At 71.8% G+C, this 57671-nt stretch carries 48 protein-coding genes and 1 pseudogene (2 of these 49 only partly in view); 21 read left to right on the top strand and 28 right to left on the bottom strand.

Features of this window, described 5'->3' with window-relative positions:
• Nucleotides 1-116, top strand: partial view of an enolase C-terminal domain-like protein gene (locus tag ACIP4X_RS13590; RefSeq protein WP_401348288.1) — the end only. It extends 1024 nt beyond the left edge of the window; only the last 116 of its 1140 coding nucleotides appear in the window; its start codon lies off the left edge, out of view; the stop codon is at nt 114-116.
• Between the two features lie 25 nt (nt 117-141).
• Here the strand turns inward: ACIP4X_RS13590 and ACIP4X_RS13585 are convergent, their stop codons facing one another.
• Together ACIP4X_RS13585 and ACIP4X_RS13580 are read right to left on the bottom strand one after the other, a co-directional pair.
• Nucleotides 142-486 (bottom strand): DUF6480 family protein, encoded by a 345-nt coding sequence (locus ACIP4X_RS13585; RefSeq protein ID WP_401348285.1) that lies wholly within the window; start codon nt 484-486, stop codon nt 142-144.
• 67 nt (nt 487-553) lie between these two features.
• Nucleotides 554-1115, bottom strand: a pseudogene (locus ACIP4X_RS13580) (endonuclease).
• A gap of 108 nt (nt 1116-1223) precedes the next feature.
• Between ACIP4X_RS13580 and ACIP4X_RS13575 the strand changes: the two are divergent.
• Nucleotides 1224-2750 carry an FAD-dependent oxidoreductase gene (locus ACIP4X_RS13575; RefSeq protein WP_358731541.1) on the top strand — a complete coding sequence of 509 codons (1527 nt, stop codon included), beginning with the start codon at nt 1224-1226 and terminating at the stop codon, nt 2748-2750.
• A 15-nt stretch (nt 2751-2765) separates the two neighbouring features.
• Here ACIP4X_RS13575 and ligD read toward each other — a convergent pair whose 3' ends face one another.
• The 11 genes from ligD to pstC all read right to left on the bottom strand — a co-directional run bounded on the left by ligD (nt 2766) and on the right by pstC (nt 16654).
• Complete coding sequence (gene ligD / locus ACIP4X_RS13570) at nt 2766-3668, bottom strand: non-homologous end-joining DNA ligase (RefSeq protein WP_391454860.1); 903 nt, start codon at nt 3666-3668, stop codon at nt 2766-2768.
• 37 nt (nt 3669-3705) lie between these two features.
• Nucleotides 3706-4323, bottom strand: a complete 618-nt coding sequence (locus tag ACIP4X_RS13565; RefSeq protein WP_401348281.1) for a DNA polymerase ligase N-terminal domain-containing protein — start codon at nt 4321-4323, stop codon at nt 3706-3708.
• A gap of 114 nt (nt 4324-4437) precedes the next feature.
• Nucleotides 4438-4905 carry a DUF3147 family protein gene (locus tag ACIP4X_RS13560; RefSeq protein ID WP_358731535.1) on the bottom strand — a complete coding sequence of 156 codons (468 nt, stop codon included), beginning with the start codon at nt 4903-4905 and terminating at the stop codon, nt 4438-4440.
• Complete coding sequence (locus ACIP4X_RS13555; protein ID WP_358731533.1) at nt 4902-5246, bottom strand: DUF3147 family protein; 345 nt, start codon at nt 5244-5246, stop codon at nt 4902-4904. Before ACIP4X_RS13555 ends, ACIP4X_RS13560 begins: the two co-directional genes overlap by 4 nt.
• Before the next feature lie 81 nt (nt 5247-5327).
• Nucleotides 5328-6110, bottom strand: a complete 783-nt coding sequence (gene pstB, locus ACIP4X_RS13550) for a phosphate ABC transporter ATP-binding protein PstB (RefSeq protein ID WP_358731617.1) — start codon at nt 6108-6110, stop codon at nt 5328-5330.
• Between the two features lie 119 nt (nt 6111-6229).
• Nucleotides 6230-7138, bottom strand: a complete 909-nt coding sequence (locus ACIP4X_RS13545) for a sortase domain-bontaining protein (RefSeq protein WP_358731531.1) — start codon at nt 7136-7138, stop codon at nt 6230-6232.
• Nucleotides 7139-7220: 82 nt separating this feature from the next.
• Nucleotides 7221-9212, bottom strand: coding sequence for an Ig-like domain repeat protein (locus ACIP4X_RS13540; protein WP_401348278.1), 1992 nt, complete (start codon nt 9210-9212; stop codon nt 7221-7223).
• Between the two features lie 201 nt (nt 9213-9413).
• Nucleotides 9414-12086, bottom strand: a complete 2673-nt coding sequence (locus ACIP4X_RS13535) for a hypothetical protein (protein ID WP_358731527.1) — start codon at nt 12084-12086, stop codon at nt 9414-9416.
• 29 nt (nt 12087-12115) lie between these two features.
• Nucleotides 12116-13864 carry a phosphate ABC transporter substrate-binding protein PstS gene (pstS, locus tag ACIP4X_RS13530; protein WP_358731526.1) on the bottom strand — a complete coding sequence of 583 codons (1749 nt, stop codon included), beginning with the start codon at nt 13862-13864 and terminating at the stop codon, nt 12116-12118.
• Nucleotides 13865-14127: 263 nt separating this feature from the next.
• Nucleotides 14128-15408: a phosphate ABC transporter permease PstA gene (gene pstA, locus ACIP4X_RS13525; RefSeq protein WP_391454858.1), complete on the bottom strand. Its 1281-nt coding sequence runs from the start codon at nt 15406-15408 to the stop codon at nt 14128-14130.
• 1 nt (nt 15409) lies between these two features.
• A complete protein-coding gene (gene pstC / locus ACIP4X_RS13520; RefSeq protein WP_391454857.1) occupies nt 15410-16654 on the bottom strand; it encodes a phosphate ABC transporter permease subunit PstC in 1245 nt (414 codons plus the stop codon).
• Nucleotides 16655-16898: 244 nt separating this feature from the next.
• Between pstC and ACIP4X_RS13515 the strand changes: the two genes are divergently transcribed.
• Both ACIP4X_RS13515 and ACIP4X_RS13510 read left to right on the top strand, forming a co-directional pair.
• A complete protein-coding gene (locus tag ACIP4X_RS13515; protein WP_391454856.1) occupies nt 16899-18992 on the top strand; it encodes a penicillin acylase family protein in 2094 nt (697 codons plus the stop codon).
• Complete coding sequence (locus ACIP4X_RS13510) at nt 18985-19638, top strand: GNAT family N-acetyltransferase (RefSeq protein ID WP_391454855.1); 654 nt, start codon at nt 18985-18987, stop codon at nt 19636-19638. Before ACIP4X_RS13515 ends, ACIP4X_RS13510 begins: the two co-directional genes overlap by 8 nt.
• A 39-nt stretch (nt 19639-19677) precedes the next feature.
• Here the strand turns inward: ACIP4X_RS13510 and ACIP4X_RS13505 are convergent, their stop codons facing one another.
• The 3 genes from ACIP4X_RS13505 to ACIP4X_RS13495 form a co-directional block, all read right to left on the bottom strand.
• Entirely contained in the window at nt 19678-20892 is a 1215-nt protein-coding gene (locus ACIP4X_RS13505; RefSeq protein WP_358731517.1) for an acyl-CoA dehydrogenase family protein, read from the bottom strand.
• 6 nt (nt 20893-20898) lie between these two features.
• Nucleotides 20899-21921, bottom strand: a complete 1023-nt coding sequence (locus tag ACIP4X_RS13500; RefSeq protein WP_391454854.1) for a phosphotransferase — start codon at nt 21919-21921, stop codon at nt 20899-20901.
• 124 nt (nt 21922-22045) lie between these two features.
• Nucleotides 22046-22612 (bottom strand): TetR/AcrR family transcriptional regulator, encoded by a 567-nt coding sequence (locus ACIP4X_RS13495; RefSeq protein WP_358731513.1) that lies wholly within the window; start codon nt 22610-22612, stop codon nt 22046-22048.
• 92 nt (nt 22613-22704) lie between these two features.
• Here ACIP4X_RS13495 and ACIP4X_RS13490 point away from each other — a divergent pair, with 92 nt between their 5' ends.
• From ACIP4X_RS13490 to ACIP4X_RS13480, 3 genes are all read left to right on the top strand, one after another.
• On the top strand, nt 22705-24189 hold the full coding sequence (locus tag ACIP4X_RS13490) for an MDR family MFS transporter (RefSeq protein ID WP_401348270.1): 1485 nt from the start codon (nt 22705-22707) through the stop codon (nt 24187-24189).
• Between the two features lie 74 nt (nt 24190-24263).
• Complete coding sequence (locus ACIP4X_RS13485; RefSeq protein WP_358731509.1) at nt 24264-24710, top strand: MarR family transcriptional regulator; 447 nt, start codon at nt 24264-24266, stop codon at nt 24708-24710.
• Nucleotides 24703-26109, top strand: a complete 1407-nt coding sequence (locus ACIP4X_RS13480; RefSeq protein ID WP_401348266.1) for an MFS transporter — start codon at nt 24703-24705, stop codon at nt 26107-26109. Before ACIP4X_RS13485 ends, ACIP4X_RS13480 begins: the two co-directional genes overlap by 8 nt.
• A 17-nt stretch (nt 26110-26126) precedes the next feature.
• Here ACIP4X_RS13480 and ACIP4X_RS13475 read toward each other — a convergent pair whose 3' ends face one another.
• From ACIP4X_RS13475 to ACIP4X_RS13465, 3 genes are all read right to left on the bottom strand, one after another.
• Nucleotides 26127-27725 (bottom strand): Flp family type IVb pilin, encoded by a 1599-nt coding sequence (locus ACIP4X_RS13475; protein WP_401348265.1) that lies wholly within the window; start codon nt 27723-27725, stop codon nt 26127-26129.
• Nucleotides 27726-27896: 171 nt separating this feature from the next.
• Complete coding sequence (locus ACIP4X_RS13470) at nt 27897-29633, bottom strand: HEXXH motif domain-containing protein (RefSeq protein WP_401348263.1); 1737 nt, start codon at nt 29631-29633, stop codon at nt 27897-27899.
• Nucleotides 29634-29642: 9 nt separating this feature from the next.
• Entirely contained in the window at nt 29643-29813 is a 171-nt protein-coding gene (locus tag ACIP4X_RS13465; RefSeq protein ID WP_358731501.1) for a hypothetical protein, read from the bottom strand.
• A gap of 187 nt (nt 29814-30000) precedes the next feature.
• Between ACIP4X_RS13465 and ACIP4X_RS13460 the strand changes: the two genes are divergently transcribed.
• From ACIP4X_RS13460 to ACIP4X_RS13450, 3 genes are all read left to right on the top strand, one after another.
• Complete coding sequence (locus ACIP4X_RS13460; RefSeq protein ID WP_358731499.1) at nt 30001-30303, top strand: trypco2 family protein; 303 nt, start codon at nt 30001-30003, stop codon at nt 30301-30303.
• Between the two features lie 5 nt (nt 30304-30308).
• A complete protein-coding gene (locus ACIP4X_RS13455; RefSeq protein WP_358731497.1) occupies nt 30309-31415 on the top strand; it encodes an effector-associated domain 2-containing protein in 1107 nt (368 codons plus the stop codon).
• Nucleotides 31416-31743: 328 nt separating this feature from the next.
• On the top strand, nt 31744-33567 hold the full coding sequence (locus ACIP4X_RS13450; protein WP_358731495.1) for an HEXXH motif domain-containing protein: 1824 nt from the start codon (nt 31744-31746) through the stop codon (nt 33565-33567).
• Nucleotides 33568-33651: 84 nt separating this feature from the next.
• Here the strand turns inward: ACIP4X_RS13450 and fxsT are convergent, their stop codons facing one another.
• Together fxsT and ACIP4X_RS13440 are read right to left on the bottom strand one after the other, a co-directional pair.
• Nucleotides 33652-37485: an FxSxx-COOH system tetratricopeptide repeat protein gene (gene fxsT, locus ACIP4X_RS13445; protein WP_358731493.1), complete on the bottom strand. Its 3834-nt coding sequence runs from the start codon at nt 37483-37485 to the stop codon at nt 33652-33654.
• Nucleotides 37486-37895: 410 nt separating this feature from the next.
• A complete protein-coding gene (locus tag ACIP4X_RS13440; protein ID WP_358731491.1) occupies nt 37896-39368 on the bottom strand; it encodes an effector-associated domain 2-containing protein in 1473 nt (490 codons plus the stop codon).
• Nucleotides 39369-39698: 330 nt separating this feature from the next.
• Between ACIP4X_RS13440 and ACIP4X_RS13435 the strand changes: the two genes are divergently transcribed.
• Entirely contained in the window at nt 39699-40490 is a 792-nt protein-coding gene (locus tag ACIP4X_RS13435) for an SAM-dependent methyltransferase (RefSeq protein WP_358731489.1), read from the top strand.
• Nucleotides 40491-40619: 129 nt separating this feature from the next.
• Here ACIP4X_RS13435 and ACIP4X_RS13430 read toward each other — a convergent pair whose 3' ends face one another.
• Entirely contained in the window at nt 40620-41018 is a 399-nt protein-coding gene (locus ACIP4X_RS13430; RefSeq protein ID WP_401348533.1) for a substrate-binding domain-containing protein, read from the bottom strand.
• 335 nt (nt 41019-41353) lie between these two features.
• Here ACIP4X_RS13430 and ACIP4X_RS13425 point away from each other — a divergent pair, with 335 nt between their 5' ends.
• Both ACIP4X_RS13425 and ACIP4X_RS13420 read left to right on the top strand, forming a co-directional pair.
• Nucleotides 41354-42106 (top strand): ABC transporter ATP-binding protein, encoded by a 753-nt coding sequence (locus ACIP4X_RS13425; RefSeq protein ID WP_401348530.1) that lies wholly within the window; start codon nt 41354-41356, stop codon nt 42104-42106.
• Between the two features lie 14 nt (nt 42107-42120).
• Nucleotides 42121-42741, top strand: coding sequence for a hypothetical protein (locus ACIP4X_RS13420; RefSeq protein WP_401348256.1), 621 nt, complete (start codon nt 42121-42123; stop codon nt 42739-42741).
• A 119-nt stretch (nt 42742-42860) separates the two neighbouring features.
• Here ACIP4X_RS13420 and ACIP4X_RS13415 read toward each other — a convergent pair whose 3' ends face one another.
• On the bottom strand, nt 42861-43451 hold the full coding sequence (locus tag ACIP4X_RS13415) for a malonic semialdehyde reductase (RefSeq protein WP_358731484.1): 591 nt from the start codon (nt 43449-43451) through the stop codon (nt 42861-42863).
• Nucleotides 43452-43682: 231 nt separating this feature from the next.
• Here ACIP4X_RS13415 and ACIP4X_RS13410 point away from each other — a divergent pair, with 231 nt between their 5' ends.
• Nucleotides 43683-44894 carry a cellulose-binding domain-containing protein gene (locus tag ACIP4X_RS13410; protein WP_401348253.1) on the top strand — a complete coding sequence of 404 codons (1212 nt, stop codon included), beginning with the start codon at nt 43683-43685 and terminating at the stop codon, nt 44892-44894.
• Nucleotides 44895-45094: 200 nt separating this feature from the next.
• On the opposite strand, the gene ACIP4X_RS13405 is transcribed toward ACIP4X_RS13410, so the two are convergent.
• Nucleotides 45095-45232, bottom strand: coding sequence for a hypothetical protein (locus ACIP4X_RS13405; protein ID WP_401348528.1), 138 nt, complete (start codon nt 45230-45232; stop codon nt 45095-45097).
• Nucleotides 45233-45505: 273 nt separating this feature from the next.
• On the opposite strand from ACIP4X_RS13405, the gene ACIP4X_RS13400 reads away from it, so the two are divergent.
• On the top strand, nt 45506-46201 hold the full coding sequence (locus ACIP4X_RS13400; protein WP_358731480.1) for an alpha/beta hydrolase: 696 nt from the start codon (nt 45506-45508) through the stop codon (nt 46199-46201).
• A gap of 75 nt (nt 46202-46276) precedes the next feature.
• Here ACIP4X_RS13400 and ACIP4X_RS13395 read toward each other — a convergent pair whose 3' ends face one another.
• On the bottom strand, nt 46277-47071 hold the full coding sequence (locus tag ACIP4X_RS13395) for an alpha/beta hydrolase (RefSeq protein WP_358731478.1): 795 nt from the start codon (nt 47069-47071) through the stop codon (nt 46277-46279).
• A 228-nt stretch (nt 47072-47299) separates the two neighbouring features.
• Nucleotides 47300-48142: an alpha/beta fold hydrolase gene (locus ACIP4X_RS13390; RefSeq protein WP_391454846.1), complete on the bottom strand. Its 843-nt coding sequence runs from the start codon at nt 48140-48142 to the stop codon at nt 47300-47302.
• 507 nt (nt 48143-48649) lie between these two features.
• Here ACIP4X_RS13390 and ACIP4X_RS13385 point away from each other — a divergent pair.
• From ACIP4X_RS13385 to ACIP4X_RS13360, 6 genes are all read left to right on the top strand, one after another.
• Nucleotides 48650-49513 (top strand): SDR family oxidoreductase, encoded by an 864-nt coding sequence (locus tag ACIP4X_RS13385; RefSeq protein ID WP_358731474.1) that lies wholly within the window; start codon nt 48650-48652, stop codon nt 49511-49513.
• A 26-nt stretch (nt 49514-49539) separates the two neighbouring features.
• Complete coding sequence (locus ACIP4X_RS13380; RefSeq protein ID WP_391454845.1) at nt 49540-51195, top strand: oxaloacetate-decarboxylating malate dehydrogenase; 1656 nt, start codon at nt 49540-49542, stop codon at nt 51193-51195.
• 29 nt (nt 51196-51224) lie between these two features.
• Complete coding sequence (gene fumC, locus ACIP4X_RS13375) at nt 51225-52655, top strand: class II fumarate hydratase (RefSeq protein WP_391454918.1); 1431 nt, start codon at nt 51225-51227, stop codon at nt 52653-52655.
• Between the two features lie 476 nt (nt 52656-53131).
• A complete protein-coding gene (locus tag ACIP4X_RS13370) occupies nt 53132-53767 on the top strand; it encodes an ABC transporter ATP-binding protein (protein WP_358731469.1) in 636 nt (211 codons plus the stop codon).
• Nucleotides 53764-54633 carry a metal ABC transporter permease gene (locus ACIP4X_RS13365; RefSeq protein ID WP_358731467.1) on the top strand — a complete coding sequence of 290 codons (870 nt, stop codon included), beginning with the start codon at nt 53764-53766 and terminating at the stop codon, nt 54631-54633. Before ACIP4X_RS13370 ends, ACIP4X_RS13365 begins: the two co-directional genes overlap by 4 nt.
• On the top strand, nt 54591-55409 hold the full coding sequence (locus ACIP4X_RS13360) for a metal ABC transporter solute-binding protein, Zn/Mn family (protein ID WP_358731465.1): 819 nt from the start codon (nt 54591-54593) through the stop codon (nt 55407-55409). The genes ACIP4X_RS13365 and ACIP4X_RS13360 overlap by 43 nt, the downstream gene beginning before the upstream one ends.
• A 73-nt stretch (nt 55410-55482) precedes the next feature.
• Here the strand turns inward: ACIP4X_RS13360 and ACIP4X_RS13355 are convergent, their stop codons facing one another.
• Nucleotides 55483-57156 carry an AMP-binding protein gene (locus ACIP4X_RS13355; RefSeq protein WP_391454844.1) on the bottom strand — a complete coding sequence of 558 codons (1674 nt, stop codon included), beginning with the start codon at nt 57154-57156 and terminating at the stop codon, nt 55483-55485.
• Nucleotides 57153-57671 carry the end of a CoA transferase gene (locus ACIP4X_RS13350; RefSeq protein WP_401348247.1) on the bottom strand. The gene runs 1224 nt beyond the window's last position, so the window shows 519 of its 1743 coding nt (coding positions 1225-1743); its start codon lies off the right edge, out of view — the gene reads right to left on this strand; it ends in the stop codon at nt 57153-57155. The genes ACIP4X_RS13355 and ACIP4X_RS13350 overlap by 4 nt, the downstream gene beginning before the upstream one ends.

Here is a 57671-nt window from a genome sequence, read left to right as displayed (position 1 = left end):
TCTTCGACGGCGTGCTGGACCCCGCCGGAGGCGCCCTCGCCGTCGGCCGGGACGGCGCGCCCGGTCTGGGCCTCACCATCGACGCCGAGCGAGCACGCCCGTACCGATCGCGGTGACGACCGGCGTCGACGGCCCACGTCGTCAGCTGGTCGCCAGGACGACCGCCATCGCCAGCAGCCCGATGGCGACGAGTGCGACGACGACCCAGATCACGGTGAGGGGCGCGGCGGCCCATCCCTTGCTCAGGGCCTCGCGTTCCGGGGCGCCCAGCCCGGACACCCCGGACTCGGCGGGAGGCGTGGCGCCCGGGGCCATGGCGGTGTCCTCCGGCACGGCCAGACCCTCCACCGGCCGCCCGTGTTCCTCGGCCGCCGGGTCGCTCTCCGCGCCCGGCCGGGGCGGCTCTTCCGGTGCCGTCCCGGGCGACGGCGGATCGCGGTGGCCGGTGGGCGCACCACCGGCCCGGTGTGCGTGCTTGGCGTTCATGACCTCAGCCCTTCGTCTGGGGGATACGTGGACCAACTCCGCGGACCGGCTGCGCGAACCCGCTCCGCTACGCGGCCTTCGCCCGCGCGAGGACGTCATTGACGAGCGGTTTGTCCAGCGCGGCATGAACCAGCCCGTCCGTGAAACGGGCCAGTTCGCGCTTGCTCACCAGATGCGCGAGGTGCTCCGGCGAGGTGGGCAGACCGAGCCGCTCGGCACCGTCCCGCGCCTTGCGGTCGACATAGGGCGCGAACTCCGGCCACACCGTCTGGACGGTCCGCAGGAAGATGTCGACGCCCGTCGGCCCGAGGCCCGGCACGTCCTGGAGCGCCCTCTTCGGGTCGTCCTCACCGCGCAGCCTGCGCAGATCGCCCCCGTACCGCTCCAGCAGCAGTTCCGCCCCCCTTGCCCAGCAGGGTGGCGGTCCGCTCGTCGTAGCGCCGGTACCCGCCCTCGCCGAGCGCGTCCACACGCTGCTGCCACGACGCCTTCGCCATCGAGCGCGCGTCGCGCAGGCCCGCCTCGAAGAGCGCCCGTGCGGCGGCCACGGCGATGTCCGCCCTGATCCGGGCGCTGAGCAGGACGGCCAGGACGAATTCCTGGTCGTGGAGCTCATGACGCCTCGCTATGTCGGCGAAGGACGGGTACGTCCCGGGGGACGCAGTGCGGGTTTCACGGGTGCGGCGACCGAAAACCCGACGGTTCCGCGGGCCCGTGCGAGGGGAACTCGGCCGGCCATGAACGACGAGACAGGAATCCGGGGCTCCTACTGGCTCGAAACCGCGCCACCCGGCGACCCGGCACCCCCTCCGTCCGGTGACATCACCGTCGAGGTCGCCGTCGTCGGCGGCGGCATCGCCGGACTCAGCACGGCCTGGGAACTGGTACGGGAGGGACGCGAGGTGGCCGTCCTGGAGGCGGACCGCATCGCCGCCGGGGTCACCGGATACACGACGGCCAAACTCACCGCACTGCACACCCTGATCTACGACCACCTCCGCCGCACCCGCGGCCCCGAGGGCGCGCGGCTGTACGCGCGCTCGCAGACCGAGGCCATCCGGCACGCGGCCGGCATCGTCGGCGAACTCGGCATCGAGTGCGAGTGGGAGGAGGCCGCCGCCTGCACCTACGCCGAGAGTCCCCGGAACGTGGAGAAGCTGCGGGCGGAGGCGGACGCGGCGCACGAGGCGGGCCTGCCGGCCGAGTTCGTCACGGAGACGGGGCTGCCGTTCGAGGTCGCCGGCGCCGTCCGGGTGGCCGACCAGGCGCAGTTCCACCCCCGCAAGTACCTGCTGGCCCTCGCGGACGACCTGCGCCGGCGCGGAGGCGCCGTCCACGAGGGGACACGCGTCGTGGGCCTCACCGAGGGTGAGCCCTGCGTCCTGACGACCGACGCGGGCGTGTCGGTCCGCGCCGACGAGGTGGTGATCGCCACCCACTTCCCCGTCTTCGACCGCGCCCTCCTCTTCGCCCGGCTCTCCCCGCGCCGCGAACTGGTCGTCGCCGCACCGCTCGCGGAGGAGCGTGCCCCGCGCGACATGTACATCACGCCCGAGCGGAACACGCGGTCCGTGCGCACCGCACCGTACGGGGACGGCCGGCGCCTGCTGATCGTCACCGGCGAGCACTTCACCCCCGGCGCCACCGACGTCGAGGAGCGGTTCACCCGGCTGTCCGCCTGGGCCGACGAACGCTTCCCCGGGCTCACGTACACCCACCGGTGGGCCACCCAGGACAACGACTCCACCGACTCGGTCCCCCTGGTCGGACCGCTCCACGCCGGCAGCCGCCACACCTGGGTGGCCACCGGCTTCGGCGGCTGGGGCCTGAGCGGCGGCATCATGGCGGGCCGCCTGCTCAGCGAACTCGTCAGCGGCCGCACGGTCGAGTGGAGCGGCCTCTACGATCCTCGCCGCCTGGCCACCGTGGTCCGCGAGGGCACCTCGTTCCTGAAGCACCAGGCCCACGTCGCCAAGCACTTCGTCGGCGACCGGCTGCCGTCCCTGACGGAACCGGCGCTCAAGGACATCCCCCGGGGCAAGGGCGCCGTCGTCCGCGTGAACGGACGGCAGTACGCGGTCCATCGCGACGAACAGGGTCAACTTCAGGCGGTCTCCGCCCGCTGCACCCACCTCGGCTGCATCGTGTCCTTCAACAGCGCCGAACAGGCCTGGGAATGCCCGTGCCACGGCTCCCGCTTCGCTCCGGACGGGCAGATCCTCCAGGGCCCCGCCGTGCACCCGCTGAGGAAGCGGGAGATCTGAACATCGGCCGCGTGATCAGATCGCTTCGAGCCTGCGCCGCGCCGGGCCCAGCGCGTGGCCGCGGCGCAGTGCGGGCTGCCAGGGATCGCCGTCCTGCAGACGGGCGTCGATGGTGGCCGACGTCCAGCGTCGCGGGCCGAGTTCGGGGTCGTCCAGTTCCGCCCAGCTCAGCGGCGCGGCGACGGGAGCGCCGGGCAGCGCGCGGACCGCGTACGGGGTGACGCTGGTCTGCGCGTAGGCGTTGCGCTGGACGTCCAGATACAGCCGGCCCTCGCGGGCCTGCTTGCGCGGCGCGGTGGTGAGCCGGTCGGGGTGCCGGGCGGCGAGCAGTTCGGCGACGTCGTGAGTGAACGCGCGCACCTCGTCGAACCCCGCGCGGCGGTCCAGCGGCACCAGCACGTGCAGCCCGCGTGAGCCGGTGGTCATCAGGGCGGAGGGCAGACCGAGTTCGTCCAGCAGCTCGTGCAGGAGAGCGGCGGCCTCCCGTACGGGCGCGAAGTCCCCGTCGGGCGGGTCGAGATCGAAGACCAGCCGGTCGGGGTTGTCGGGGCGGTCGGCCCTGGACAGCCAGCGGTGCGGGGTGACGCACGCCTGGTCGACGAGGTAGAGCAGGCTCGCCAGGTCGTCGCAGACCGGGTAGGTGACGGTGCCGTCCTCCTTGGGCAGTTCGCAGCGGTGGACCCAGTCGGGGAAGTAGTCCGGGGTGTCCTTCTGCATGAACCGGCCGCCGTCGATCCCGTCCGGGTACCGCTCCAGCATCAGGGGGCGGCCCCGCAGCTGCGGAAGGATGCGCCGGCCGACGCGCCGGTAGTAGCCGGCCAGGCCGGCCTTGGTGATGCCGTCGTCCGGGAACATGTCCTTGTCGGCCCGCTTGATCTCGACGGTGCGGTTGCCCGCCCGGATCTCGGCCGCGGTCATGGCGCACCTCGCTCACACGTCGTGCCGGTCCGGACGCTCACCCCTTCTCGCCCTCCAGCGCGGCGACCTGCCCCAGGGTGTGCCCGGAGCGAACCGACCGGGCCCGGCGGGGATCGGGCGTGTGCTGCCGGGCGCCTTCGGTCTCACGGGACTTGACCAGCAGCCACGCCTCACGCTCGCCCCCGTCGCCCCGACGGAACCGGGTGAGCGCCCAATCGCCGTGCAGCTTGCTCCCGTTGAGCCGGAACGAAGCGTGGCCGTGCTCCAGCGCCTCGGCGAACGGGATCTCCCGGCCGCCCTTGTCGGTGCTGCGGTTCCGGAAGGTGCCCTCGTCCCAGATGATCACCGTGCCGGCGCCGTACTCGCCCTCGGCGATGACACCCTCGAAGTTCCGGTAGTCCAGCGGGTGGTCCTCGGTGGGCATGGCGAGCCGCTTGTCGTGCGGGTCACCGGACGGTCCCTTGGGGACCGACCAGGACTTGAGCACCCCGTCGGCCTCCAGCCGGAAGTCGAAGTGCATGGTGCTCGCGTCGTGGATCTGCACCACGAACCGGGGCCCGGGACCGGACTCGGACCGGCCCTCACCACTCGGCTCCCGGGTCGCGTGGAAGTTCCGTTTCCGGCGGTACTCCGCCAGCGTGTCCGAGGCGGGCATGGTCCTTCCTTCCTCGCGGGCCGGGCGCCTCCGGCTTCGGCACCCGGGTGGCCGCGAGCCGCCCGGCCAAACCCGCGCGTGCGCGGGCGCCGACAGTCGGCCCGGGGCACCGCGTCACTTGTTCGCCGGGGAGCGTTCGTCGCCCCCGTACCCCGTCGCCCGCGCGAGCCCGTAGGCGCCGAGCGACACCGCGAGCCACGCCGCCGTCGCGGCTCCGAGCGCGAGCCACGCCGAGTGCTGAGGGAGGAGAACCGCGGCGACCACGGCGAACGCGGCGAGACCCACGGTGCCGAGGGTGGCGCCACGCGCGTCGTCGCGGGCGCTCGTCAGCCCCTCCTCCTCGGCCACCAGGGTCAGGCTGGCCAGCAGGATGGCGGGGAAGGCGAGGAACACGCCGCCGACGAACGGCCCGAACAGCCGCGACACGACGGCCGCCAGGAGTGACACGCCCGCACCGAAGCCGAACCGGAGGAACAGGTCCTTGCGCGGTGTGCGCGTGGCGGCCCGCAGGTCCACCCGCACCCGGTCGTCGTCCTCGGCCCCCTGTCCGCTCCCGCCTCCGGGCCGCGGAGATGGCCTCACGGCGCCACCGCGAAGGCGATGGCGGCCGCTGTCGCGAACCACACGACCAGGGCCGCCGCGGAGCCGCGCATGGCTCCGAACCTGCCGAGCGCCGGGACCTCGACGAGACAGTACGCGGTGAACGCCAGAGCTCCGGCGACCATGCCCCGTGCCGCGGTCGCCGCGTCGAGGTCGCCCTTGAACACCACCGTCAGGATCAGCCCTGCCAGCGCCACCGAGGGGGCGGCGGCGAAGATCCCGGCCAGCCGCTTGGGCTGGACGGCCTCCGCCACCAGGGCGAAACCGACCACGAGCAGACCACCGATGAAAGGTTTCAGGACGATCTCGAGCAGGGTTTTCATCCTGACAACCTCAAGGGCGAGCGGCGTTCGCGCAACGACCCACGCGGGCAGCGCGCCGAACCTCCTCCCCTCTCGGGACCGTCAGCCGAACCGGCCCGCCACGTAGTCCGCCGTCCGCTGGTCCTTCGGCGTGCCGAAGACGTCCTCGGTCGGGCCGTGCTCGACGATGCCGCCGGGGGTGCCCTGTTCGGCGAGGAAGAAGGCGCACTGGTCGGAGACGCGGGCCGCCTGCTGCATGTTGTGGGTGACGATCACGACCGTCACCTGCCCGGCGAGTTCCTGGATGGTCTCCTCGACCCGGCGGGTGGAGGTGGGGTCGAGCGCCGAGCACGGTTCGTCCATGAGGAGCACCCGGGGGCGTACCGCCAGCGCGCGGGCGATGCACAGGCGCTGCTGCTGACCGCCGGACAGCGCGCCGCCGGGCTGGCGGAGGCGGTCCCTGACCTCCTTCCACAGGCCGGCGCGGGTGAGGGACTCCTCGACCAGCTCGTCCTTCGTGCGGCGGCTCGCGCGTGTGCCCGTCAGACGCAGGCCGGCCACCACGTTGTCGTAGATCGACATGGCGGGGAACGGGTTGGGCTTCTGGAAAACCATGCCGATGCGCCGCCGGGCGTCGGTCAGGCGCCGCTCGGGGGCGTAGATGTCCTCGCCGTCGAAGAGCACCTCGCCCGCGAAGGCCGCGGACGGGATCAGCTCGTGCATGCGGTTGAGGGTGCGCAGGAACGTCGACTTGCCGCAGCCGGAGGGGCCGATCAGCGCGGTGACCCGGCCGGCCGGCATCGTCAGGGACACCCGGCTCAGCACCTGGTGGCTGCCGAACCAGGCCGACACCGCGCGGGCGTCGAGCGTCGCGGGAGCGGCCATCGGCCCGTCCGGCGCGGCGGGGAGGGCCTCGACGGGGGGCAGGACGACCGTGTCGGTCAGGGAGTCGGTGGTTTCGGTCACGGCGGGTACCTCGGTTCGCGGCAGGGCTCGGGAAGCGGTCACGTCAGGTTGGGCAGCAGTTCGGTGGTCCGGGTGGCGACCTGGAGTCCCAGCAGGGCGACGACCGGCGCGAACACGATCCACGTCTGGTGGCGGCCCCAGCGGTGCCAGGTCCATACCGCGGCGACGGCCGCCACCAGCAGGGCCTGGAGCCACATCACCAGCGGCCACGGCACCCCGGAGGGGCGGGCCAGCGGCTGCTCGGCCTCCGGCAGCGTGCCGGGCCTGATCACTGCCGCCGGGGTCTCGAAGGGCGCGGAGACCAGGTCCGCGTCGACGCGCAGGATGCCGCCGGGCATGTAGGCCGGACCGGTGGCCGTGGCCAGCACCAGACGGCTCCGGCCGGAGGCGAGCGGGGCGGGCGCCGGGTCTCCGGCCCGCCGCACGCCGACGACCCGGTACTTCGCCTCGCCCTGGCCGGTCGTCACCGTGAACCTGTCGCCCTCGGCGAGGTCGGCCAGCCGTCCGAACGGGCCGCCGTAGGCGGCTGCCCGCCCCATCAGCACGCTGGTGCCGGCCTGCCCGGGCATCGGGGTGTCGCGACGGTGGCCGGGGCCGTCGGTCATGACGGCGGAGTCGGTTCCCTCGAGGACCACCTGGCGCAGACGCAGGGAGGGGACGTCGATCAGGGCGACCGGTGTGCCGGGCGCCAGCAGCCTGCCCTGCTGGTCGGTCTGGGAGACCGGGCCCGTGCCCAGGGCGAGCGCGTTGCGCAGTTCGTCGTACGCCGTGTGCTGGGCGGCCCGCTCCTGGACGCCGCTGAGGAACAGCACTTGAGCGGTGATGCCGAGCAGCAGGGCGGCGAGGCTGAGCAGCGCGCCCCGGGCGATGTGGCGGACGGCCGGGACGCTCCGGACGCGGGTCCGGAGCAGGGCCGGTGCGGGCGTGGTCTGTACGGCGACCGTCACGGCGGCCCGCCTCCTTCATGGTTCGTGGGGTTTGCGTACCGCCGGGGAGGCCGCCGTCGCGGCGGCCTCCCCGGCAGCGGGGTCAGGTGGACTTGATGGTGAAGTTCGCGCTGTTCTTCGCGTTCACCGTCGAGGAGCCCACGTAGTAGGCGCGCAGCGTGTGCTTGCCGCGGCTCAGCTTCGGCAGGGTGACGGTGACCTTGCCGGCCTTCAGCGTGCCGGTGGCGATCACCTTGGAGCCGTCGTAGACGCGCACGGTGCCGGCCGGCGTGGTGCCGGTCGCGGTGACCTTCGCGGTGACCTTGGCGCGGTCGGTGTGCTTGACCGAGGCGGGCCGGGTGACGGCGACCGACGGCGCCGCCTTGGTGACCTTCAGCGAGACCGTCGCCGAGGACGTGTTGAGCTTGCTGTCGCCGGTGTAGGAGACGGTCAGCTTGTGGGTCGCGACCTTCAGGTGGTTCGACAGGCCGACGGAGACCTTGCCGGACGAGTTGAGGGTGCCGGTACCGAGGGTGGTGGAGCCCTCCTTCACCGTGACCTTGCCGGTCGGGACGACGCCCTTCGGGCCGGTGACGGTGACCGCGACCTTCGGCGCCTTGCCGTAGGCGGTCGCCGCGGCGCTCGCCTGCGTGGTGCTCGCCGACTTGACGTTGACGTCGCCGGTCCAGGCGGCCGGGGCGCCTGCGCCGTTGAGGTTGGCGGCGGCGACCGTGGCGGTGTACTTGCCGCTGGCCAGACCGCTGAACGTGTACGACGTGGTCGTGACCGGGACGTCCTTGGCCGCCACGAGGGTGCCGTCCGCGCGGGTCAGCGTGACGCGGTAGTCGGTGACCGGCAGGCCCGGGGCGGCCGGGGCGGTCCAGGTCAGTGCGAGGTTCCCGGTGCTGGGGGTGGCCTTGAGGGTCGGCGCGGCAGGTGCGCTGAGGTCGACGCCCGACTGCTCGAGACCGCCGAACTTGGCGTGCTTGGCCGGGTTTACCGAGCCGTTGTACGACTCGTTCATGAAGCCGAAGTCGGCGATGACCTTCTGCGAGTTGTCGCTAGCCATCTGCGCGGTGTGGCCGCTGTCGGTGACAAAGACGTCGTAGAGGTCCTTGTCGAAGAAGATGCTGGTGGGGTCGATCGCCCGGCTGGGCACGACGTTGTAGACGTCCCGGCCGAAGGTGGCGTTCTCGTAGTAGCCGCGGACCGGCTCCAGCTTGCCGTTGACGGTCGTCACCGGGCTGGTGACGCCCTTGTCGCCGGGCAGCTGCACCGAGGCGAGGTGGGCGCCGAGGGCGGCAGCGGCCCTGCTGTGGTCCGGGGCGACCTCGTTGATCTGGGCGATCCAGCTGCCCACGGAGAACGGGACGAGCGCGCCGTCGACGGTGATGGCGTCGTTGGCCTGGTTCTCCTGGACGGTCGGGATCTTGGGGTCGATCGTCGAGTCGTTGAGACCGATCGTGCCGAGGAAGAACGAGCGGGTGCCGGAGCCGTTCTGCGGGATGTACGGGTGAACGGTCTGGCCGTTCACCTGCTTGAGGTTGCCCGCGTAGATGTCGTGCAGCTGCTCGACCGTGAGGCTGTCCAGGGCCGAGCCGCGCACCGCGACGCCGACGGCGTCCCGGGCGAAGGGGATGTAGGTGAGCGCGCTGCCGGAGGTGCTGGGGCCGCCGGAGGAGCGGGCGAAGTCGACCTGGCCCTTGATGGCGGCACCGTTGGTGTCGGGGAACTTGTCGCCGGTGAGCGACATGCTCAGCGCCAGACGGCCCTTGCCGGAGCCGTTGGGGCGCAGGAAGGACGGGCCGCCCGTGCGGGTCTGGATCTTGGAGGTGGTGGAGCCCGTGCCGGGCTCGACCGCGTCGTACGAGGCGATGCCCGCGCCGCCCTCCGACTTGATGGCGGAGGCGGCGTAGCGGGGGGCGTCACCGGCGAGGGCGTTGAGCACGTCCTGCGTGGTGTCGGAGCCCACGCCGACGAGCTGGCGGAACGTCCCTGAGGGGGTGGGATCGGCGGACGCCGGGCTCGCCAGAGCGAGGCCACCGGTCACCACGGCGGCGGCGACGAGGGCGGCCGTAGAGCGCATTCTGCGCATCGAGAGTCTCCTGACGGTGTGCGTGGATGTGCTGTGCGGTGGGTGTGGGGGAGGTGCCGTGGGGGTGCCCTGCGTCGAGCCGGCCGAGAGCACGCCGGAAATCTGGCAGGGTGGTGCGGACCGTCCGCCCCGACTGCCTTTCGGGGCGGGCGGTCGTCTGTGGAGAGCCGGGCCCCGGAAGGCCCGGCTCCGGTCGGAGGGTCAGCCCCGGCCCGGCGGCAGCAGCCTCCGCAGCCGTTCGGGCAGGGTGAACGCCGGTACGACGGTCACCGTGCGGCCACCGGGGAGCGGCACCCGCAGCGGGAGGCGCAGCCGGCTGCCGCCCGCGAAGGGCGCGCCCGCCGCGGCGGCGGCGCCGAGTCCGGCACCGACCGGGACGGCGTAGCGCAGCGCGTTCGCGGGGTCGTCCGGGGTGGTGCCGAAGGCCGTGGTCTGGACGACCTTGCCGCCGTCGTACGAGGGAGCGCCGCTGGGCGTCGGGCTCGCGTTCCGGTCGTCCGGTCCGGTGCCGCCGGAGCCGGTGCCGCCCCCGGCCGCACCGCCGTCCGACATGCCCCCGGAGCCCGAGGCACCGCCGGTGCCGAGACCGCCCGAGTCGGAGCCGCCCGAACCGGAGCCCCCGTTTCCTCCGGACGAGCCGCCTTCCGTCCCGCCGCCGTGGGACGGGGGCGCGGTGTAGTGCTCGAGGGCGTCGGCGGCCTGCAGTGCGCGGGTGCGCAGGTCCTTGGGCAGCGGGGCGTAACCGGCCGGGAGCCGGCCCGGGTCGGCGCCGCTGATCTGCCCGTCGCCCACCGCGTACCGCAGCAGGGCCGCGTAGTCCTTGCGGGCGGCGGCGTCCAGCTTGCCCGGTCGTGCCGCGCCGTAGACGAGCTGGGCGAGCGGGTAGGCGCCCTCGGCCGTGGCCCGGGCCGGGCTGATCTCCGGCGCCCCCTTGCCCGCGGCGCTTGCGACGGCGGCGGTGAGGGCCGCCGTGGTGGGCGCGGTGAAGTGGCCGGCGGCGTTGCGCAGCCGGGCGGTCTGCAGCCCGTAGCGATCGGCGGAGGCCGCGTCGGTGACCGCGATGACGAACCGCGATCCGACGGTCTGCGGGCCGGTGCTCTTGTACGCGGGCGGGTTGGCCAGCGCGTCCCAGGTCGCCTTCCACAGTGTGTCGGCGCGCCGGGTGTGCAGGGCTCCCGAGTGCATGTCGGACACGTAGGGGTGGAAGTCGGTCATGCACTGCTTGTCGGTGGCGCCGGTGCCCGGCGGGATCGTGCACCAGGGGTCGCTCTTGGGGTAGTCGTCGGCGTGGTCCGGTTCGTAGGCCACGCCCGTCGGGTTCAGGTGCGCGTCGGTGCTGTAGTACGGGTTGACGTGCATGCCCCAGTCGTCGGCCGTCCCCGCGAGGAAGCCGCGGGCGTCCTTGTCGGACAGGATCCACTGCCACAGCGCGCGGGCCGTGTCCGAGTGGCCGAGCGAGGTGAGCAGGTCGGTGTCGGTGGCCGGGGTCTCGGAGACCGACAGATGCTCGAACTCCGGGTTGAGGGAGATGAACTCGGGGTCGCTCGCGAGACCCGCCGGGTTGTTCCTCGCCCAGTCGTAGCCCTTGGCGACCTGGTCGCCGAGCACCGCTCCCCAGGGGGAGTTGCGGTACGACTCGGTCAGCAGCTTGGCGACCAGGCGGGGCGTGAGGTCGATGGAGTCGACCTTCGTCCCGGCGAGCCTGCGGATGTCGTCCGGGGCACCCGCCTTGGGCCTGCGTTCGATGGTGAAGCCGATCACGGCTCCGGAGAGCGCGACGGGGGCGTAGGCCGTGGGGCCGGACGGCGCGGTGGTGCCCTCGTCGGCGCCCAGGGCCCGGGTGGTGAAGGCGAGTCCGGCGGAGCCGGTGTCGGCGAGGCGGGTGCGGGCGTCGGGCTCACCGAGCTTGGTGTAGCCGTAGACCGTGCCGGTCGGACACAGGGCCGTCTGCCAGCTCGTCATGGCGTCGGCGACGAGTTCGCTGCCCATGGTGGGCCGCTCGTCGGAGCCGAGGGCGCAGCCGCTGCCGACCGGGTTGAAGCTCAGCGGGACGGCGATGCGGTTCTTCCAGTTGGTGGAGGAGACCGGCGAGCCCGCGTTGACGATGCTCCGGTCGGCGTACGGCTCGCCGTCGAGGTCGAGGTGGCCCTGCGGGACGATCACCAGCCAGCAGGAGCGCGGGCGGGTGGTGCCCTTCTTGCCGACCTCGGCACCGCAGCCCAGGTGCGGTGCCTCGTTGGCGGTCTGCACCTCGAAGTACTCGCGGCCGGTGCCGTCGGCGCCGGTGCGGGCGAAGTCGATCTCATTGGTGGTGTTGCGGTTGTAGAACGGGTTGTTCTGGGTGTTGGCGGTGACCACCGTGCCGTCGACCGACGTGAAGGGAACCTCGCCCTGGCCCAGGGGAGCGCCCGCGCCGTACCGGTCGTCCTCGCCGTAACTGGTGGGGGAGGCGCTGTAGGTGACCTTGCGGGTGTCGTCGCGCTCGTTGCCCGGCCAGCCGCCGCGGTCGGTGGTCGGCGAGGCGCCGTACTGGCACTGGGTGCGCGGTGGGCCGGGGTTGCCCGGGACGGTGCCGTCGTCGTCGCCCCAGCACTGCATGATCTGCACGAAGTCGGTGTTGAACCAGGTGCCCGCGAATGTGGTCGGGGTGCCGCCGGTCCAGGAGACGGTGATCGCCTGGCTGGTGAGGCGGGTGGTCTGGTCGACCGTGAACTTCATGTCCTTGAACTCGCCGCGCCCGGAGACCGTCACGGCGGAGCCGGTGCCGGCCGTGCCGCTCGCGGCGGTCGCGGGCTGGGCGGCCTGGGCCACGCCGAGGCCCGCGAGGGCGCCGGCGGCGGCCCCGGCCACCAGTCGCAGGAGCAGTCCGCGCACGCGCGCCGCCCTGCCTCTTGTGTCCCTGCTCATCGCGGACCCCCGTTGGTGAACCGGTCGTGGCCGCCGCGGCCGCCGTTGCGGGCCGCGATCGCCCGGGAGACGACGGAGGGCAGCAGGACGAGCCCGAGCAGCAGCAGGGCGGTGATCAGCATCAGGGTCTGAGTGCCGGTCCAGCCGGAACGCCCGGCCACCGTGACCGGCTGGGACAGGGCGATGGTGCCGTCGGCGACCGTGGTGTCCCCGCCCCCGCCCCCGCCGCCGGACGCGCCGCCGGGCGCGAGGGTCTGCCCGGTGTCGGGGTCGACGGAGGGCTGTCCGGTGCCGCCCGCGCCACCGGTGCCGCCCGTGCCGCCCGTGCCGCCCGTGCCGCCCGTGCCACCCGCGCCGCCCGTGCCGCCGGTCGCCGAACCGCCGCCGGTGGAACCGACGGTCCCGCCGCCGGTCGAACCGCCGCCGGTGGAGCCGCCGTTCGTGCCGCCGCCGGTGGATCCGCCCGAGGAGCCGCCCGAACCTCCGGAGCCGCCGCCGGACTTGGCGCCGCCGCTGCCCGTGGTGCAGGCCGAGGAGCCCTTCTTGTCGCACTCCGCCGGGTAGGGCGCGGTCTCAGCGAGCTTGTTGTGGCCGTCGGCGGTGAAGGTCGGGTTGTTGCAGCCCTTGATGTTGATGTTCTGGGTCTGCACACCGGGGATCCGGCGGATCTGGTCGAAGCCCGCCTGGACGAGGTTGATCGGCAGCGGCGAGTAGCCGAGCTGGGGTGCCTGCTGCTGGCCCTGGCACATGAAGTAGTAGGAGAACGCGCCGAGCGTCTTGCCCTTCTCCTTGGTGAACGTGCCCTGCACCTTCAGCGGCAGGATCATGTACGAGTAGCTGGAGAGCGGGTAGTTGCGCTTGTCCCGGTCGTTGTAGACGCCGTCGAGCTGCTGGGTGAGGTAGTCCGGCGAGCTCTTGTTCGTGTTGATCCTCGCCTGGAGCAGCGAGACGGCGACGTTCTGCGGGGTCGGCTCGGTGTAGTAGCCGGCGTGGTTGAGGACCTTGGCGACCGGGTAGTGCGCGTTGAGCGCGTACGAGTAGTTGACGTAGCCGATCGCGCCCTCGCCGTAGCTCTGCGAGACGTACGCGGCGACACCGAGGTCACCGGACTGGGCGATCATGCCGGGAACGGTCGGGAAGTAGGAGGTCTGCCCGCACGCGCCGGAGCGTCCGACCTTGCGGCAGTAGTCCTGCCACAGGGCCTTGTGCTGGTTGGTCATCCACAGCGTGAACTGGGCCGTCGAGCCGGAACCGTCCGAGCGGACCACCGGGACGACGGGGCGGTGCGGCAGCTGCAGACCGGGGTTGTCGGCCTTGATCGCCGGGTCGTCCCAGGACTTGATGGCGCCGGTGAAGATCTTGGTGACCACGTCGCCGGAGAGCCGGAGGTTGGTGACCCGCTGGCCGTTGACCGTCAGGTGGTACATGAAGACGGTGCCGCCGGCCACGATCGGCATGTAGGCGTACGACCCGGTGCCCGGCCGTTCGGCGGCGGAGCCGTCGGTCGGGTTGGTCTGGAACGGGATGTCCGAGACCGCGAAGTCCACCGTGCCGCTGAGGAACTGGCGGCGGCCGTCGGAGGATCCGGTGCCGGCGTAGCTGATCCGCATGCCGTACTGGTTGACGGCGCGGCGCCACTCGTCGACGGCGTTCTCGGCCCAGGTGGAGCCGGCTCCGGCGATCGGGGTGTAGCTCTCGGCGGCGGCGGTCGCCGCGAGCGGGCCGGCCAGCAGCCCGGCGATCATGGCGAGCAGCGCGCACAGTGTCGCGGCAGGCAGTGTTCGCCCGTGACGTCGCGGCGTCCGGTGCGTGCTGTCGGCGTGCCGGCCGGAAGGCCTCGTACTGGACGTACTTGGGATTTCGGCCGGTGCGGTGAGTGGGGGTCCCCCCTGCTCGAAGAGCTTGGGGGAGCGTGCCGGGCGTCGCGACGGGGCGAACGGTGCCTGCCGCGACACTGAGATCGCCGGCGCGCGAAGGAGGCGCGGACGAAGGGGCAGGTGACTGCGCATCAGTCGATTTCTCCGGGCTTGTGTCCGCCGAAGGGTGTGGCGGACGGGTCGGTGGTCTGCGGGACGCTGTCGAACAACGGGAGTGCGGGAGCGTGCAGTTCGGTGAAACGCTCCACGTCACGGCGCGAGGCGCGGGCCGCGCGGCGGGCCTGCCGGCGGCTGAGGTGGCCGGGGCCGCGTCCGCCGATCACCCGGGCGACGGCGAACAGCACGAGGACCAGAGTCATCAGGACCGCCGCCGCGCCGAAACCTCGCGCGATGTACGTGGGCTCGGGCGACTTGACGAGGGTGAAGACGGCGAGCGGCAGCGAGATCATCGGCCCGTCCGTCGGATCGGCGTTGATCGCCGCGATGTAGCCGGCGGTGAGCAGTACGGGCGAGGTCTCGCCGATACCGCGGGCCGTGCCGAGGATCACCGCGGTGGCGAGCCCGGAGCGCGAGGTCGGCAGGACCACGTGCCACACGGTGCGCCAGCGCGGAGCGCCCAGCGCCTCGGCCGCCTCGGTCAGCGTGCCGGGCACCAGCCGCAGTACGACGTCCGCCGCACGGATCACGATCGGCAGCATCATCACGCTGATCGCGAAGCCCGCCGCGAGGCCGGACTTCTGCATGCCGAGGCCGAGGATCCAGGTGGCGTACACCATCAGGCCGGCCACGATCGACGGCAGCGCCGTCATCGCCTCCACGATGGTCCGTACGAACCGGGAGAAGCGGCCCGGGATCTGGTTGAGGTAGACCGCGCAGGCCAGGCCCAGCGGCACGGTGATCGCCAGGGCGATGGTTATCTGGATGAGGGTGCCGAGCATCGCGTGGGCGATACCGCCGTGCTCCAGCGGGTCCAGCGGGCCCGTGGACTGCATGTCCTCGGTGAAGAAGTTGAGGTGCCCCAGCGCCTCGTGCCCGCGCCAGGCGGTGAAGCCGACGACGAGGGCGAGCGCGAGGAACAGCAGCGTGGCCGCTGTCCACAGCACCACGGTCATCACCCGGTCGCGTACCGCCTGCCCGTCCTCCTCCAGTCCGGTCAGCACCGCGTAGCAGACGAGGAAGCCGACGTAGGCGGTGACCGTGAACCCCAGCAGGCCAGAGAACGGGGCGAGTTGGCCGAACAGCAGCACGGCGGTGCAGAACCCGGAGAGTGCGGCGCCGCACAGGGCGAGCACGCCCGAGCGGGTCAGGCCGCCGATCCGGCGTGGCTGGTCGGGGAGTTCGGCGGACCCGGCGGTGCCGGCGGGTACCGAGTCCTCGACGGTGTCGTGGGCGGTGTCCTGGACGACGGTCATCTCATGCCTCGCTCTGTGCGCCGGAACGGGAGCGGGCCGCGATGGTGGAGGCGGTGAAGTTGACCGCCAGGGTGAGTACGAACAGCGCCAGGCCCGCCGCCATCAGCGCCGACATACCGAAGGGGGAGGCGTCGCCGTAGTGCAGCGCGATCAACGCGGAGACCGAGTTCGCGCCGGTCTGCAGGATGTGCGGCTGGATGACGAAGACCGGGGAGATGATCATGTAGACCGCGATCGTCTCGCCGAGCGCCCTGCCAAGGCCGAGCATCGTCCCGCCGATGATGCCGCCCTTGCCGTAGGGCAGAACGACCGCGCGGATCATCCCCCAGCGGGTGGCGCCGAGCGCGTAGGCGCCCTCGCGTTCGCCGGCCGGTGCCTGCGCGAAGACCTCGCGCATCACCGAGCACTGGATCGGCGTGACCATCAGGGCGACGACGATGCCGGCGACGAAGGTGGACGCGGTGTAGACGCTGGCGGAGGCGAGCGGGTCGCCCGGCTGGGTGCCGTCCACCTTGAAGAGGGGTATCCAGCCGAACCAGTCGGACAGCCAGCGCGACAGCCCGATGACGTTCTCCTGGAGGAGGAACAGCCCCCACAGCCCGTACACCACCGACGGCACGGCGGCCATCAGGTCGACCATGGTGACCAGGGAGCGGCGCAGCTTCCGCGGGGCCACGTCCGAGATGAACAAGGCCGTCGCGATGGCCAGGGGAACGGAGATGATCACCGCGACGGCGGCGATCAGCAGGGTTCCGGTGAGCACGGCCGCGATGCCGAAGTTGTGAACGTCCGGCTGCCACGCGGCCGTGGTGAGGAACGAGAACTTGGCGACGCGCAGCGCCTGTCCGGCCCTCAGGAGCAGGAACAGGCCGACCCCCGCCATGATGGCGAGGACGACGACTCCGGTGGCCGTCAGCTGGAGGCGGAAGACCCGGTCACCGAACCCGCGCGCGCCCCGGGTCCGCCGGGGCGACGGTTGATCCGACTCCGGCCGGCCGAAAGGCTCTTCGACGGGCTCCGGCCTGCCGGACTGCCCAGCGTCGGACCCCGATGCGTCGGACCCCGATCCGTCGGACGCCGATCCGTCAGGCCCCGATCTGTCGGGAGCCGATCCGTCGGACGCCGATATGACGGACTCCGGTCTGTCGGACTCCGCTCTGTCGGAAACCGATGCCTCGGAGTCTGCTCTGTCCGGGCCCGGTCCGTCCGCATTCCTACCGCCGGGCCCATGGTGCGTGGCCGCCACCTGTGGTTCCCCCCACTGTGGAAACAATGTCGCCGTGCGATGACCGGTCGGCCCGCGCAAGGGAATTCAAGGGCCGGACCTTGTCGCCTCAACGCGCGTCGCGTGGCCGTCCGGTGAACGGCACATGCCATTTCTGTGCGAGCCCTGTGCGGGGGTTCGAGTGCCTCTCCACGGTGCGGACGCGTAGGATTCCGCCAGGAATGAATTAGGTTAGGCTTACCTAAATGAAACGAAGGGGTGTGGGGTGACGACCGAGGTCTACCGTGACGACTGGGGCATACCCCACCTGCGTGCGGGCGGCGTGGCCGAACTGGCCCGCGCCCAGGGCCGCGTCACCGCCCTGGACCGGTCCTGGCAACTGGAGGTGGAGCGGCACCGCGGACAGGGCACCTCGGCGTCCTTCCTCGGTCCTTCGGCCCTTCCCTGGGACCGGTTCGCGCGGCGCGCCCGCCTGGACGACACCGCCCGCCGCTGCTTCACGGCCCTGGAGCGACGCGACGCGGAGACGGCGGAGTGGGTCCGGGCGTACGTGGACGGCGTCAACGCCGGACTGGCGGCCGCCACGGCCCCGGAGTTCACCCGCGCCGGCCTCAGGCCCGGCCGCTGGGAGCCCTGGACGCCCCTGGGTGTCTGGCTCGCCACCCACATCCTCTTCGCGGGCTTCCCCGCCAAGTTGTGGCGCGAGCAGGCGGTGACCCGTCTCGACGCGGACGCGGTGGGCCTGTTCGCCACCGACGGCCCCGGCACCTCGGGCAGCAACGGCTGGCTCGTCGCCGGCGAGCGGACCGTCACCGGGCAGCCGATCATCGCGGGCGATCCGCACCGCTTCATCGAGGAGCCGGGCGTCTACCAGCAGATCCACCTGGCGTGCCCCGAGTTCGACGTCGTCGGCCTCGCCGTGCCCGGCGTCCCCGGCATCGCCCACTTCGGGCACACCGGCACGGTCGCCTGGGCCATCACCAACGCCATGGCCGACTACCAGGACCTGTACCGGGAACGGCTGCGGCGCACCGGCGCCGGCGTCGAGGCGCTCGGTCCGGACGGCGTGTGGCGGCGGGCCGCCCGGCACACCGGGACGATCGAGGTGGCCGGAGAGGAACCGGTCGAGGTGGAGGTGCTGGAGACCGAGCGCGGCCCCGTCGTCATCGGCGGCCCCGAAGGGCTGGACGACGGTGCGGACGAGTCCGGCGCGATCCCGGTCGCGATCAGCCTGCGCTACCCGCCCCGTGTCACCGGCGACCTCGGGTTCGAGGCCCTGCTGCCCCTGCTGCGGTCCCGCCGGGTGGCCGACGTCGACCGGGCCGTGGACCGGTGGGCCGAGCCGGTCAACGTCGTGCAGGCCGCCGACACCGAGGGCGGGCTGCTGCACCGGGTGGCCGGCCGGGTGCCGGTGCGGTCCGAGGCCAACCGGATCCGTGTGGTGCCCGCCTGGGAGCCCGGCCACGACTGGCGGGGATGGCACGAGCCGCCACGCGCGGGACTGACCGACGGCGTCGCCGTCATGGCCAATCAGCGCGGTCCGGCCGGTCCGTTGGGTGTCGAGTTCGCCCCGTCGCACCGCGCCGACCGTATCCGGGCCCTGCTCGGCGAGCGCCGGCGGTGGTCCGCCGCCGACGTCTCCGTGCTCCACACCGACACCCTGCTCGCCTCCGCCGCGCCCCTGCTGGAACACCTCGCCGCCCTCGACGGCCTGAGCGACGGGGCCGCCCTGCGGGACAGGCTCCTGCGGTGGGACCGCCGCATGGACGCCGACAGCGCCGGCGCGGCCCTCTTCGCGTCCGTACGCTCGGCGGTCGTACGCCGGCTCGCGGCCCACCCCGCCTTCGCCGCGCTGGCGCACCCGCCCGCGTACCCGGAGGTCTTCCTGCCCTGGCTGGCCCTGCTCCCACGCGTCGCCCACGCCCTCGAACACCTTCTGACCGCCGAGGAGCTGTACGGGATCGACCGGCCGTCCGTCGTCCGCGAGGCGGTCGAGGAGGCGGCCGCCCGGCCGCCCGCGGGCACCTGGGGGGACACCCACCGCCTCGCTCCCTGGCGGGCGCTGCCGCCCGGGACGCCGTACGACGAACCCGGACTGTCCGGCGACCACGACTGCGTGCTGTGCACCTCCGCCGTCCCCGGCCTCACCGACCTGGCCGCGCGCGGGCCGGCCGCCCGGTACGTGTGGGACCTGGCGCGCCGCGAGGACAGCCGGTGGGTGGTCCCCTTCGGCGCGTCCGGGATCCCCGGCTCGCCCCACCACCGTGACCAACTGCACCTGTGGCGCGTGGGAAAGCTCGTCCCGGTCGTCACCGACTGGGAGCGTATGAAGAAGGAGAGCGAGGAGACCGATGTCTGACGCGCACAGCGTGAGCACCGCGCACACCGTGGACGCCCCGCACCGCCCGTACGCCTCCCGCGAGGCCGTCCACGAGGGGCACCTCGACGGCTTCGGCACCGTGCGTGTCCTGCCGCTGGACGCGCGGGCCGACGCCGGGGTGGTCCACCGCTGGGTGAGCGGGCAACGGGCCGTGTTCTGGGGCATGACCGGTCTCACCGAGGAGCAGGTGGCCGGGATCTACGCCCATATGGCCGGCCTCGACACCCACCACGCCTTCCTCGTCGTGAAGGACGGCGAACCGGTCGCCCTCCTCCAGACCTACGAACCGTCCGCCGACCGCGTCGGCGAGTGCTACGCCGTCGAACCCGGCGACCTCGGCATCCATCTGCTCCTGGCCCCCGCCGCGCCGGGCGCCGAGCGGTCCGGGTGGACCTCCCGGCTGATGGCGGCCCTGCTGTCGTACGTCCTGCGGGGTCTGGGCCGCACCCGTGCCGTGGTCGACCCCGACGTGCGCAACGACAGGGCCGTCGCCCGCTTCCTCCGCGAGGGCTTCACCGCCGGACCTCTCGTCACCCTGCCCGAAGTGGACCTGCCGGACGTGTACCTGCCGGAGAAGAAGGCCCAACTGGCCTTCTTCACACAGGAGGCGGCGTTCTCCGCGTGACCGGAGCGCGGCACCGCCGGCGGCCCTGGCCTCCGCGCGTCACAGGTACTTCTTCAACTCGCGCCGTGCCAGCGACCGCTGGTGCACCTCGTCCGGACCGTCGGCGATCATCAGCGTGCGCGCGGCCGCGTACAGTTCGGCGAGGGGGAGGTCCTGGCTGAACCCGCCCGCGCCGTGCAACTGGATGGCCCGGTCGAGGATGCCGACCACCGCACGGGGTGTGGCGATCTTGATGGCCTGGATCTCGGTGTGCGCGCCCTTGTTGCCGACGGTGTCCATCAGCCAGGCCGTCTTCAGCACCAGGAGCCGCAACTGCTCCACGGTGACCCGCGCGTCCGCGATCCAGTTGTGGACCACGCCCTGCTGGGCCAGCGCCTTGCCGAAGGCGGTGCGGGACACCGCCCGTCGGCACATCAGCTCGATCGCCCGCTCCGCCATGCCGATCAGCCGCATGCAGTGGTGGATACGGCCCGGTCCGAGCCGGGCCTGGGCGATGGCGAAGCCGCCCCCCTCCTCGCCGATCAGGTGGGAGACGGGCACGCGCGCGTGGTCGAGGACCACCTCGGCGTGGCCGCCGTGGGAGTGGTCCTCGTAGCCGAAGACCCGCATCGCCCGCCGGACGGTGACGCCGGGGGTGTCGCGCGGCACCAGCACCATGGACTGCTGGCGGCGGATGTCCGGGCCGTCCGGGTCGGTCTTGCCCATCACGATGAAGATCCTGCAGTCCGGGTTCATCGCGCCGGAGATGTACCACTTGCGGCCGGTGATGACGTACTCGTCGCCTTCGCGTTCGATGAGCGTGGTGATGTTCGTGGCGTCCGAGGAGGCCACCTCCGGCTCGGTCATCGCGAACGCCGAACGGATCTCGCCCGCGAGCAGCGGTTCGAGCCACTGCTTCCGCTGCCGCTCGTCGCCGAACTGCGCGAGCACCTCCATGTTGCCCGTGTCGGGCGCCGCGCAGTTCAGCGCGACGGGTGCCAGGTGCGGGGAGCGGCCGGTGATCTCGGCGAGCGGGGCGTACTGGAGGTTGGTCAGCCCGGCGCCGTGCCCGGCGTCCGGCAGGAAGAGGTTCCACAGGCCCTGCCTGCGCGCCTCCGTCTTGAGCTCCTCGACCACGGCAGGGGTGTCCCACGGGGAGGCGAGCGCGGCCCGCTGCTCGTCGGCCACCGCTTCGGCCGGGTACACGTACTCGTCCATGAAGGCCAGGAGCCTGGCGCGGAGTTCCTCGGTGCGCGCGTCGAACGCGAAGTCCATGTCCGGTCAGCCTTCCTGCAGCGTGGTCAGTCCGTGGTCGATGAAGACGGGGACGAGGTCGCCGATGCGGTCGAAACCCCGGCCGACCGTCTGGCCGAGCGTGTACCGGTAGTGGATGCCCTCCAGGATCACGGCGAGCTTGAACCAGGCGAACGCCGTGTACCAGGAGACCGCCGAGACATCCCGCCCCGAGCGTTCGGCGTACCGCTCGACGAGCTCCGCCGCGGACGGGTGTCCCGGCGCCTGGGCGGTGGTGGACACCGGCGAGTCGGGCATGCCCAGCGGCGTGCTGTACATCGTCAGCAGGCCCAGGTCGGTCAGCGGGTCGCCGAGCGTGGACATCTCCCAGTCGAGCACTGCGGTGATCCGGTCGTCCGGGCCGAGCAGCGCGTTGTCGAGGCGGTAGTCGCCGTGCACGACGGCCGGGGCGGGGGAGAGGGGCAGCGCGCGCCCGAGCGCCGCGTGCAGCTCGTCGACGCCGGCCAGTTCGCGATTGCGGGAGGCCGCCAACTGCTTTCCCCAGCGTCGCAGTTGCCGGTCCAGGAAGCCCTCGGGGCGGCCGAAGCCGGCGAGGCCCACCTCGGCGGGATCCACCGCGTGCAGCTCGACGAGGGTGTCCACCAGGGACAGCACGGCGCCGCGGGTGCGCTCCTCGCCCAGCGGGGCGAGTTGCCGCGCGGTGCGGTACGGGGTGCCCTCGACGAACTCCATGACGTAGAAGGGCGCGCCGAGCACGTCCTCGTCCTCGCACAGCAGTACCGGGCGCGGCACCGGCACGTCCGTCGGATGAAGGGCGCTGATCACCCGGTGCTCGCGCCCCATGTCGTGGGCGGTGGCCAGGACATGGCCCAGCGGGGGCCGCCGGACGACCCACCGCGAGGCGCCGTCCGTGACCGCGTAGGTGAGGTTCGACCGTCCGCCCTCGATCAGCCGGCCGGTCAGCGGGCCCTGTACCAGGCCGGGCCGCTCCTGGTCGAGCAGCCCGCGCAGCCGGTCGAGATCGAGTCCGGGCGGATGGTCGGGGCTCATCGTGGCTCCTGGGAGACGACGTCGGGTGACCGGACCATCATGCCGACTGGTCGGTATGTCGTCCAGTGCCTGTATGTGGCCCGTGCGTCGAAGGGGTCACCGCGCGACCGCGGAAGCCTCCTGCTCAGCCCACGCGCACGAGGGGGAGGAAGACCGTGTCGACGATCTCTTCGAGGACGCGGTCCGGTACGGGGGCGAAGGTCACGAGGATCTCGTGGCGCAGCAGGTCGAAGGGGAGCGACATGACGCGTTCGCCGAGACGTTCCGGAGCGATCTCGCCGCGGGCGACGGCCCGCTCGAAGATCACGTCGGCTGTCTTCTCGCGTGCCGCGGTGAAGAGGTCGCCGGGGCCGGTTCCCGTCTCCTGGTAGTAGCCGGCCAGGTGCACGCTCATGACGGTGATGAGCTGGGCGCGGGTCGCGTTGATCGTCCGCATGAGGGTGAGGACGTCCTCGCGCAGGCTCCCGGTGTCGGGGACCTCGACCCGGGACTGCTCCAGGACGTGGGCGATGGCCGCCCGGACGAGCTCGTCACGGTCGGACCAGCGGCGGTAGAGCACAGGGGGGCTGGTGCCGGCGCGCTTGACGACGGCGTCCATGGTGAATCCGGCGTAGCCGTTGGCCGTGAGTTCTTCCCAGGCCGCGTCGAGGAGCGCCTTCTCCAGTGCCGCCCCGCGGCGCCGCTCAGCCATGCGCATCTCCGTTAGATAGACTTGCCTATCTTATTTCGCCGCCCTACCGTGAGAGCCGCAAGATAAGACTCTATATCTTAAGGCGGTCGTTCATGAGCACCCCCCACGGGCCCGGGGCCGCGCCCGCGGCACCGGATCCCGACCGTGTCGATCCTGCCGTGTGGCGCCTGGCGTTCACCGTCGTCGTCGGTGCCCTCGCCGTCGTCTTCGACACCACCATCGTCACCGTCGCCCTCGACAGCCTGGCGGAAGGTCTCGAGGCCCCGCTGTCCACGATCCAGTGGGTCAGCACCGGCTACCTGCTGGCCGTGTTCGTCACCATCCCCGTCACCGGATGGGCCCAGTCCCGGATCGGCGGCAGACGCCTGTGGATCGCCGCGCTGGGCGTGTTCCTGCTCGGCTCGGTCCTGAGCGCACTGGCATGGAACGCGGCCTCCCTCATCGCCTTCCGCGTCGTCCAGGGCATCGGCGGCGGCATCATGATGCCGCTCATGATCACGCTGGTCGTCCAGGCCGCCAAGGGCCGCAACATCGGCAAGGTCATGGCCACCGTCACCCTGCCCACCGCGCTCGGCCCCATCCTCGGCCCGGTCCTGGGCGGCGTCATCCTGTATCTGGCCGACTGGCGCTGGATGTTCTTCGTCAACATCCCCTTCTGCGCCGTCGGCGGCTGGCTCGCCCGGCGCAACCTGCCCGACGACCGTCCCGCACCCGGCCGCCGCCGCGCCCGCCTGGACGTCGTCGGCCTGCTCCTGCTCGGCCCCGGGGTCGCCGCCGTCATCCTCGGGCTGTCCCGGGTCACGGGCAGCGCGGGCCTCACCGACGCCGAGGTGCTCGTGCCGCTGGCCGGCGGGCTCGCCCTGATCGGCGGCTTCACCGCCTGGGCCCTGCCGCGCGCCGACGCGCTGGTCGACCTGCGGCTCCTCCGCCACCGGGCGCCGGCCTGCGCCTCCGCCCTGACCTTCCTGGCCGGCATGGCCCTGTACGGGGCGATGCTGCTCCTGCCCCTGTACTGGGAGCGGCTGCGCGGCGAGGACGCGCTCGGCGCCGGACTGATCCTCATCCCGCAGGGCATCGGCGCACTCGTCGCGCGCACCCGGGCAGGCGACTTCACCGACCGCATGGGCCCCCGCTGGGTCGCCCTCACCGGATTCGCTCTCTGCACCGCGGCCACCGTGCCGTTCGTCTTCGCCACCGCCGACACCAGCAAGGTGCTGCTCATGGCCGCACTGCTCGTGCGCGGCATCGGCATGGGCGCCGCCATCGTCCCGCTCACCGGAGCCGCCTATGCCGGCCTGGGTCACCAGGAGATCCCGGACGCCAGTGTCATCACCCGGGTCGCCCAGCAGGTCGGCGGTTCGGTGGGCACCGCCGCGCTCGCCGTCGTCCTCCAGCGCGGCACCGGCGACGCCCGCACCCCGGGCGCCCTGGCCGACGGCTTCGGCGACGCCTTCCGGTGGTCGGTCGCCTTCACCGCCGTCGCCGTACCGCTCTGCCTGTTCCTGCCCGGCCGCCCCATGTCGCCGGACCCGGCACCGGTCGGCAAGGCCGAGTCCGGGCGCGCCACCGAGGTGTGAGAGCGCCACCCGCCGACGCGAAGGTTCATACAGGATGCCTGTACAGATTGGGCTGTACAGATTAGCCTGCGCATATGAGCGAGAATCCGACCCCGGCCCCATCGGCGCTCCAGGCGTCGCGCGCGGTCCGCGCGGTGATCGGCCGGCTGCGGCGGCGCCTTCTGAAGGCCTCCGAGGTGGAGGACCTCACCCTGGCGGAGGCGTCGGTCATGGCGCGCCTGTCCGGCAAGGAGGGCGTGACGGTCAGCGACCTCGCCGCCGAGGAAGGCGTACGGCACCAGTCGATGGCGGCGACCGTCAGCGCCATGGCGGAGACGGGGCTGCTGGAGAAGAGCCCCGACCCGAACGACGGGCGACGCCGGCTGATCACGCTGACCGCGGAAGGCCATCGGCGGGTGGAGGAGGGGCGGCAGGCACGCACGGAGTGGCTGACCGGTCAGTTGCGGGACAGGTGCACGGAGGAGGAACGGCGGACGGTCATCGCCGCCATGGCCGTGCTGGAGCGGCTGATCCATGACTGAGGTGAGGACCACCCCGACGTCCGAGGGGAGGGCCGGGCCGGGTCTCGACCGCCGGTTGCTGCCGCCGATGATGCTGGGCTCGATCCTCAACCCGGTCAACTCCTCGATCATGGCCGTCGCGCTCGTCCCCATCGGCAGGGCCCTGGGGGCTCCCGCCTCGCAGACCGCGTGGCTGGTCTCCGCCCTCTACCTGGCCACCGCGCTCGGGCAACCGGTCGTGGGCCGGCTCATCGACCTCTTCGGGCCGCGCAGGCTCTTTCTGATCAGTACGAGCCTCGTCGGCGTCGCCGGTGTCATCGGCGTCCTGGCCCCGAACCTGGGTGTGCTGATCGCCGCGCGCGTCCTGCTCGGGTTCGGCACGTGCGCCGGCTACCCGTCCGCCATGGCCCTCCTGCGCAGTGAGGCCGAGCGCACCGGGAAGGACAGTCCCGCCGGGGTGCTGACCGCCCTGGCCGTGGCCAATCAGACGATCGCGGTCATCGGGCCGCTGCTGGGAGGCATGCTGATCTCGGTGGGCGGCTGGCGCGCCACCTTCGCGGTGAACGTGCCCCTGGCGCTCGCGGCCGCGCTGCTCGGGCTGTGGCGGCTGCCCCGCAGGGCCGGGTCCGGCGAGGCGCCGCGGCGAGGGCGGATCGCCGCCCGGCTCGATCTGCCGGGCATGGGCCTCTTCGCCGGGATGCTCGTCGCCCTGCTGCTGTTCCTGATGAACCCGCACCTGGACACCTGGTACCTGCCGGTGATCGTCGTCGCGGCGGGGGCCGCGTTCGCGGTGCGGGAACTGCGGGCCGGTACACCGTTCATCGACCTGCGCGTGCTCGGCGGCAACACGCCCCTGCTGGCCACCTACGGGCGGGCGCTCGTCGCCTACGTCGTCGCCTACTGCTTCCTCTACGGCTTCACCCAGTGGACCGAAGAGGGCTACGGGCTGACGCCCTTCCACGCGGGTCTCGCGCAGACGCCCATGTTCGTGACGGCGATCGCTGTCTCGATCGTCTCCGGCCGGCGCAGGAGCGTGCGCGGGAAGCTGCTGCTCGGCGCGGCCGGGCAGATCGCCGCCTGCGCGCTGATGCTGACGCTGACCGGGAGCAGTGCCGTGTGGATGCTGCCGCTCGTCGCCCTGGTCTTCGGTCTTCCACAGGGCCTCAACACCCTGGCTCTGCAGAACTGCGTGTACTTCCAGGCCGATCCCGATCGCGTCGCCTCCTCGGCCGGACTGCTGCGCACCTTCGCCTACGTCGGCTCGACGGCCGCTTCCTCCGCGACCGCCGCGTCGTTCGGGCACAGCGCCGACACCAGCGGCATGCACCACCTCGCGTGGATCATGCTCGGTGCCGGCGTGCTCTACCTCCTGCTGAACCTCTTCGACCGCACCCTCGGCCGCCTGGCCACCCCCGCGTGAGCCGCGCGCCGGACACCTCAGTGGCTGGTGAAGCTCACCTCCTTCGAGCCGTCGGCGCGGTCGAAGGTGCCGGCGAAGCCCCAGTTCTGCCAGCCGCCGTCACCGTTGTTGGAGACGGTGCCCTCGTCGATGGAGAACACATCGACACCATGCACCACCGCGAGGTGTTCGAGGCCGGACACTCCTGAGAAGGAGAGGTCGTTGAACGACTTCACCGCGATGATGTTCGTGCCGGGAAAGCTGCGGCTGTACTCGTCGATCAGCGAATGGATCAACTCGGCGCTGTCGCCCGGCACCTTGCCCGAGTAGTCGGTACCGGGGTACGGCCCGCCGTCCGTGTACTTCGGCGTCCCGTCGTTGAAGTTGACCGCGCTCGATCCGGTGGGGACGGAATCGGCGTCCAGATCGGCGGGTTCCGGCTGTTCGAAGGCCACCTTCGAGCCGTCGCGGGTGAAGTCGCCGTAGAAGGCCCAGTTGGTGTAGCCGCCGTCGCCGTCACTGCTGAACGTGCCCTTGTCGAAGACGTAGACGTCGAACACGGCCCGGCCCGAGGCGATGTCGTCCCCCTTCTCGCCGTCGTGGTACTCGGGGGAGTTCAGCCGGTACCTGCCGTGATGGACGAACGCATCCGGCTCCTCGACCCAGTGCGACGACTGCTCCGAGTGCATCGCGACCACGTTGTAGTCGGGGTAGCAGCGGCGCATGTCGTTCACGAGCATCCGGACGGCCTGAGCCGACGCCTCGTTGTCCAGCGGGGAATACGTGTTGTAGTACCGGCTCCGGTCGGGAAGTTCCTCCCCCTCGATCTCGCAGCCCTCGTCACCGGGCTTCCAGCCCTCCTTCCGCTTGGGACGGGGCGGCTCCTGGAAGGTGACGGTGCGGCGGTCCTCGCTGACGTCGAACACGCCGTGGAACGCGCGGTTCTTCCACCCGAGGTCGGCGTCGTCCGCCCAGGTGAACTTGCCGGTCTTGAACGCGTAGACGCGGTAGGTCGTGCCGCTGATGCTGACGGTCTCGATCAGCGCCGCACCGTCCATCTGCTGCAGATTGCCCTCGTGCGGCTGCGCGATGACGATGTTGTAGTCGGGCAGGCAGTAGGCGAGGTCCGCGAGCGCCTCCTGGACCCGCTTCTCCTTGTTCTTCTCGTTGTTCACCTTGTCGATGACGAAGTTGACCAGCCAGGAGTAGCCCCAGGCGGCCGCGGTGCTGACGGGGCCGTTGCCCGGCACGGAGATCGACGACTTCGATGCCCGTTCCTTCGGCTCGAAGCACAGATCGGGAAGCGCGTTCCCCTTGGTGCCGTCCGGCTTGTCGTGCGACTCGTCACCGGGCTTACCGGAGTCGTCACCGGGGGCGGCGGCGGGCTGGACGGGTTCGCCGGTCCCGGACCGCCCGTCGCCACCGCCGACATCGTTGTCGTCGCCGCAGTCGCCGCCGTCCGTCCCCACGACCCGGCAGATCTCCCGGTGTGCGGAGTTGGAGATGTCACCCCCGATGACGGCGCCGACGATGGCGCCGACCACGAGGGTGACGAGCCCCAGCATGGCCAGGTACTCGACCGCCGTCTGCCCCGTGCTCGTGCGTACTCCTCGGCGTATTCGCTCGCTGCGGTTCACACGTCACCTCGTCGTCGCTCGCTCGATCGGGTCACCGGGAGCCGTTCCGTACACCCGCCGGGGACCGAACCGTAACGACTACCCCTGGGCCCAGGGACAGGGCTCAGAGGCCCATACCAGGACCCAAATGAGGCAGTCCCACGCCGACGGGCCAGAACCCGGGGGCCGCCACTACGCCACCGTCACCGACGCGGAGGACGCGAGCACGCGGCCCAGCTCCAATGGGTCGGCACGGCCGTCGAGTTCGGTGTGCAGGGCCGTGGCCAGCTCCGGTTGGGCGAGCAGTCCCTCACCGGCGGGGTCCCCTTCGGCCCGGGCGGCGAGACCCAGCCCCACCCAGGTCTCGGGGTCGCCCTCGCCACGGAAGATGCGCGCGTGGTGGGCACGCAGCGCCTCGGCCGTACGGCCCGTGACGAGGTCGATGTCCTCGGTCCGCGCGCCGCTCACCGTGGCACCGGGGTCGCCCCGCAGCCCGTCGAAGCCCGCCGGGTCCGCCAGCAGCCACCGCAGCAGCACCGCCCGCGTGTCGAAGCCCCGGACCGGCCGCCCCGCGACGACCGTCGGCTCGTCGCGGGGCGCGACGGACCGGGCCCGGTGGGGCCAGGCCGCCGCGTGCGCCCGCACCGCACCCGGGTCGGGGCGCAGGTGGTACGCCCGCCAGGTCGCGCGATGGTCCGCGATCGCGAGGTCGGCCGCGGCGCGGGTCCGCGCGTCCACCGGTTCCGCGAGCCACGGCTCCAGCCGCCCCGCGAGTTCGGCCAGCAGGCGCCGCCCCAGGTCGGTGAACCCGTCGGACCGGCCGATCGTGTGGAGCGCGTGCGCCGTCTGGGCGCGCCACAGCGCGTACTCGAACCGCCCGAGCGGATGGTCGCGCCGCCGCCAGAAGGCGGTGACTCCGAAGAACGCGTACACCCCTTGGAGCAGCCCGCCCAGCGGCCGCGGGTCGTCCCGCCAGGGGGCGTAGTACAGCCGAGTGCCCGGGTCCTCGTACAGGGTGAACAGGTGCATGAACGCGCTGAGCTTGTTGTGCTGGAACTCGTGCACCAGCGTCGAGGCGAACTGCTCGCCGTCGTCGGGAACCGACGCCACCGCCGTGCCGAAGGCGTCGCCGGAGGACGCGCTGTGCGGCCGGAACCGCTCGGAGCGTGGGCGGGGGACCACGGACACCAGCCCGTCCGCCAGCGCCCGGGCCTCGTCCGGATCGGTGGCGTGCAGGATCTCCCAGGCCGAGCCGAACAACTCCTGCCACTGGGCGGGGGATTCGAGCGGCTCGGGAACGCCCGGTGTGCGCAGGGCGCGATACGGGTCGATGTCGTCCAGGAGCAGCGTGCGTCCGTCGGCGCGCAGCTCGGCGGGCGCATGCCAGCCCGGTGCGCCCAGTCGACGGCCCGCGATCCGCACGTCCCCGTCGCGGGCGGACACCTCGGCCACGGTCCAGTCCGGGCCGCCGGGTACCCGCATGGCCCCGAGCGCGGGCAGGACGGCCCAGCCGTACCGGACCGGGATGCCGGTACGAAACTCCATGCCTGCGCGGATCGCCGCGCTCGCGGCGAGTGCGTGCAGGTGCCCCGTCTCCGCCCACAGGGGCGCCTCGTGGTCGGCGGTGCCCCGCAGTCGACGCAGTGTGTGCGCCGACCACATACCGAGGGCCGGATAGGACAGCAGCCGCTCCACCTCCGGCGCGGCCGCGGACCAGGCCCGCGACAACAGGCGCCAGCCCTCGTCCAGCGGAGGCAGGGGACCGGTCGGTGCCGTCGCGGCCGCGTCCAGCAGGGCCCGTACGACCAGCAGCCGCCAGCTGCGCTCGCTCGAGCGCAGGGCGTCCACCGTCGCGGGGCCGCCCCCTCCGCCCAGCAGTTGGTCGAACGACCGCGGTGACAGGACGTGGGGTGGGGCCGTCTGGTGCATGGAGGGTGCCTATTCGTCGCGCTGCGGGTTGTAGCCGCCGAGGCTGCCGGCCGGGTCGTCGATACGGCTGAGCAGGCGCCGCATGGAGCCCTCGGCGGACGGCAGCTCCAGCTCCGGCCAGCTGTCCAACGGGACGCCGCTGAGGTCGATCAGCTCCGACTCGACTCCGGTCTTCTCCATGACGCCGTCCCCATGACAGTGAAAGTGAAGTGATGCGAAGAATGCCTGATGTATGCCACTGCTTCACAGTTTCAACACTTTTCAGGCCGCGGCACGACCCTAATGCATCCGTGGTGTCACACCGCTCGGGAAAGGCGGAATCCACCCGGATCGAGTGAAGGAAGGACCTTCCGGGTAAGGAGCGGACGTGATTGAACTCGCCGAACTGATAGAGGAGTTGCGCCGCGAGCTCACCGCGGCCCGCACCGCGGCGCAGGGGGAGGACCTGTACTTCGAGGTGGGCCCCGTGGAGCTGGAGGCGGCCGTCGTCGTGGAGCGGTCCGCCACGGCGGGCGGGAAGATCCGCTTCTGGGTCGTGGAGACCGGCGCGGACGGCCGGCTGGCGGACAGCGTCACGCACCGGGTGAAGCTGACACTCGACCCGCGCACGCGCAGCGGTGGCGGACGTGCGCCGTGGGTGGCCGGCGACGAGGCCGAGGGCGAGCGCTGAGCGCGGTGACCCGGGCACGTCGGGGGCTGGAACCGGTACGCGTGGCGGAGGTGCTGGTGCGACCGCCCGAAGGGCGCGGCGGCGGACGGCGGGGTTCCGGCTACCGCGTCGGCCCGTCGCACGTCCTCACCGCCGCCCACGTCGTCCGTGTCACCGAGGCGGAGCGCCCCCGAGTGGACGTGCGTTTCGAAGCCGACCGCCCCGACGAGTGGACCGCGCCCGCGCACGTGGTGCTCGCCTCCGGGAAGGCCGACGTGGCGCTCCTGGAGCTCACCGGGCCCGTGCCGCCCGGCGTCCACCAGGCCGTGAGCGAGCCGCCCGCGTACGGTGCCGTACCCGACACGGACGAACTGCTGCCGTGCAGCGCGCTGGGCTTCCCGCGGTTCAAGCTGCGCGAGGACCGGATGCGCCGGCTCGACGACGGCTCACCCTCCCAGTACCGCGACTCCTGCCACGCCACCGGAATGATCTCGGTGCTGTCCAACCGCCGTGAGGGCACCCTCGAACTCGCGGTCACCCCACCGCGGTCGGACCCCGAACCCGACCGCTCCCCCTGGGAGGGCATGTCCGGCGCGGCGGTGTGGCACGCCGACACGCTCATCGGGCTGGTCAGTGTCCACCACCGCTCGGACGGCCTGGGCCGCCTCGCCGCCGTCCGCGCGGACCGCTGGTACGAGCTGCTGCCGGGGGCCGACCTCGCCCTGCTGCACCGGTACGCCGGGCTGCCCACCTCACCACCCGAGCCGCCTGCCCACCCTGCCGGCATCGCGGGCCCCGGCAGCCTGGCACACCTGCCGGACGACCTGCCGCTGCGGGAACTCGACGGACTCGTCGGCGCGTTGACCGCACTGCCCACGGTGAGCGAGCGCACCACCCTGGCGCTGGTGCTGGGCAGCATCGATCCGGTGATCGCGGCCATGAGCCCCCGCTCACCGGCGCTGCGTCCGGACGTGTTCGGAATCCTGCGCACCTGTCTGCGCTATCGCGGCACGTTGGACCAACTCATGGAAGCGGTAAGGCTGATGGAGGGTGACTCCGCCGGGGTGGCCCGCCTCGACAAGGAGGCGGTGGCGTTGTCCCGGCGCCACCGCGGAGGCGAGGACGACGGCTGACCCGATATGGCGGCACCGCGCGGATGCGGTGTTTCATCCAGGCTACGGCGGGCGATTATCAGGGGGATGTGAGCAGCCCGCATCCGTACTTGCCATCGGGGGGAAGGGGTTTGGCCGTCATGGAGTCGTCTGCGGCCACCGTCGAGTCCAGTCTTGTCGATCTCGCGGGGGTGTCTCTTGATGCACTGCGCTCCATTGACAGTCGATTTCTCGCCATGTCGCTTCAGGAACTGCAGCACGGGATCGATCACCCACTGGCCAGTGTCTCCGGCTTCGGAGAAGGAGGAGGCGGCAGCAAGGGGCGTCGTCACTGACGACGGGGCCGCCCATGACCGCTGAGCCGTGCCTGCCGCATCATCGTGTCCCGCCCGGCAGCCTCGCCGAACTGGCCCGCGGCGAGGGCGGACCGGCGACCGTGGACCTCCTGACCGCCGCTGAGCGCAGCCGCAGGCTGCTGCTGTTACGGATGCTCGACGACGCCGCGGACCTGGGACCGGCGTGGGATCTGCTCAGTGCCGCTCAGCGCCGCGCTCCCGCCGTCGTCGACGAGCTGCTCATGTATCCGCAGACCGGGATGTGGCTGGCCACCGTGCTGCGTCGGCTGCGCGCCGGCACCGCGGAGCAGGACGAGCCGCCGCTCGCGGTGGTGCTCGGCCATGTCCGTGCCCTGGCCGCCGCGGCCGCGCTACGCGCGGAGCTCGACTTCAGCATCGAGGTGCCGGTCCGGCACGGCAGGGTTCCCCTGCCCAGCCTGGGCTGCGCCGAACTGCCCTCGGCCGAGCCGTGGGCGACGGCCACCGTGCGGGCCGAAGCCGGACATGCCGTGGTCCGGACGCCGGGGCACACGGTCGCCGTACCGCTGCCGCCCGGCTCGGCGGGGCCCGGGTGGCATCCGGTACGCCGGCTTGCGGTCGGCCCGGCCGGACGGCGGCTGGAAGTCGCCCTGGACGACGTCGACCCGTACCGGACGTATCCGCAGCCGACCGAGCCGCGCCCGCTGCCCGAGGAGGCCGCGGCGCGGTGGCGGCAGACGCTGGAACGGTCCTGGAGGGTGCTGCTGCGCGACCAGCCCGAGACGGCCGCCGCGATGCGGCGGGGCGTTTTCTCTCTGAGTCCCACCCCGGCAAGGGAAAGGTTTCGGCCACGCAGCGTGTCGTCAGGGGACGCGTTCGGCGGCATCGAGGCCTCGGAGCCGGACGACGCCGTGCAACTGGCGGTCACGCTCGTGCACGAGTTCCAGCACACCAAGCTGGGCGGTCTGCTGCATCTGACACCGCTCGTGACCCGGGACGCCGACAGCGGTACGGAGCTGTGGTATGCGCCCTGGCGGGACGACCCCCGTCCACTCGAAGGGCTCCTGCAGGGCATCTACGCCTTCGTCGGCATCACCCGTTTCTGGCGTGCCCACCGCCGTGCCGCCGACGCACGGACCGCCACGGCGCACTTCGAGTTCGCGCTGTGGCGGGCCCATGTGGCCACGGCGATGGAACAGATTCGCCGTCATCCACGCCTCACCCCGCTCGGCACCACCCTGCTGGACACGCTCCGCGACCACTGCGTGCGGTGGCTCGCCGAGCCAGTGCCCGAGGACCACCTGGCGCCGGCCCGGCTCTGCGCCGCCGACCACGTCACGCGCTGGCGGGCCCATCATCTGCGGCCCGCCCCGGCGGCCGTGGACGAGGCCGTACGGGCCTGGCTGGCCGGCGACAGCGGACCGCCCGGCGTCCTGGCGGCCGAGCCGGAGGTGGTGCCCGATCCCTCAGCGCGATGGCTGGACTGCCTGGCGATGCTCGTCCGCCACCGCTACGGCGGCGCGCACGACGGCCGGCAATCCGAAGGGCCCGAGGAGGCCGCCGCACGAGTCACCGGGGCACTGGCCGGTGACGCCCTGCTGGCGGCCGGAGACGCCGCCGCGGCCCGTCAGGCGTACGTGGCGAACCTGGCCGTGGAGCCCGGACGGCCCGGCACCTGGGCGGGCCTCGGCCGGGCCCTCGCCGCGTCGGACACGCACCCGGTCGCGGCCCGCCTGCTCTGTGACCACCCCGAACGGGCCCGCGCGACGCACGAAGCCCTGCTCCGCACCACCGGCACCCCACCCGACCCCGTCCATCTGGCCACGTGGCTCGGCTCACCCCCGTTCGCGGCGCACTGACCGGAGCCAACCGGGCCGACGGGTCACGCCAGTGCCGCCCCTCCCGGCAGGAACGGCGGCACTTCGGTCCCCGGGCCGGTCACCTCACAGCGGCATCGGATCGATGTCGCAGTTGGCCCGCTCCCGGGACCGAACGTGGAGCGTCGCAGGGTGGGAGCCGGCCGAACGGGGTTCGTCCAGGACGCGCTCCATACGGCTCAGGACGTCCGCGTGCAGTGCCTCGCCCTCGGCCTCCCGGCCGACGGCGATGAGGTCCAGGGCGAGGTTGGCCCGGCACACCAGCGTGGTGGGGTGGTCCTCGCCCAGCTTCGCCGAGCACAACGCCGCCGTCCTCTCGCCGAGTTCGCGGGCGTCGTCCGTCCGCCCCAGCGCGCTCAGATCACTCGCCAGGTTGATGGCGCAGGCCAGCGTGATCGGATGGCTCTCCCCCAGGCGCTCGGTCAGCGACCGCAGCGCCTCCTCGTCCTGCTCCTTGGCCTCCTCGACCCGGCCCAGCAGCCGGTAGGTCACCGCCAGGTCGATGTCGGCCGCCAGAACGTGCGGATGGTCGCTCCTGAAGAGCCGGCGGAACCGCTCGGCCGCCCGCTCTCCGCGGTCGCGGGCCGCCTCCAGTTCGCCGTTGTGCCGCAACGCCACCGCCAGGGTGAGCGCGGCCGTCAGGGACTCCGGGTGGGTGTCGCCGTAGCGACGGGTGAACTGGTTGAACGCCTCGCGCGCCAGCTCGAGCGCGGTGGCGTGGTCGCCCTCCTTGCGGCAAGACTCGCCGAGCTGGCGGAGATTTGTGAGGGTCGTGGGGTTGCGGGGTCCGAAGAGGGTCCGGTAGCCGTCGACGACCGCCTGCTGAAGGGATCGCGCGCCGACGTAGTCACCGGTCTCACGGACGTCGATGGCGATGCTCGCCTCGGTCATCAGCGACTGCGGGTGATCGCGGCCGAACAGCCGGGTCTTCAGCGCGTGCGTGCGCCGGTCCAGTTCCAGCGCGCGCTGGAACTCGCCGGCGAGCCGAAGGCTCACCCCCAGGTTGTGGGCGGTGGCCAGCGTGACGGGGTCGTCCTCGCCGAAGGCGCGGCGGGCCCGGTCGTAGGCCGTCTGATCCAGTTCGGCGCCGGTGGCGAAGTCTCCCTGGACGCGACGGACCGCCGCGTCCAGGTTCATCGTCTCCAGCGCGTCCTCCCGGGTGTCCTCGCGGTCCGGGGGCGCCGTGCGGGCGTAGACGTCCTTGAGCTGGGCGGCGATCCGGGACGCGTCGTCGTACCGCCCCGCCTTCAGGTAGAGGAAGCCGAGCCACCACCCCATCAGGAGGGTCTGCTGGTCCTCCTCGCCGAACAGCTGCTGCCAGGTCTCCCAGACCTGCTCGGTGAACTCGCGGGCGACCTTGTGGTCTCCCCAGTACCAGAGGTATCTGGCGATGTTCCGCACGAGCTGGCGGACCCACGGCTGGTCGGACTCGACCGCGCCGGAGGCGATGACATGACCGTAGAGCTCGGCGTAGCGCGGCCAGTTGGCCGACTGAGTGGGTCCCTTGGGGTCGGCGGCGGCGAGCAGAGTGTGGGCGCCGTCGCGCATCCGCTTCTGTTCCCCGGGGGACATCCGGTTGATGAGCACGGCCTGCACCAGGCGGTGCATCTCGATGGAGTTGGTCCGGTGGTCGATACGGGCGAGGGAGTAGCGGTTGATCTCCCGGATGGCGCGGGCCAGCCGCATCGGGTCGTTGAGGGCCCTGTCCAGCTCGGGGTCGATCGTGGAACCGCCGAGACCCGAGAAGATGGAGCGGGAGATCGGGTCCGGCGCGAAGTAGGAGCAGAGCTGGAGCAGGCGCAGGGCGGTGAGGCTGCGGGTCTCCAGGTGGTCGAGGGAGACGTTCCACGCGGCGGCGACCGGCAGTTGGTAGTCCGGCGGCGGGGACACCTCGAGGAGCTCGCTGCGCTTGTGCTCGAACAGCCGCAGGTACTCCGACACCGGCATCCCGGTCTCCGCCCGCCAGGCCGCGGCCTGCTCCAGGGCGAGCGGGAGGTCGCCGAGGGCGTCGGCGAGGAGGTCCGCGTCGGCGTCGTCGAGATCGTCGGGACCGGAACGGCGCAGCAGCTTCTTGCTCTCCTCCCGGCTGAAGACGTCGACTTCGAGGGAGGGGCCGACCACGCTCCAGCGGCGGTTGCGCGAGGTGATGAGGATGGTGCCGCTGCCCCCGGTGGGGAAGTAGTCGCGGACCCGCTCGGGACTGTCGGCGTTGTCGAAGATCAGCAGCCAGCGGGAGTACGGCCGCCCCTCGCGCAGCGCCTCGCGCACTGCGGGCCCGGCGATGTTGGCCTCGGAGGTGGTCACGAGGCCGAGCCGCTGGGCCAGTTCGACGAGGGCCTGGCCGATCTGGCCGGGGCGCTCGGCGGGGATCCACCAGACGATGTCGTACTCGGACTGGTGCCGGTAGGCGTACTCGATGGCCAGCTGGGTCTTGCCGACGCCGCCCATGCCGTGGATGGCCTCCGGCAGCACGGTCGTCGTCGAACCCTCCCGCAGGCGTTCGCTCAGCCGCTCCAGAAGATCCACGCGGCCGGTGAAGTACGGGTTGCGCGGGGGGATGTTGCCCCAGACGCGAGGCTGCGTCGAACGCCCGCTCTCCACCGCGGGTTCCTGCTGCGTGGTGGACATGGCCGTGGCTCCTTCTGCAGTTGTCTCGTGCGCGTGCGGGGCGGTGCGCCCGGGGCGCGGGCCCGCGCCTTTGCGCAGGCTCACGGTGTTCTCGCGGTCGTACTCGCGCAGCGCGCGGGCGAGCCGCTCGGCTTGTGGCACGAAGCGTCCGGACAGGGCGCGCAACGCGGCCAGTTCGACGCGCAGGAAGGCGACGTTGTGCTGGGTCACCGGCGGGATGCGGGTCGTCTCGGGCGGATCGGCGTCCGGCCGGACCGGCTCGGTGCCCTCCGGGGCGGTCAGCGCCCGCACGTCGTGCAGCACCCGGACGGTGTCACGGCGGCGGGACAGCGCCAATAACTCCTGGCGGTTGTCGGGGCCGAACGCGAAGGCCACGTCGGCGGCGCGCTCGGCGTCCCCGCTCGCCGGCCGCACCAGCCCGCTCATCAGCAGCTCGGTGAGGTGGGCGGGCCCGGCGCCCGGCACGGACGCGGTCAGCGCCGCCATCACCGGCAGCGTCAGCGGCGCCGCCGCCAGCCGGGTGGCGAGCGCGAAGGCGGTGGGCGAGGCGGCGGCGCGGAAGTCCGAGACGCGCTCCCGGGCGGGGACGGCGCTGTCGGGGTCGGGGACGCCGTGGAGCCAGGGCAACGCCCGCGCGGCGTCCGGTCGCCGCTTCCAGTCACGGGCCCGGACGCCGGACATCTCCGTCCCCCCGGACCCGCGTCCGGCCACCAGGTCGACCCAGCAGGACAGGGAGCGCTCGGTCGCTTCCAGGACGGGCACCGGCACCACGCCGGCCCGGGCGCCGACGTCCTCGACGGGTTCGAGAGGGGAGGTGCGCAGCTCCCACCCCAAGGAGTCGTTCGGCGCCCAGGGATGTGTGGCGCTCAGGCGCATGCGGTGCACGTCAAGGCCGGTGCGGAACCACAGCCGCTGCGGCAGCAGATGCAGCACGGCGAGCGGCTCGGACCGGCCGAGTTCCCGCAGCAGCGGCAGGACCGCGCCCGCCCGCCAGCCCGCGGCGAGGCCGTCGGTCAGCACCAGCACCACCCGGTGCCTGACGGTGCCGGGAGGCAGGTGGTCCAGCCGGATCCGGGCCGGCTCGGTGTCGTCCGAACTCAGCAGCCGCGCGGTGGTGATCGGGCCCAGCCGCTCCTGCCGGACGAGCCCGTCGGCCAGCCGGCCGATCGTGTCCTCCCAGACGCGCATGCTCACGTGGTCGTCGACCACGAGCAGGACGCCGGGGCGGTCGGCCGGGTCCGACGCCTCCAGTCCGCTCAGGGCGTGCAGCACGCCCTCGAACGACGCCTCGTCAGGCGCGGATGGCGCTGCGGGTCGTGGGCTGTCGTCATGCTGCATAAGCGCCCTCGGAGCGTCCGGCGCTGCCCGAGCACGGAGGAAGGACGGCAGAGGAGTCCCGCAGTCCGCGGGCATGCGTGACAGCCACGTTGCCAAGCCTGGCAGTCGTCTGCGCGTGGTGCAAGACGGATGTCCACCAGGGGGATGACGGAAGGAATCACAAGTCGGCTGTCGGGAACGCGCCCCCGGTGGTGTGCGGTACGCGGGACCCCCGCAGGGGCTGTTCCGACCACCAGCGTGGCACCCCGTCAACCCCCCGCGCAAGACCGTCGCAATACGGCCCCGCGCCGGTGATCGCCGCAGGATCACCTCGGCCCGTGCCGCGGCCGGCGGGGGCACGGCCGCTACACCGGCCCGGCCGGCCCCGGCTTGCGCTCGGGGTCGTCGAGCAGAATGGCCAGGTGGCGGCCCACATGCTGGTCCCAGACCTCGGGGCCGAGCGCGAGGGCCTCTTTGCGCCATTTTCCGATGCGTTCCGCGAGGCTGCCGAGCCCCCGGTCCTGCAGTATTTCGCCGATGGCGTCCTGGAACGCCGGATCCGAGCAGTCGCTGCGGTGCCAGACCATCGCGGGCACGCCGGCCCGCAACCCGGCCAGGACCTCCCGCCGGCCGGTACCCGAGTCGTCGCCGGGCGGCTCGCTGAGCACCAGGCAGACCGCGTGCTGGTCCTCCTTCAACTCACGCTCCAGATGGAAGAAGTAGGTCGAGTCCTGCCCGGGACGGCTCCAGTGCGGATGGCTGTCCGCGGGGCGCTCCCGGAGCTGCCGCCACTTGTTGTGCCAGGTCCGGTGCCACGCGGTCCGCTGCAGGCGTTCGAGGCTGCGCACCACCACCGGGTAGTCCAGCGCCAGCGGCGTGGGGGAGTCGGAGTGGGACTCCTTCGACCACCACTCGACCGGCTCGTTCAGCAGCTCCCACGGCAGGATGAACTCCAGGAGGACCGGCTGCCGCAGGTCGGCCCATCTCTCCTCGACCTCCTCCACCAGCCTCTCCACCGCGCCGGGGAGTTCCTCCCGGCGCAGGTGGACGGGCTCGCCGGGCACGGGGTGCCAGCCCTCCGGGTCGGACTGGCGCCAGTGCGACAGGTAGAAGCGGTCGGCCTCGATCCGGTCCGGCTCGAACTGGATCATCAGATAGGCGGGGACGAGCGAGGGCGCGGCCTGCGGGAACTCCGAGTGCTGCCAGTCCGCGAGGGCGCCGTCCAGGCGCAGGGTGTGGGCCTGGCCGCGGGTGAAGCGGCGCAGCACCTCGGCGGCGTCGGCCCGGCTGTCCGCCACCAGCCGGTCGGCGCAGAGCGCGAGGAAGGCCATGCTGGGCGGGAGTTCGCCGTTCGGGGAGTTCTCTCCCGCCAGCCGCAGGAAGACCTGCCATCCCGTCCGGCACCAGGGGGGCAGTTCCTGCACGCGGGACCGGCTCGCGCGACGTGCCATGGTCGCGAGGTCCGGGGAGCTCAGCGACAGCAGGACGGGCCGCAACGGACGCAGGTCGGCGTGGTTGAAGAAGTCGACGGCCTCCCACTCGTCCACCAGCGGCCACAGGGTGCCGATCGTCGTCGACTGCTGTTCCACGTACTCCAGCGACCGCACCAGGCAGGCGAGCCCGTCGCCGACCTCGGTGCACGCCATGACGATCTGCAGCAGCCAGGGCCGCAGCCGGTCCCCGCCGAACGGCTCCACGGGGGAGGCCAGCTCGGCCGCGAGCATCTCCCGCCAGATCTCACGGCTGCTCGCCTGGTTCACCGTGGCCGAACCCTGCAACGCGTCCACGATGGAGACGACCAGCTCGTTGCGGACCCGTTCCGGACTGCGCCCGTTCACCCCGTTACCTCCAGACAGCCGGCGCGGTTCCCTGATGGTGCCGACCAGAGTAAGGCCGGGGAGCGGGGCGTGGCGGCGGAAACACGGGTCACCGGCACACCCGGCCCGGGACCGTACCGCCCGGAGCCCCTGCCATCAGAGGGCTCAAGCATCACGCCGGGCGAGGCCGGCCTGCAAGGACGGTGTGTCAACTACCTTGCGGAAAAGGGAGTTTGGGAGCCGTCCGAAGAGCACGTCGTCGCTGTCCGGTTCGGCACATGGCCCTGAACACGACCCAGTACGATGATCAAAAGGCGGCGGAGCCCCACCTCCCGGACGACGGAGTCTGCCATGACGACGGACCAATCGCGGCCTCATCGCATCGACACCAGCCGGGCCCACCCCGCGCGGGTCTACGACTGGCTGCTCGGCGGCAAGGACAACTACCCCGTCGACGAGGCGGTCGGCGAGACGCTGCCGCCCGAAGCACGGGACGCGGCGCGGCAGAACCGCGCGTTCATGCACCGGGCGGCGGCCCACCTCGCCACCCAGGGCATCGACCAGTTCCTGGACATCGGCACCGGCATCCCGACCGAGCCGAACCTCCACCAGATCGTGCAACGGACGGTGCCCACCGCCCGGATCGTCTACGCCGACAACGACCCGATCGTGCTGCGGCACGCCGAGGCCCTGCTGGTGAGCTGCCCCGAGGGCGCCACGGACTACATCCAGGCCGATGTGCGCGAGCCGGACCAGATAGTGCGGCACGCCCGGCAGGTGCTGGACTTCGACCGGCCGATGGCCCTGTCGCTGATCGCCCTGATGCACTTCATCCGCGACGACCAGAACGCCCACGGCATCGTCAAGGGCCTGGTCGAGGCCCTTCCGTCCGGCAGCCACCTGGTCCTCTCGCACGCCGCGATCGACCTCTTCCCCGAACTGGCGGAGCAGGTGATCGCCCAGTACGCCAAGGGCGGCATCCGCCTCAGCTTCCGCACCCGGGAGGAGGTGGCCCGCTTCTTCGACGGACTGGAACTGGTGTCGCCCGGCCTGGTCACCGCCACCGAGTGGTACGGCGCCGACCAGGAACCGCCCCTGTCGGAGGAGAGCGGCATCTACGCGGGCGTGGCCCGCGTTCCTTGACGGAGTATCGGGCAGGGACCCCGTGCTACCCGGCCGGGGACCCGTGTCCGCGTTCCCGGTCGGGGGCCCGCGTCCGCGCCCCCGACCGGGCGGCCCCGCGGACTTCGTGCGGCGGAAGGGGCGGGACCGTCAGGCGTTCGTGCCGGTGCGTCGTGAGGACGCGCGGACCCGGAACCGGGCGGTCGTCAGGACCGGTCCCGCGCTCGGCTCGCCCGCGATCCGCGCCTGGAGCAGGTCGAGGAGCGCCAACGTCGTTTCCACGGCGTGGAGTTCGACCGCCGAGATGGCGGGCCGGCTGTGCCGGGTGTGCTCGGAGTCGGAAGCCGCGGCAAGCATCGTCCGATCGGGCACGGCGACGCCGCGAGCCGTGAGGCCCGTGAGCACTCCGGCCGCCTGACGACCGGTGTGGCACAGGATCGCATCAGGGATCCCGGCGTCCACATCGCGTGCGCGATGTCCTCGCCGCCGTGCTCGCCGGCGCGCTCGGCCGACATGTAGACGCGCGGCGTGATCCCGGCACTTCCACACCACGCGCGGTACGTCGCCTCGCTGTCGATGTTCCACGCGTTGGGGTCGGTTCCGCGCAACAGCACGATCGACCGGGCACCGGACGCGGCGAAGTGCTCGTAGACGCGCCGGAAGCTCGAACCGTCGTCCTCTGTGGCCCAGTCGGTGAAGTCCGGGCGGCTGGGATCGCGTCCCGGCGTGACGTACGGGATCCCACGCCGTGCGAGGAGCGCGATCACCGGGTCGTCCACATGAGGCATCGTCACGATGTAGCCGTCGAGCGACAGCGCTAGCGGTGGTGTCGGCCGCCGGGTCGGGTCGGGCACGAGCATCAGGCTGAGTCCGCGGTCCATCGCCTGCGCCGAGGCGGCGCCGACGTAGCGGGTGAATTCGCCCTGGCCCCGGGCGGAGCCCTCGGCATCGTCGGCGAATCCGGCTCCGGCAAGACGACCACGGCGCGGATGATCATCGGTCTGGAGCGTCCCTCCGGCGGTCGCATCATGTACCGGGGCGAGGACCGCACACACCCGGCGCGTTCCGCACGGAGCCGCCGTGAACGGGGCCGGGACATCCAGATCGTCTTCCAGGACCCCTACACCTCGCTCGACCGCCGTCAGTGCGTCGGCGACTGCCTCGCGGAGGTCGTCGGCGTCCACTCCCGGCTCGGCCGCGACGGGACCAGGAAGCGCGTGAGGGAACTCGCCGAGTTCGTCGGACTCGACGACCGGCAGCTCGCGGCACTGCCGAGGTCGCTCTCCGGAGGGCAGCGCCAACGCGTCGCCATCGCCCGCGCGCTCGCCGCCGATCCGGACATCCTCATCCTCGACGAGGCCGTGTCGGCCCTGGACGTCTCCATCCAGGCACAGATCCTCAACCTGCTCTTGGACATGCGGCAGGAACGCGGCGTGAGCTACCTGTTCATCAGCCACGATCTCGCCGTCATCCGCCAGGTCGCCGACGACACGATCGTCATGCGCCACGGCGCCGTCGTCGAGCAGGGACCCACCGCCGCAGTCCTCGACAACCCGCAGGACCCCTACACCCGCCTGTTGCGCGACAGCGTCCCCCGCGGCGGGTGGGACCCCGAAGCCGTCACAGCCCGATGCTGACCAGGAGCACCGCGATGTACTCACCCCGCCCACGCAGACGCACGACGGCGCTCGCCGTCGCCGCCGCAGCCGCCCTCGTCCTGGCCGGCTGCTCCGGAGGCACATCCGGCACCGGCGCGACCGAGTCCTCCGACGCGCTGACGACGTTCACGCCCGCGGGCTCGGGCTCGGGCTCGGTCGACAGGATCACCTGGAACGTCTTCCAGGGCGAGCCCCGGACCTTCGACCCCTTCCAGTCGGCCGACTACACGCCGAACACGATCAACTCGAACATGTGCGAGACGCTGCTCGCCCAGACACCCGACTTCCGGATCAAGCCCAACCTGGCCACGTCGTACTCGAACCCCGACCCGACGACCTGGGTCTACAAGCTGCGCGGCGACGTCACCTACGGTCCGCCGACCGCCGGCATCGACGGGCTCTGCGCCAAGGCGATCGGCACGAAGGACGAGAGCGCCCGCTCCAAGCTGGTCGTGCGGATGGAGCAGAAGCTGCACGAGGAGATGGATCCGATGTTCTCCGGCATCCGGTTGACGAACGACGTGTGGCTCGGAAGCAGGATCACCGGGGCGCCTGCGGCATTCGACTACGTCTACTACCCGTGGGCGGCTCACCTCGGCGGAACCGGCAAGTAGCCGCTACGGCCGGGCGACCGGACGCACCGCGGGAGCCTGGCGCGGAGCGGCCGTGGCCGCCGGTGCCGGCCCGGACCACAGGTCCGGGCCGGCACCGGCTCAAGGTATTACGAGCCGGCTCAGACCGTGGTGACGACCTGGTCGAACTCCAGACGGGGGGAGCGCGGGTACCAGGCGTCCTCGCCCGGCTTGCCGATGTTGACGACCATCAGCGGGGTGTGGTCGTCGTCCAGGAACTCCTTGCGGACGCCCTCGAAGTCCAGACCGGTCATCGGACCGGCGGCGAGGCCCGCGGCCCGGACGCCGATGATGAAGTACGCGGCCTGGAGGGCGGCGTTGAGCGCGGCCTGGCCCTCCCGCACGCCACGGTCACCGAAGAAGGCGTCCTTGGCCTGGGGGAAGTGCGGGAAGAGGTGGGGCAGCTCCTCGTGGAACTCGTTGTCCGCGGAGAGGATCGCGACCAGGGGGGCGGTCGCGGTCTTCGCCTGGTTGCCCTCCGCCATGTGCTGCACGAGACGCTCGCGGGCCTCGGCGGAGCGGACCAGGGTGATGCGCAGCGGCGACTGGTTCATGGACGTCGGGCCGTACTTGACCAGGTCGTAGATCGCCTGGACCTGCTCCTCGGACACCGGTTCGGCGGTGAAGGTGTTCGCGGTGCGGGCCTCACGGAAGAGAAGATCCTGGGCGGCGGGGTCAAGAGCGAGCGACATGGGGGGACTTCCTCACAATGGGTGGTGGATCCCGGGGGATCGACTTGCGGCACCGACACTATGCCTTAAAAGTTCAAGCTTCAATCAAAACCGGGTCGGCGGTGATCAGCTTCACAGGGCGGCGGTGTGCCGCGGTCGGCTTGGCCGTCCCATGCATTGACAGGGTGCGGGCGTGGTCGCTGTCATGAGTGGGAGCGCTCCCATATTTCAATCCTTCTCTCGGAGGCATACGTGCGCACCTCCCCCCTGCGATTACTGCGCCGGCCCTTGACCGCCACCCTCGCGGCTGCCGGGACCGTCGCCGCCCTGCTGGTGTCCGGATTCATCGCGACACCCACCAGTGCCGCGGAGGCCGGCTGCCGGGTCGACTACACCGTGAACCAGTGGGCCGGCGGCTACACGGCCCAGGTCAAGGTCACCAATCTCGGCCCGGCGGTCAACGGCTGGCGCCTGACCTGGAGCTATACGGCCGGTCAGCGGGTGACATCGGCGTGGAACGCGACCGTCACCCAGACCGGCGCCTCCGTCGTCGCCGCCAACGTGGACTGGAACGGCTCGCTGGCCACCGGCGGCTCCGCCGAGTTCGGTGTCCAGGGCACCTGGGGCTCGGCCAACCCCGCCCCGGCCGACTTCGCCCTCAACGGCGCGGTCTGCGGCGGCACCACCCCGCCGCCGACCACACCTCCGCCGAGTTCCCCGCCGCCCTCGACACCGCCGCCGAGCTCCCCGCCGCCCACGACACCGCCGCCCTCCACCGGCTGCGGCAGCGCCGTGGTCTGCTCGGGCTTCGAGGACCAGACCGGCACCACTCCCTCCGGCGCCTGGCAGTTCGCCGCGCCCGACTGCCAGGGCTCCGGAACCGCGACCATCGACACCTCGGTCGCGCACAGCGGCGGCAGGTCCCTGCGGATCGACGGCAGGGCCGGTTACTGCAACCACGCCTTCGTCGCCTCCACCGCGAACCTGTCGTCGGTGGGGCCGGTGATGTACGTGCGCATGTGGGTGCGGCACACCACCGCGCTCCCCGCCGCCCATGTCACCTTCGTCTCCATGCCCGACAGCTCCCAGGGCGGTAGGGCCCTGCGTGTCGGCGGCCAGAACGGCGCCCTCCAGTGGAACCGGGAGACCGACGACGCCACCCTGCCCGCGCAGAGCCCGGCGGGCGTGGCGCAGAGCAGGCCGCTGCCGACCGGGAGCTGGCAGTGCCTGCGCTTCGCGATCGACACGACGGCGCCCAAGCTCGACACCTGGCTCGGCGACGAACAGATCCCGGGCCTGCACGCGGACGGCGTCCCCACCCCGGACATCGACCAGCAGTGGCTTGCCCGCACCACCCCGCCCCGGCCCACCGCCCTGCGCCTGGGCTGGGAGAGCTACGGGACGGGCGACGACACGCTCTGGTTCGACGACGTGGCCGTCGGCTCTTCCCCGATCGGCTGCTGACGGCCTGGGTGAGACCGCCGGCGCGGACGGTGCGCCGGGACGGAGCTCCTTCCGTCCCGGCGCACCGTCCGCACCTGGTCCAGGAGTCGAGGCCGTCGAGCTACTCAGCAAAACCCCGCTCAAGGAGATGGAGTGACTGGAGGGGAGCCCAAGGAATTCGACGGGTGACTTCCTCGCCGGCGTCCGCAGTGACGCCCAGATCACGACGCATCGCCTCTCTCGTGACGCTTACAGGAACCAGAGCGCATGCTGCGCTTTGAAGGCCGCCAGGGCGGCAGCTCCTCGAGAACGTTCCACCGCAGATCCAGCTTTTCCAGCGAGGGCAGCTTCGCGATCATGTCGGGCACGTGCGTGAGACGGTTGTTGCGCAGGTCGAGGCGGGGACGGTTCCGCCCGGAGCACCATGCGATGGACGTGGTCCGGCACGATCGTGTCGCACGGCATCTCCGTGTCCAGGGCGTCGAACGCGTCGGCGGGGTCAACGCCGAACGCGGCCGGGTCGGTGAACGGGGCGATCACTTTCGACCACTGCGCGAGCAGCGTCCTCGACGACGATGGGAGCCTGTGATCGAGATCTGTTCTTCCCGGGAGCGGCCGACGTGGAGGTGGCGATGAGAGTCGTGTTCGTGCACGGGGCGTGCGTGCGGGACGGGGCGTGGTGGTGGCACCGCACCGCCGCGCTGCTGCGGGAGCGGGGGGTGCCGAGTGTGGCCCCGGCACTGCCGAGCTGCGGGGAGACGGGCCTGCCCGGCGGCGTCGGCGGTCCGGGGCTGCCGGAGGATGTCGCCGCGGTGCGGCAGGTGCTGCGGGACGGCGACGAGCCGACCGTCGTGGTCGCCCACAGCTACGGCGGTGTCGTCACCGCGGAAGCCGCCGCGGGAATCGGGTCCGTGCGCCACCTGCTGCTGGTCTCCAGCTACCTGCCCGAGGCCGGGCAGAGCCTGTCGGACTTCGGGGACGGTAGCCCTGCCCCGTTTCTCGACGTCGACCCCGACGCCGGCACGTTCGGGGTCCGCCCAGAGCTGCTCGTGGACACGTTCCTGCAGGACTGCGACCCCGAGGTACAGGCGCAGGCGGCAGGCCACCTCGCCCGGCAGAGCGTGCGGGTGACCCGGCACCCGGTCGGGGCGGCCGCATGGCAGCAGATGCCCTCGACCTACCTCGTCTGCGCCCAGGACCGGGGCACCCGGCCGCAACTGCAGCGCGAGTTCGCCCGCCGGGCGGGCAACGTCGTCGAACTCGACACCGGCCACCACCCGTTCCTGTCCCAGCCCGCGGCGGTCCGCGACCTGCTGCTGGGCCTGTGACGGCAGCCGCGGACCGGCCGGGCCGGCGATCCGAACGTCAGGAGGCCGTCATCGGGAAGGACGGCCGCGTCGATGTCAGGCGCGGCCCGCGGTCGCGGTGGCGCCCTGGAGGATCAGGTTGGCCACGGCGTCGGGGCGGGCGATGAGGGACACGTGGCAGGAGTCGATCTCCTGCGTGTGGGAGTGGGCCCGTTTGGCCTCGAAGCGCTCCTGCTGGGGGCTGACGGTCATGTCCTGCCGTCCCACCAGGGCCCAGGAGGGGATCTCCTTCCAGGCCGCCACCTTGGCCGTCTCGGAGAACGCGGTGGTGGCCGCCGGGCGCTGGGTGACACCCAGCAGGTTCGCCTGGCTCTCGGGCAGGCAGTTGGCGAAGACCGAGTGGACCTTGTCCCGCTTGAGGTACAGGTCGGTGCCGCTGGCACCGGCCTTCCGATACGGCACGGAGGTCGTGGCGCTGCCCAGGGCGCTGGGGAAGCGGGCGGACAGCGACATGCCGCTCTCACCGACGTCGGGCATCAGCGCGTTGATGTAGATCAGGGATTTGACCTGGGGGTTTCCCGCGGCGGCAGTACTGATGACGGCACCGCCGTAGGAGTGACCCGCCAGGACGATCGGGCCTTTGATCGACTTCAGGACGGAGGCGATGTACGCGGAATCGCTGTACAGGCCGCGCAGCGGGTTGGCAGGGGCCATCACGGTGTAACCGCGGCGCTGCAGACGCTCGATCACCCCGTTCCAGCTGGAGCTGTCCGCGAAGGCGCCGTGGATCAGGACGATGGTCGGCTTGGCGGGGTCCGGTCCGCCGTTCGCCGCCATCGGGACTGTGGTCAGCGCGGACAGGGCGGTGACCGCGCACCCTGCCGTCGCCACGTGCAGCGCTCTGCTTCGGAGCAGTGAGCCGCGTATCGCGGGCACTGTCATGTTGACCTCGCTCTCGATGGGGGCCTACGGCACCTCAGCGTTCACGCGGTAGACCGAACGGGCCAGGCGATGGCGTCCGAACGGGGGACTTCGGCGCCGCGTCGGAGTGACGCTCCGTGGTTTCGGAGCCGTGGCTGGAACCGCCGGCCGCGGCTGCGGGAGGTCACGCCTGTACGTCTACCGGCGGCCGGAGCCGCGGGCCGCGCTGAGGATGAGATCGGTGACGGCTTGGGGGTGGGAGATCAGGGACACGTGTGAGGAGTTGATCTCCACGGTCCTGCGCGCGTGTGCGCGCTTGGCCTCGTACCGTTCGAGGTCGGGGTTTATGGCCCGGTCCTGTGTGCCGACGAGCACGTAGACGGGCTTGTCCCGCCAGGCCGCTTCGGTGAGCTTGTCGGTGAAGGCCGACAGCGCGATCGGGCGCTGTGTCGAGGCCAGGACGGACGCCTGCTGCCGGGAGAGGTCCTGGGCGAAGGTGGCGTGGAGTTTGTCGGGCTGGATGTACACGTCCGTGCCCGTGGTGCCGTCGCCGTTGCGGAACGGGACCTGCTTGAAGGCCTTGCCGATCGGGGCTGCCGCGAACCTGCTGGAGAGGCTCGCGAAGGACTCTCCCTTGTCCGGCATGATCGCGTTGACGTACACGAGTGCCTTGACGTTGTCGACGCCGGCGGCTGCCTGGGAGATCACTTCGCCGGCGTAGGAGTGTCCGACGAGGACGATCGGCCCTTTGACGGTCTTCAGGAGGCTGTTCAGGTACGTCGAGTCCTGGGGTATGCCGCGCAGCGTGTTGGGCGGGGCGATGACCTGGTAGCCGTCCTGCTGCAGGCGCTGCGCCACCGCGTTCCAGCTGGACCCGTCGGCGAACGCTCCGTGTACCAGCACCACGGTCGGCTTCTGGCCCGTCGGGTCCCCGTCGAGATCGTGTGCGAGGTACGTCGGCATCAAGCTCAGGGCGGAGAGGACCGTGATTCCAAGGGCCAGTCTGCCCTTGTTCGATGTCAGGATTCCGGAGACAGCCATGTGCTTCCACTTCCTCGGCGTGCGGGGTGCGGGTGGCCTGATCGGCGGCTGAGAACAGTGAGGGCCGTGCGGAATGCGCCGGCTGTCGCCGTGGTTGCCGTGGGCGGTGGGCGACTCGAACCGCGAGGGTGCCTTTGACGCGGAAGGCGTGACGGTCCGCGTTCTGCCGTATGCCGCGGATCAACATCTTCGCGTGTCCCTGTTTGTCGCGCATCCGACGCCGTGCCGCGTGATCGCGATTTCCCGCCAGGGCCACGGCCGGGGCGGGAAGTTCGGCCGGGCGGTGGCCGGATCGCGGGGCGGCGGAGTGTGTGGCAACGTGGCAACGAGAGCGGAGCGCGGCCTCCCTGCGGCCTCGACCTCTTCTGGTCAGGTCTGCTGCCGCGAAGGGAACTTTTGAACTTTTCCGCACAGGCGGCTTTTCGCGTGCCCCGGCCGAAGTACCCGTGAAGCAAATTCGGCGCCCGGGTTCGGCCGTTGGGAAGAAAGCTCGAAGGGAAGATCTCCATGGCGAATCGTGAGCTGAAGAAGGTGCTCATCACCGGAGCGGGTACCGGCTTCGGTCATGAGGCCGCCATGCGCTTGGCGGAGAAGAACTTCGACGTGATCGCCGCGGTTGAGATCTACGCCCAGGTGCAGACGATGAAGCGGCAAGCGGCTGAGCGAGGGGTGAGCCTGCAGGTCGAGAAGCTCGACGTCACCAACGACGGCGATCGTCGCAAGGCTCTCAACTGGGGCGTGGAGATCCTGGTGAACAACGCGGGAGTCGGCGAAGGCGGCTCCACGGTCGACATTCCCGCGTCGAACATCCGGCACCAGTTCGAGGTCAACGTCACCGGCCCGCTGCTCCTCACCCAGGGAATCGCCAAGCAGATGGTCAAACGCGGCGCCGGCCGAATCGTCTGGGTCTCGTCCCGGGAGGGTCTGAACGTCAACCCCTTCACCGGTATCTACTCCGCTTCCAAGCACGCGGTCGAGGCGATCGCCGAAACCATGGCCTACGAGTTGCAGGAGCACAACGTCGAGGTCGCCACGGTCAACCCGGGTCCGTTCCTGACAGGCTTCAACGACCGCATGTTCCAGACCTGGGAGAGCTGGGAGGACGACCCCTCGCAGCGGCTCTTCGACTACTCCGAACTCGCCTTCCCCCGAGCGCAGTTCGATCCCGAAGCGGTCTATGCGACGTTGACCGCCGTCGCCGCAGGAGAGGTCGACCGTTATCGCAATCTGGAGCCCGCGTCGATGATCGAGGAGACCAAGCACCTCCAGCAGGTCCCCTGGGAGCGCAAGGTCACGGACGGCCTCGGAACGCGGCATCAGGCCATTCAGCACTCCTACGAGATGCGGCCCGAGACCCTCGTCCCGACCTGATTCCTGAAACACCCGAAGGGGCATCCATGCCTGTCAAGCCGACTGTCCTGCAGGATCGCTACCGAAACCGCGGCACCGCTTTCACAGAGGAGGAGCGGGCGGAACTCGGGATCACCGGGCGGCTGCCGGCGGCCGTCGAGACTCTCGAGGAGCAGGCCGGCCGGGCCTACGGACAGCTCATGCAGAAGACGTCCGATCTGCAAAAGTACATCTACCTCAACGAGATCCACGACCGGAACCAGGTTCTGTACTTCAAGCTGCTGGCCGACCACCTCGACGAGCTGCTGCCCGTCGTGTACGACCCGACCGTGGGCGACGCGATACAGCAATGGTCCACGGACTACCGCGACTCACGCGCGGTGTATCTGTCGATCGACCGCCCCCAGGACGTGAAGGCCTCCTTCGAGTCGCTCGGCCTCGGCGCGGGCGACGTCGACCTGATCGTCGTCTCGGATGCTCAGGAGATCCTGGGCATCGGGGACTGGGGCGTCAACGGGACGGACATCTCCATCGGCAAGCTCGCCGTGTACACGGCCGCGGCCGGTATCGATCCGAACCGGGTCATCGCCGTGAACCTCGATGTGGGGACGGACAACGAGCAGTTGCTCAACAGCCCGCCCTACCTGGGCAACCGGCACGCACGGGTGACGGGCGAGCGGTACGACGACTTCATCGCCCTCTATCTCCGGACCGTGTCCGAGCTGTTCCCGAACGCGCTGCTGCACTTCGAGGACTTCGGGCCGTCGAACGCCCGGCGGATCCTGGTGGAGAACGCGGACAAGTACCGGATCTTCAACGACGACATGCAGGGCACCGGGGCGATCGTCATGGCCTCGGTGTTCTCCGCCCTGAAGGTCACCGGGACACGCTGGACCGAGCAGCGACTGGTGGTCTTCGGAGCGGGGACCGCCGGTACGGGCATGGCCGACCAGATCCACGCGGCGATGGTGCGCGACGGAGCCACCCCCGCACAGGCCAAGAGCAACATCTGGCTCATCGACGTCCATGGCCTCGTGACCGACGACATGGCCGGCCTGCCCGACTACCAGCGGGCCTACGCAAGGCCGAAGTCCGAGGTGAGCGCGTGGGCGGACGGTGAGATCGACCTGCTGACCACCATCAAGCACGTCGAACCCACCATCCTCATCGGCACGTCGACCGTCCACAACGCCTTCACCGAGGACGTCGTACGCGCCCTGGCCGAGGGAGTGGACCGCCCGATCCTCCTGCCGCTGTCGAATCCGACGAGCCGCATCGAGGTCATGCCTTCCGACGCGATGATCTGGTCGGAGGGCAGAGCACTGATGGCGGTCGGCATCCCGGTCGGACCGGTGGAGTACAAGGGCGTCTCGTACGAGATCGGACAGGCCAACAACGCGCTCCTGTACCCCGGACTCGGCCTCGGCACGATCGTCTCGGGTGCCCGGCACGTGACCGACGGCATGCTGCTCGCCGCCGCCGAAGCCGTGGCCGGCCAGGTCGACGTGTCCCGGCCGGGCGCCTCGCTCCTGCCGCCGGTCGCGAACCTGAGGGCGTCCTCGGCCACCGTCGCCGTCGCCGTCGCCCGTGCCGCGGCACAGGACGGTGTCGCGACGAAGACGCACGAAAACCTCGTGCAAGCGGTCCAGGACGCGATGTGGCAGCCGGTCTATCCCGTGAGCGATACGGAGCACGCCAAGTGAGCCGGGGCGGCGACCAGTCGGCCCCCGAGATGCGGGAAGTGCCGATCGGGATCCGGGCCGACGGACAGCGCGAGGAGTTCGACAGCATGGGCACGGTCGAGGTGCCGGCCGACCGCTACTGGGGAGCGCAGACGCAACGGTCGCTGATCCACTTCTCCATCGGCGGCGACCGGATGCCCAAGGAGGTCTACCACGCCTACGGCTACGTGAAGAAGGCGGCAGCGTTGGTGAACGCCGCCGCCGGCCGGCTGCCCGAATGGAAGAAACAGGCCATCGTGCGGGCCGCGGAGGAAGTCATCAAGGGGGAGCTCGACGAGCACTTTCCGCTCTTCGTCTGGCAGACGGGCTCAGGCACCCAGAGCAACATGAACGTCAACGAAGTCATCTCCAACCGTGCGTCGCAGTTGCTCGGCGGCACGCTCGGGAGCCAGAAGCCGGTGGGCCCGAACGACGACGTCAACATGGGGCAGTCCAGCAACGACAGCTTCCCCTCCGCGATGCACATCGCCGCGGTGCAGGAAATCGACGACCACCTCCTCCCGCAGGCGCGAGACCTCGCCGCGGTCCTCGAGGCGAAGGCCGGGCAGTGGAAGACGGTCGTGAAGATCGGCCGCACGCACCTCGAAGACGCCGTGCCACTGACCGTGGGGCAGGAGTGGTCGGGCTACGGCGCCCAAGTGCGCGCCTGCATCGATGAGATCGAGCACAGCCGCAAGGGGCTGCTCGAACTGGCCCTGGGTGGCACCGCTGTCGGAACAGGCCTGAACGCGCCGAAGGACTTCAGCCGTGACGTCGCGGCGCAGATCGCCGAACTGACCGGCAAGCCGTTCGTCACCGCCGGGAACAAGTTCATGGCGCAGGGGTCACTGGACCCCATGGTGCGGGCGCACGGAGCACTGCGCGGACTGGCTGTCGCCGTGATGAAGATCGCCAACGACATGCGATGGCTGGCCTCGGGCCCCCGCACGGGCTTCGCCGAGCTACTGCTTCCCCAGAACGAACCGGGCTCCTCGATCATGCCCGGCAAGGTCAACCCCACCCAGTGCGAAGCCATCGTCATGATCGCGATCCAGGTGCTCGGCAACGACTCCGCGGTGGCGTTCGCCGGGAGCCAGGGCAACTTCGAACTGAACGCCATGCGCCCGTTGATCATCCAGAACTTCCTGCACTCCGCGCGCATCCTCGCCGACGGGATGGAGAAGTTCCGGACGTTCTCCGTCGACGGCACCGAGCTGAACCGGACGAAGATCGCGCAGTACGTGAACGAGAGCCTCATGCTGGTCACCGCGCTGAGCCCCGTCATCGGCTACCAGAACGCCGCGCACATCGCCGAGTCCGCGCTCGCCAACAACCAGACCCTGAAAGAGGCGGCCCTGGCCAGCGGACATGTCGACGAGAAGACGTTCGACGCCGTTGTCGACCCACTCTCCATGGTCGGTGACGGCGTGTCCGGTGCCTGACCCGCGGCCGCGGGCCCGGTTGGTGCTCTGCGTCAGCTGAGGGGCGGGCGGCGATCGGTCCAGGGGAGTGCCTGTTCGGCGAGCGAGAAGTGTGAGCCGTGGCACATCGTTGCCGGGGAACTGGGACGCCGACGCGTCCGACCACCGAAGTGGTGTGGCTCGACGGCACTGTTGCCGTGTGACGCCACCTGGAGACTCGGTGATGGACCAGACCCCGCAACGCGCTGACGGCCCTGTGGCCGAAGCTTCCCCCAAGGCGCTGCCACCGCCTGCCCTCTGCGGGTTCCTCCTGCTGCTGGTACTGATCGGAGCACGCAGGACGCGTCGAGGCCCTCGCCGTGGTGGTCCGGCCCGGGCAGGAGGGCGCGTGACCGATCGGGGTCGTCCAGGCGTGCCGGTCCGGCGGTGAGCAGAACCCCCGGGGAACTCACCGGCCTCCCCGTCCGACTGCTGTCGTGACGAAGCAGGGAGGTGGCATGGAGGGGTTGGACGTCCTGATGTCCGGCGTCGTGTGCCGGCACGGCCGGGTCGAGGCGGTACGCGAGGTGGGCCTCGACATCACTGCGGGGCAGCGGGTGGCGCTGACCGGCACCAACGGGTCGGGCAAGACGACGCTGCTGCGTGCCGTTCTCGGCCTGCACCGGCAGTCCGCAGGCCGGATCCTGGTCGGAGGGCGGGACACCCGAAGCGCGGCCGAGTGGGCATGGCGGCGCCGGGCGTGCGCGTGGATCCCGCAGAAGCCGGCGACCGGCCGGTTTCCGCTGCTGGGCCGCGAGTTGCTGGCCAGCGGCGGTGCCTGCGCGCAGGCGGCCGAGGCGGCGGGCAAGCTCGGCGTCGGGCATCTCGCCGACCGGCCGCTGCACACGCTCTCCGGAGGCCAGCTCCAGCGCATGTACCTGGCGCGGGCGGTCGGCTGCGTCGACGGGGGCGCGGGGGTGCTGCTCGCCGACGAGCCCACCGCCGCCCTCGACTTCGCCGGACAGGAGGAAGCGGCCGACGTCCTGCTCTCCCTGCCGGTGACCGTCATCGTCGTCACCCACGACCGTGCCCTGGCCGAACGATGCGACCGGGTGCTGGAGATGGCCGCGGGCCGGCTGCGGGAGGTCAGGTGAGCGTCCTGGCCGCGGCCGACGTCGGTCAGTTGCTCCAGCTCGTGCCCGTCCAGCGGGCGGGCGCCGCCCTGTTGGCGGCGGCCGTCGGGCTGCCCGTGATCGGGGTGGTCATCGTGGGTCTCGACATCATGCCGGTGCGGTTCGCGATGATGCACGTGGCGCTGCTGGGCATCGCGGTGGGTCTGCTGACCGGACTCGACCCGATGCTGTGCGCGCTGGTGGCCTGCGCGCTCGCCGGAGCCGGGGTCGCGCCGCTGGCCCGCACCCCGGACGGGCTCTCCGGCGCGATGGGCCTGCTGATGAGCCTGGCGATCGCGGCCGCGCTGCTCGTGCTCGCCGTCTCGGGTGTCAACGCGGCGGGAGCCTTCGCGCTGCTGTGGGGGTCCATCCTCTCGGTCGGCACCGCCGACCTCTGGCTGCTGGCCGGCCTCGCCGTCGCCGTACCGGCCCTGTTCTGGTGGCGTCGCAGGGACATCGGACTTCTGCTCTACGACCGCGAACTCGCCGTGTCCTCGGGCGTACGCGTCGAACGGCTCACTCTCCTGCTCCTTGTCCTGGTCGCGGTGTCGGTCGCCGGGGCCATCAAGCTCACCGGCGCCCTGCTCGTCGACGCGCTCACCCTCCTGCCGGCTCTCGCCGCCCGCCGCCTGGGCCGTTCCCTGCTGTCCATCACCGCCTGGGCGGTCGGCATCGGCATCGTCGTGAACCTGACCGGGTTCCTCGTCGCGCTCCGCTTCGACTGGCCGCCCGGTCCCGTCCTCGTCCTCACCGCCGGCGTGGTCGTCCTCGCCGTGCACCTCGTCCCCGAACGGAGAATCAGCTCATGGCGCGCACCCGCGTCCGCATCACTTCCGTCCTCGCACTGACCCTCGGCACCGCGCTCACGCTCACCGGCTGCGGCGGGGAGAACACCTCGTCGTCCTCCTCGTCCGAGGCGAAGCCCGGGGGCGGGAACGAGGGCGCCCCGGTCGTCGTGGCCACCACGAGCTGGGAGGGTGCCTTCGCCAAGGCCGCAGGAGCGAAGGACGTCAAGGTCATCGTGCCGGAGTCGGTGCAGCACGCGCCCGACTACGACCCGAAGCCGTCGGACCTGGCCGCCGTGGCGGGCGCCGACTTCGTGCTGTACGCACCCTTCGAGCCCTACGCCGCGAAGTTCAAGGAGGCGGCCGGGTCGAAGGCCGAGCTGGTCGAGGTCGACCTCGACAACGACGCCGACAAGGCCAGGGCCGAGGTGACCCGGCTGGGCAGGATGTTCGGCACCGAGGAGGCTGCCGCCCGATGGATCACGTCCTTCGACACCGAGTACGCCACGCTGCGGAAGGAACTCAGGGCCGCCTGGCCGGAGGGCAAGGCACCGACCGCCGTCGCCCAGGTGTTCTCGACGTGGTCGGCGAAGATGGCGGGCGCGAACCTCGTCGGTACGTACGGCCCTGACGCGGTGACGGCGAAGGAGCTGTCCGACCTCTCGAAGAAGAGGCCGCAACTGGTCCTGGACAATGTCCATATGACGACCGGCAAGGTGCTTCCCGACTCGGGCGCGCGCCAGGTGGAGATCGTCAACTACCCGGCCGGGGACCTGGATCTGCTGGCCGTGTACAAGAACGCGGCGACGGTGGTGAAGAAGGCGATGGCCGCCTCCTGAGCCGCGGGAGCGGCAGACACGGAGGGAGGGCCGCCCGGGGTGTCACCGGGTGGCCCTCCCGCTCAGCGGTGGGTCAGCCGGCCGACGCCAGAGGTATCCGGTCCTCCGCCTGAGCCGCGCACTGTTCCCGAAGCGCCGCCCGGTCCGGCTTGCCCGCCGGTGTCAGCGGCAACTCGCGCAGCACCAGTAGTCGTTCGGGGTGCTTGCGGCGCTCCAGACCACGGGTGTCGAGGTGGGCGCACAGCCCTTCCAGCGTGGGCGCCGAGCCCTCCCGGGGCACGACGCACGCCGCGAGCCGCTCACCCATCAACGGGTCGCGCACCCCCACGCACACCACGTCCCGCACACCGGGATGCGCGGCGAGCTCGAGCTCCACCTCCGCGGGGCTGATGTTGGCCCCACCCCGGATCACCACGTCCTTCAGCCGCCCGACGACCCTCAGCGTCCCGTCCCGGTCGATGAGCCCGAGGTCCCCGGTGCGCACCCAGCCGTCCGCGGTGCGGTAGCGGGAGTCGAGGTCGGGCGCGGCGACATAGCACAGCGGGGTCATCGGACCGCGGGCGACGATCTCGCCGACCGCGCCCCGGGGCACCTCCTCCAGCTCTTGCGTGCCGGGGACGGTGATCCGTATGTCGGCCACCCGGGGATCGGGGCGCCCCGCGGGGATGCCCGGCCCCCCGTCACCGTCGGGGGAGTCGTCCATGAGCCCTGTGTGGCAGTTGACTCCGTCCGCCGAGCCGTAGAGGTTCACGACCGGGCAGCCGAAGGCTCCGCGTGCCTCCACCGCCGTCGCTTCGTCCAGTGGTGAGCCCCCTACGATCACGGCCGTGGGCGGGATGAACTCCGGCCCGCCGCCTTCCGCCATACGGTCCAGCATCATCCGGATCATGGTCGGCACGCCCAGGACGTGGGTGGGCCGGTGCTCGGCGAGTGCCTCCAGCGCGGCCTCGGGAGTGAAGGCGTCCAGGAGGACGAGGGTTCCGCCGTGCCGGGCCAGGGTGACGGCGGTGCCGTTGCTGCCGAACGCGGAGGCCAGCGGCACGAGGAACAGGCAGCGCGGTGGGCGCCCGTCCGGCATGAGGGAGCCGAGGAAGTTGCCGCGTCCGCCGGCCAGCGCGTTGTGCGAGTAGGCCACCATCTTCGGCTCGGCCTCGGAGCCGGACGACACCAGGATGCGGGCGGCGGAGTCGGGGTCGGGACGGGCCGGGACCAGGGACTTCGGGTCGGTGCGCAGCAACTTCGAGAGCGGGACGGCACCTTCGGGCGCGGCTCCCGAGGCGATCACCGTCCGCAGCGCGGGCAGCTCACCGGCGACTGCCAGCAGGTCGGCCGCGTGGTGATTGCCCCGGTGTTCGCCCGCCGCGATCACCGCGACCGCCTCCGATCTGCGCAGCAGCGAGGCCGCTTCGCGCCCGCCGCGCCCGACGGGGAAGGGCAGCGCGACCGCTCCCAGGGCGGCCAGCGCCAGGTCGACGACGACCGCGTCGCGTCCGTTGGGCAGTTGGACGCCGACGACGTCACCGGCACGTATGCCGAGTCCGGTGAGTCCGGCGGCGAGACATCGGGCCTTGCGGTCCAGCGCGGTGTAACAGAGTGCGCCCTTGGCGTCGAGGACGGCCGTGCGGTGCGGATCGGCCATCCGATGGGCGCGGTAGAGGCTGTAGAGGTCGAGGTCGGGGCAGGTTCCCTCCACGGCCCAGGTACGGCGCAGTTCGGCGGGCAGCAGGTCGTGCAGGGCGACGGTCATGCGAACCTCCAGGGGTCGGGCACGGCGGGGGCGCCGTGCGCGTCGCGGCTGATCGAGCCGGAGGAGAGCAGGCCGCCGAGGTCGGTGACGACCGGGACGGCGGACAGACCGCGCCCGCGCAGCCGCTCCAGCGCCCGTGCCGTGGACAGGCCGCGGGCGTCGTACGGGATCGCGGAGTGGTCCGGGAGCGCGATCCAGCCGTCGGCGGTGGGCAGCGGCCGGCGGAACCCGGCGGGTCGGCGCGGATCGAGACCCTGCGCGGCACGCGCCCGGGCGGCCGCGGTGAGTACGTCGGCGGCCCCGAGCAGGGACGAGTCCACCCGCACACCGGCCCCCGTGCGCTGCCGCAGCAGCAGCCCCGCGAGGACCGCCTCGGCGCCGATGAGCCCTCCGAGCACGTCGAGCAGGGTCATCAGCGACGGCGCGGGCGGCTCGTCGGCGGGTCGCGCGGCCTCGCCGACCCCGGTACGGGCCTGCACCATGAAGTCCGTGCCCATCGGGGCGCCGGGCAGCCG

The organism is Streptomyces sp. NPDC088817, from assembly GCF_044750345.1.
Lineage (GTDB): Bacteria > Actinomycetota > Actinomycetes > Streptomycetales > Streptomycetaceae > Streptomyces.
The sequence above is the reverse complement of the archived record's forward strand: the minus strand, read 5'-3'. Positions and strand labels throughout refer to the sequence as shown.

Bases quoted from the DNA above. Each gene is read 5' to 3' on its own strand.
- ACIP4X_RS13585 (WP_401348285.1), bottom strand. From the start codon at position 486: ATGAACGCCAAGCACGCACACCGGGCCGGTGGTGCGCCCACCGGCCAC.
- ACIP4X_RS13575 (WP_358731541.1), top strand. From the start codon at position 1,224: ATGAACGACGAGACAGGAATCCGGGGCTCCTACTGGCTCGAAACCGCG.
- ligD (WP_391454860.1), bottom strand. From the start codon at position 3,668: ATGACCGCGGCCGAGATCCGGGCGGGCAACCGCACCGTCGAGATCAAG.
- ACIP4X_RS13565 (WP_401348281.1), bottom strand. From the start codon at position 4,323: ATGCCCGCCTCGGACACGCTGGCGGAGTACCGCCGGAAACGGAACTTC.
- ACIP4X_RS13555 (WP_358731533.1), bottom strand. From the start codon at position 5,246: ATGAAAACCCTGCTCGAGATCGTCCTGAAACCTTTCATCGGTGGTCTG.
- pstB (WP_358731617.1), bottom strand. From the start codon at position 6,110: ATGGCCGCTCCCGCGACGCTCGACGCCCGCGCGGTGTCGGCCTGGTTC.
- ACIP4X_RS13540 (WP_401348278.1), bottom strand. From the start codon at position 9,212: ATGCGCAGAATGCGCTCTACGGCCGCCCTCGTCGCCGCCGCCGTGGTG.
- pstS (WP_358731526.1), bottom strand. From the start codon at position 13,864: ATGATCGCCGGGCTGCTGGCCGGCCCGCTCGCGGCGACCGCCGCCGCC.
- pstA (WP_391454858.1), bottom strand. From the start codon at position 15,408: ATGACCGTCGTCCAGGACACCGCCCACGACACCGTCGAGGACTCGGTA.
- ACIP4X_RS13510 (WP_391454855.1), top strand. From the start codon at position 18,985: ATGTCTGACGCGCACAGCGTGAGCACCGCGCACACCGTGGACGCCCCG.
- ACIP4X_RS13505 (WP_358731517.1), bottom strand. From the start codon at position 20,892: ATGGACTTCGCGTTCGACGCGCGCACCGAGGAACTCCGCGCCAGGCTC.
- ACIP4X_RS13500 (WP_391454854.1), bottom strand. From the start codon at position 21,921: ATGAGCCCCGACCATCCGCCCGGACTCGATCTCGACCGGCTGCGCGGG.
- ACIP4X_RS13495 (WP_358731513.1), bottom strand. From the start codon at position 22,612: ATGGCTGAGCGGCGCCGCGGGGCGGCACTGGAGAAGGCGCTCCTCGAC.
- ACIP4X_RS13490 (WP_401348270.1), top strand. From the start codon at position 22,705: ATGAGCACCCCCCACGGGCCCGGGGCCGCGCCCGCGGCACCGGATCCC.
- ACIP4X_RS13485 (WP_358731509.1), top strand. From the start codon at position 24,264: ATGAGCGAGAATCCGACCCCGGCCCCATCGGCGCTCCAGGCGTCGCGC.
- ACIP4X_RS13480 (WP_401348266.1), top strand. From the start codon at position 24,703: ATGACTGAGGTGAGGACCACCCCGACGTCCGAGGGGAGGGCCGGGCCG.
- ACIP4X_RS13470 (WP_401348263.1), bottom strand. From the start codon at position 29,633: ATGCACCAGACGGCCCCACCCCACGTCCTGTCACCGCGGTCGTTCGAC.
- ACIP4X_RS13465 (WP_358731501.1), bottom strand. From the start codon at position 29,813: ATGGAGAAGACCGGAGTCGAGTCGGAGCTGATCGACCTCAGCGGCGTC.
- ACIP4X_RS13450 (WP_358731495.1), top strand. From the start codon at position 31,744: ATGACCGCTGAGCCGTGCCTGCCGCATCATCGTGTCCCGCCCGGCAGC.
- ACIP4X_RS13435 (WP_358731489.1), top strand. From the start codon at position 39,699: ATGACGACGGACCAATCGCGGCCTCATCGCATCGACACCAGCCGGGCC.
- ACIP4X_RS13420 (WP_401348256.1), top strand. From the start codon at position 42,121: ATGTACTCACCCCGCCCACGCAGACGCACGACGGCGCTCGCCGTCGCC.
- ACIP4X_RS13415 (WP_358731484.1), bottom strand. From the start codon at position 43,451: ATGTCGCTCGCTCTTGACCCCGCCGCCCAGGATCTTCTCTTCCGTGAG.
- ACIP4X_RS13405 (WP_401348528.1), bottom strand. From the start codon at position 45,232: ATGATCGCGAAGCTGCCCTCGCTGGAAAAGCTGGATCTGCGGTGGAAC.
- ACIP4X_RS13400 (WP_358731480.1), top strand. From the start codon at position 45,506: ATGAGAGTCGTGTTCGTGCACGGGGCGTGCGTGCGGGACGGGGCGTGG.
- ACIP4X_RS13390 (WP_391454846.1), bottom strand. From the start codon at position 48,142: ATGGCTGTCTCCGGAATCCTGACATCGAACAAGGGCAGACTGGCCCTT.
- ACIP4X_RS13385 (WP_358731474.1), top strand. From the start codon at position 48,650: ATGGCGAATCGTGAGCTGAAGAAGGTGCTCATCACCGGAGCGGGTACC.
- ACIP4X_RS13380 (WP_391454845.1), top strand. From the start codon at position 49,540: ATGCCTGTCAAGCCGACTGTCCTGCAGGATCGCTACCGAAACCGCGGC.
- fumC (WP_391454918.1), top strand. From the start codon at position 51,225: ATGCGGGAAGTGCCGATCGGGATCCGGGCCGACGGACAGCGCGAGGAG.
- ACIP4X_RS13370 (WP_358731469.1), top strand. From the start codon at position 53,132: ATGGAGGGGTTGGACGTCCTGATGTCCGGCGTCGTGTGCCGGCACGGC.
- ACIP4X_RS13360 (WP_358731465.1), top strand. From the start codon at position 54,591: ATGGCGCGCACCCGCGTCCGCATCACTTCCGTCCTCGCACTGACCCTC.
- ACIP4X_RS13355 (WP_391454844.1), bottom strand. From the start codon at position 57,156: ATGACCGTCGCCCTGCACGACCTGCTGCCCGCCGAACTGCGCCGTACC.